The sequence below is a fragment of the Marinobacter alexandrii genome, assembly GCF_005871205.1.
In the GTDB taxonomy this organism is placed as follows: domain Bacteria; phylum Pseudomonadota; class Gammaproteobacteria; order Pseudomonadales; family Oleiphilaceae; genus Marinobacter; species Marinobacter alexandrii.
In genome coordinates this window covers 55,211-112,881 of sequence record NZ_SWKM01000014.1, presented here as the reverse complement: position 1 = coordinate 112,881, position 57,671 = coordinate 55,211, and the positions used below count along the sequence as shown (strand labels likewise).

48 protein-coding genes and 2 tRNA genes (2 of these 50 running past the window's edge) are annotated in these 57,671 nt (G+C 57.3%); 21 read left to right on the top strand and 29 right to left on the bottom strand.

All coding sequences use genetic code 11. The features are described from left to right. A protein-coding gene (locus FCS96_RS14460; protein WP_138441094.1) for an AMP-binding protein crosses the window boundary here: on the bottom strand, positions 1–1,374 show its 5' portion. Its footprint begins 294 nt before the window's first position; 1,374 of the gene's 1,668 nt are visible here — the first part of the coding sequence; it begins with the start codon at positions 1,372–1,374; its stop codon lies off the left edge, out of view. 267 nt (positions 1,375–1,641) lie between these two features. Between FCS96_RS14460 and FCS96_RS14455 the strand changes: the two genes are divergently transcribed. The 6 genes from FCS96_RS14455 to FCS96_RS14430 all read left to right on the top strand — a co-directional run bounded on the left by FCS96_RS14455 (position 1,642) and on the right by FCS96_RS14430 (position 8,588). After that, the gene (locus tag FCS96_RS14455) at positions 1,642–2,616 is read left to right on the top strand and encodes an ABC transporter substrate-binding protein (protein ID WP_138441093.1); all 975 of its coding nucleotides are present in this window, start codon (positions 1,642–1,644) and stop codon (positions 2,614–2,616) included. A gap of 65 nt (positions 2,617–2,681) precedes the next feature. Next, the gene (locus tag FCS96_RS14450; RefSeq protein WP_138441092.1) at positions 2,682–3,584 is read left to right on the top strand and encodes an ABC transporter permease; all 903 of its coding nucleotides are present in this window, start codon (positions 2,682–2,684) and stop codon (positions 3,582–3,584) included. A 9-nt stretch (positions 3,585–3,593) separates the two neighbouring features. After that, positions 3,594–4,388, top strand: a complete 795-nt coding sequence (locus FCS96_RS14445; RefSeq protein WP_138441091.1) for an ABC transporter ATP-binding protein — start codon at positions 3,594–3,596, stop codon at positions 4,386–4,388. A 554-nt stretch (positions 4,389–4,942) separates the two neighbouring features. Continuing rightward, entirely contained in the window at positions 4,943–7,081 is a 2,139-nt protein-coding gene (locus FCS96_RS14440; RefSeq protein ID WP_138441090.1) for an adenosylcobalamin-dependent ribonucleoside-diphosphate reductase, read from the top strand. A gap of 28 nt (positions 7,082–7,109) precedes the next feature. After that, entirely contained in the window at positions 7,110–7,808 is a 699-nt protein-coding gene (locus FCS96_RS14435; protein WP_138441089.1) for a TSCPD domain-containing protein, read from the top strand. Between the two features lie 84 nt (positions 7,809–7,892). Further along, positions 7,893–8,588 carry an aspartate/glutamate racemase family protein gene (locus FCS96_RS14430; RefSeq protein WP_138441088.1) on the top strand — a complete coding sequence of 232 codons (696 nt, stop codon included), beginning with the start codon at positions 7,893–7,895 and terminating at the stop codon, positions 8,586–8,588. On the opposite strand, the gene FCS96_RS14425 is transcribed toward FCS96_RS14430, so the two are convergent. Next, a complete protein-coding gene (locus FCS96_RS14425) occupies positions 8,563–10,647 on the bottom strand; it encodes a dehydrogenase (protein ID WP_228264118.1) in 2,085 nt (694 codons plus the stop codon). The two genes, FCS96_RS14430 and FCS96_RS14425, sit on opposite strands and share 26 nt — an antisense overlap. Positions 10,648–10,812: 165 nt before the next feature. Between FCS96_RS14425 and FCS96_RS14420 the strand changes: the two genes are divergently transcribed. After that, positions 10,813–11,826, top strand: coding sequence for a class I fructose-bisphosphate aldolase (locus FCS96_RS14420; protein WP_138441087.1), 1,014 nt, complete (start codon positions 10,813–10,815; stop codon positions 11,824–11,826). A 2-nt stretch (positions 11,827–11,828) separates the two neighbouring features. On the opposite strand, the gene FCS96_RS14415 is transcribed toward FCS96_RS14420, so the two are convergent. The 7 genes from FCS96_RS14415 to FCS96_RS14385 all read right to left on the bottom strand — a co-directional run bounded on the left by FCS96_RS14415 (position 11,829) and on the right by FCS96_RS14385 (position 18,228). Then, a complete protein-coding gene (locus tag FCS96_RS14415) occupies positions 11,829–12,821 on the bottom strand; it encodes an MBL fold metallo-hydrolase (protein WP_228264117.1) in 993 nt (330 codons plus the stop codon). A gap of 123 nt (positions 12,822–12,944) precedes the next feature. Further along, positions 12,945–13,922: a tRNA dihydrouridine synthase gene (locus FCS96_RS14410; protein WP_138441086.1), complete on the bottom strand. Its 978-nt coding sequence runs from the start codon at positions 13,920–13,922 to the stop codon at positions 12,945–12,947. Positions 13,923–14,203: 281 nt separating this feature from the next. Next, positions 14,204–14,422, bottom strand: coding sequence for a DUF2835 domain-containing protein (locus FCS96_RS14405; RefSeq protein ID WP_138441085.1), 219 nt, complete (start codon positions 14,420–14,422; stop codon positions 14,204–14,206). A gap of 5 nt (positions 14,423–14,427) precedes the next feature. Further along, positions 14,428–16,320, bottom strand: a complete 1,893-nt coding sequence (htpG, locus tag FCS96_RS14400) for a molecular chaperone HtpG (protein WP_138441084.1) — start codon at positions 16,318–16,320, stop codon at positions 14,428–14,430. A 218-nt stretch (positions 16,321–16,538) separates the two neighbouring features. Continuing rightward, complete coding sequence (locus FCS96_RS14395; RefSeq protein ID WP_138441083.1) at positions 16,539–16,973, bottom strand: PaaI family thioesterase; 435 nt, start codon at positions 16,971–16,973, stop codon at positions 16,539–16,541. Further along, positions 16,970–17,470 carry a PaaI family thioesterase gene (locus tag FCS96_RS14390; RefSeq protein ID WP_138441082.1) on the bottom strand — a complete coding sequence of 167 codons (501 nt, stop codon included), beginning with the start codon at positions 17,468–17,470 and terminating at the stop codon, positions 16,970–16,972. The genes FCS96_RS14395 and FCS96_RS14390 overlap by 4 nt, the downstream gene beginning before the upstream one ends. 26 nt (positions 17,471–17,496) lie before the next feature. Then, the gene (locus FCS96_RS14385) at positions 17,497–18,228 is read right to left on the bottom strand and encodes a DUF599 domain-containing protein (RefSeq protein WP_138441081.1); all 732 of its coding nucleotides are present in this window, start codon (positions 18,226–18,228) and stop codon (positions 17,497–17,499) included. A 203-nt stretch (positions 18,229–18,431) separates the two neighbouring features. Here FCS96_RS14385 and FCS96_RS14380 point away from each other — a divergent pair, with 203 nt between their 5' ends. From FCS96_RS14380 to FCS96_RS14365, 4 genes are all read left to right on the top strand, one after another. Further along, positions 18,432–19,709 (top strand): M48 family metalloprotease, encoded by a 1,278-nt coding sequence (locus tag FCS96_RS14380; RefSeq protein ID WP_138441080.1) that lies wholly within the window; start codon positions 18,432–18,434, stop codon positions 19,707–19,709. Between the two features lie 170 nt (positions 19,710–19,879). Then, positions 19,880–20,425: a hypothetical protein gene (locus FCS96_RS14375; RefSeq protein ID WP_138441079.1), complete on the top strand. Its 546-nt coding sequence runs from the start codon at positions 19,880–19,882 to the stop codon at positions 20,423–20,425. Beyond that, positions 20,425–21,612, top strand: coding sequence for an iron-containing alcohol dehydrogenase (locus FCS96_RS14370; RefSeq protein ID WP_138441078.1), 1,188 nt, complete (start codon positions 20,425–20,427; stop codon positions 21,610–21,612). The genes FCS96_RS14375 and FCS96_RS14370 overlap by 1 nt, the downstream gene beginning before the upstream one ends. Before the next feature lie 128 nt (positions 21,613–21,740). Then, positions 21,741–22,517: a substrate-binding periplasmic protein gene (locus FCS96_RS14365; protein ID WP_228264116.1), complete on the top strand. Its 777-nt coding sequence runs from the start codon at positions 21,741–21,743 to the stop codon at positions 22,515–22,517. Positions 22,518–22,527: 10 nt separating this feature from the next. Here FCS96_RS14365 and FCS96_RS14360 read toward each other — a convergent pair whose 3' ends face one another. Further along, positions 22,528–25,014, bottom strand: coding sequence for an ABC transporter permease (locus FCS96_RS14360; protein WP_138441077.1), 2,487 nt, complete (start codon positions 25,012–25,014; stop codon positions 22,528–22,530). Then, the gene (locus FCS96_RS14355; RefSeq protein ID WP_138441422.1) at positions 25,014–25,733 is read right to left on the bottom strand and encodes an ABC transporter ATP-binding protein; all 720 of its coding nucleotides are present in this window, start codon (positions 25,731–25,733) and stop codon (positions 25,014–25,016) included. Before FCS96_RS14355 ends, FCS96_RS14360 begins: the two co-directional genes overlap by 1 nt. Positions 25,734–25,796: 63 nt before the next feature. Between FCS96_RS14355 and FCS96_RS14350 the strand changes: the two genes are divergently transcribed. Then, the gene (locus FCS96_RS14350) at positions 25,797–26,429 is read left to right on the top strand and encodes an arylesterase (protein WP_138441076.1); all 633 of its coding nucleotides are present in this window, start codon (positions 25,797–25,799) and stop codon (positions 26,427–26,429) included. Positions 26,430–26,443: 14 nt separating this feature from the next. On the opposite strand, the gene FCS96_RS14345 is transcribed toward FCS96_RS14350, so the two are convergent. Next, positions 26,444–27,451 carry a YheT family hydrolase gene (locus tag FCS96_RS14345; RefSeq protein WP_138441075.1) on the bottom strand — a complete coding sequence of 336 codons (1,008 nt, stop codon included), beginning with the start codon at positions 27,449–27,451 and terminating at the stop codon, positions 26,444–26,446. Positions 27,452–27,574: 123 nt separating this feature from the next. On the opposite strand from FCS96_RS14345, the gene FCS96_RS14340 reads away from it, so the two are divergent. Then, a tRNA-Asn gene (locus FCS96_RS14340) sits at positions 27,575–27,650 on the top strand. 56 nt (positions 27,651–27,706) lie between these two features. On the opposite strand, the gene FCS96_RS14335 is transcribed toward FCS96_RS14340, so the two are convergent. Then, positions 27,707–28,996: a M18 family aminopeptidase gene (locus tag FCS96_RS14335; RefSeq protein WP_138441074.1), complete on the bottom strand. Its 1,290-nt coding sequence runs from the start codon at positions 28,994–28,996 to the stop codon at positions 27,707–27,709. A 122-nt stretch (positions 28,997–29,118) separates the two neighbouring features. On the opposite strand from FCS96_RS14335, the gene FCS96_RS14330 reads away from it, so the two are divergent. After that, positions 29,119–29,604: a hypothetical protein gene (locus FCS96_RS14330; protein ID WP_138441073.1), complete on the top strand. Its 486-nt coding sequence runs from the start codon at positions 29,119–29,121 to the stop codon at positions 29,602–29,604. Positions 29,605–29,722: 118 nt separating this feature from the next. After that, positions 29,723–30,343, top strand: a complete 621-nt coding sequence (locus FCS96_RS14325) for an outer membrane beta-barrel protein (RefSeq protein WP_138441072.1) — start codon at positions 29,723–29,725, stop codon at positions 30,341–30,343. A 3-nt stretch (positions 30,344–30,346) separates the two neighbouring features. Here FCS96_RS14325 and rlmKL read toward each other — a convergent pair whose 3' ends face one another. Beyond that, positions 30,347–32,521 carry a bifunctional 23S rRNA (guanine(2069)-N(7))-methyltransferase RlmK/23S rRNA (guanine(2445)-N(2))-methyltransferase RlmL gene (rlmKL, locus tag FCS96_RS14320; RefSeq protein ID WP_138441071.1) on the bottom strand — a complete coding sequence of 725 codons (2,175 nt, stop codon included), beginning with the start codon at positions 32,519–32,521 and terminating at the stop codon, positions 30,347–30,349. A gap of 315 nt (positions 32,522–32,836) precedes the next feature. Here rlmKL and rmf point away from each other — a divergent pair, with 315 nt between their 5' ends. Continuing rightward, positions 32,837–33,049 carry a ribosome modulation factor gene (gene rmf, locus FCS96_RS14315; RefSeq protein WP_138441070.1) on the top strand — a complete coding sequence of 71 codons (213 nt, stop codon included), beginning with the start codon at positions 32,837–32,839 and terminating at the stop codon, positions 33,047–33,049. A gap of 147 nt (positions 33,050–33,196) precedes the next feature. Here rmf and FCS96_RS14310 read toward each other — a convergent pair whose 3' ends face one another. After that, positions 33,197–34,276, bottom strand: a complete 1,080-nt coding sequence (locus tag FCS96_RS14310) for a quinone-dependent dihydroorotate dehydrogenase (RefSeq protein WP_138441069.1) — start codon at positions 34,274–34,276, stop codon at positions 33,197–33,199. Between the two features lie 404 nt (positions 34,277–34,680). Between FCS96_RS14310 and FCS96_RS14305 the strand changes: the two genes are divergently transcribed. Next, a complete protein-coding gene (locus tag FCS96_RS14305) occupies positions 34,681–35,841 on the top strand; it encodes a cation diffusion facilitator family transporter (RefSeq protein ID WP_138441068.1) in 1,161 nt (386 codons plus the stop codon). 18 nt (positions 35,842–35,859) lie between these two features. Here FCS96_RS14305 and FCS96_RS14300 read toward each other — a convergent pair whose 3' ends face one another. Then, a complete protein-coding gene (locus FCS96_RS14300) occupies positions 35,860–37,359 on the bottom strand; it encodes a RimK family protein (protein WP_138441067.1) in 1,500 nt (499 codons plus the stop codon). A gap of 201 nt (positions 37,360–37,560) precedes the next feature. On the opposite strand from FCS96_RS14300, the gene FCS96_RS14295 reads away from it, so the two are divergent. Then, positions 37,561–38,679 (top strand): GNAT family N-acetyltransferase/peptidase C39 family protein, encoded by a 1,119-nt coding sequence (locus FCS96_RS14295; protein ID WP_138441421.1) that lies wholly within the window; start codon positions 37,561–37,563, stop codon positions 38,677–38,679. A gap of 8 nt (positions 38,680–38,687) precedes the next feature. Here FCS96_RS14295 and uvrB read toward each other — a convergent pair whose 3' ends face one another. Beyond that, positions 38,688–40,745, bottom strand: coding sequence for an excinuclease ABC subunit UvrB (gene uvrB / locus FCS96_RS14290; protein WP_138441066.1), 2,058 nt, complete (start codon positions 40,743–40,745; stop codon positions 38,688–38,690). A gap of 182 nt (positions 40,746–40,927) precedes the next feature. On the opposite strand from uvrB, the gene FCS96_RS14285 reads away from it, so the two are divergent. Continuing rightward, complete coding sequence (locus FCS96_RS14285; RefSeq protein ID WP_138441065.1) at positions 40,928–42,112, top strand: pyridoxal phosphate-dependent aminotransferase; 1,185 nt, start codon at positions 40,928–40,930, stop codon at positions 42,110–42,112. Positions 42,113–42,182: 70 nt separating this feature from the next. Further along, a tRNA-Asn gene (locus FCS96_RS14280) sits at positions 42,183–42,258 on the top strand. Between the two features lie 168 nt (positions 42,259–42,426). Here the strand turns inward: FCS96_RS14280 and pyrF are convergent. The 12 genes from pyrF to purU form a co-directional block, all read right to left on the bottom strand. After that, positions 42,427–43,137, bottom strand: a complete 711-nt coding sequence (gene pyrF / locus FCS96_RS14275; RefSeq protein ID WP_138441064.1) for an orotidine-5'-phosphate decarboxylase — start codon at positions 43,135–43,137, stop codon at positions 42,427–42,429. 30 nt (positions 43,138–43,167) lie between these two features. Continuing rightward, a complete protein-coding gene (gene lapB / locus FCS96_RS14270; protein ID WP_138441063.1) occupies positions 43,168–44,337 on the bottom strand; it encodes a lipopolysaccharide assembly protein LapB in 1,170 nt (389 codons plus the stop codon). Further along, a complete protein-coding gene (locus FCS96_RS14265) occupies positions 44,337–44,639 on the bottom strand; it encodes a LapA family protein (protein ID WP_138441062.1) in 303 nt (100 codons plus the stop codon). The genes lapB and FCS96_RS14265 overlap by 1 nt, the downstream gene beginning before the upstream one ends. Positions 44,640–44,702: 63 nt before the next feature. Then, the gene (locus tag FCS96_RS14260; protein WP_007154691.1) at positions 44,703–44,999 is read right to left on the bottom strand and encodes an integration host factor subunit beta; all 297 of its coding nucleotides are present in this window, start codon (positions 44,997–44,999) and stop codon (positions 44,703–44,705) included. A gap of 134 nt (positions 45,000–45,133) precedes the next feature. Then, positions 45,134–46,825 carry a 30S ribosomal protein S1 gene (gene rpsA / locus FCS96_RS14255; RefSeq protein WP_138441061.1) on the bottom strand — a complete coding sequence of 564 codons (1,692 nt, stop codon included), beginning with the start codon at positions 46,823–46,825 and terminating at the stop codon, positions 45,134–45,136. 130 nt (positions 46,826–46,955) lie between these two features. Beyond that, positions 46,956–47,636 carry a (d)CMP kinase gene (gene cmk / locus FCS96_RS14250; protein ID WP_138441060.1) on the bottom strand — a complete coding sequence of 227 codons (681 nt, stop codon included), beginning with the start codon at positions 47,634–47,636 and terminating at the stop codon, positions 46,956–46,958. After that, on the bottom strand, positions 47,636–49,864 hold the full coding sequence (locus tag FCS96_RS14245; protein WP_138441059.1) for a bifunctional prephenate dehydrogenase/3-phosphoshikimate 1-carboxyvinyltransferase: 2,229 nt from the start codon (positions 49,862–49,864) through the stop codon (positions 47,636–47,638). The genes cmk and FCS96_RS14245 overlap by 1 nt, the downstream gene beginning before the upstream one ends. Position 49,865: 1 nt before the next feature. Then, positions 49,866–50,999: a histidinol-phosphate transaminase gene (hisC, locus tag FCS96_RS14240; protein ID WP_138441058.1), complete on the bottom strand. Its 1,134-nt coding sequence runs from the start codon at positions 50,997–50,999 to the stop codon at positions 49,866–49,868. Positions 51,000–51,046: 47 nt separating this feature from the next. Then, positions 51,047–52,144 (bottom strand): prephenate dehydratase, encoded by a 1,098-nt coding sequence (gene pheA / locus FCS96_RS14235; protein WP_138441057.1) that lies wholly within the window; start codon positions 52,142–52,144, stop codon positions 51,047–51,049. Positions 52,145–52,146: 2 nt separating this feature from the next. Beyond that, the gene (gene serC / locus FCS96_RS14230) at positions 52,147–53,229 is read right to left on the bottom strand and encodes a 3-phosphoserine/phosphohydroxythreonine transaminase (protein ID WP_138441056.1); all 1,083 of its coding nucleotides are present in this window, start codon (positions 53,227–53,229) and stop codon (positions 52,147–52,149) included. Between the two features lie 50 nt (positions 53,230–53,279). Continuing rightward, positions 53,280–55,934, bottom strand: coding sequence for a DNA gyrase subunit A (gyrA, locus tag FCS96_RS14225; RefSeq protein ID WP_138441055.1), 2,655 nt, complete (start codon positions 55,932–55,934; stop codon positions 53,280–53,282). Between the two features lie 126 nt (positions 55,935–56,060). Beyond that, a complete protein-coding gene (gene purU / locus FCS96_RS14220; RefSeq protein WP_138441054.1) occupies positions 56,061–56,915 on the bottom strand; it encodes a formyltetrahydrofolate deformylase in 855 nt (284 codons plus the stop codon). Between the two features lie 144 nt (positions 56,916–57,059). Here purU and ggt point away from each other — a divergent pair, with 144 nt between their 5' ends. Then, a protein-coding gene (gene ggt, locus FCS96_RS14215; RefSeq protein ID WP_138441053.1) for a gamma-glutamyltransferase crosses the window boundary here: on the top strand, positions 57,060–57,671 show its 5' end (the start). 1,152 nt of this gene lie beyond the right edge of the window; the window shows 612 of its 1,764 coding nt (coding positions 1–612); the start codon lies at positions 57,060–57,062; the stop codon falls past the right edge of the window.

Below are 57,671 nucleotides of genomic sequence, written 5' to 3'. Positions count from 1 at the left end.
GTTAGCACCGGACACGCACACCATTTCAATGGCATCGTGGGACATCAGGCGATTTTCAATGGGCGCAGGCGCGATGTACTTGCCCTTGCTGGTCTTGAAGATTTCCTTGATGCGCCCTGTCAGCTTCAGGCGGCCCATCTCGTCAATCTCGCCTTTGTCTCCCGTCTTGAGGAAGCCATCGTCGGTAAAGGCTTCGCGAGTTTTCTCTTCGTCCTTGTAGTAACCCATCATGGTGGCGGGACTCTTGACCAGCACTTCACCCTGCTCGCTGATCTTGACCTCCACGCCCGGCAGCGCCTCACCCACATAGCCGGTGCGTGAACGACCAGGCTTGTTCATGTGAGAGTAGGCAAAGTTCTCGGACATGCCGTAGCCTTCGAGCAACTCCAGGCCGAGGTTACGATACCAATCCAGCACATCGCTGGACAAAGGCGCTGAGCCACTACCCGCCAGCTTGACCTTGCTCAGACCCAGCCCCTTGAGGACCTTCTTCTTGATCAGTTTGTTGACCACCGGGATCTTTATCAACCGCTCCAGCTTTTGCTTCGGAAGCTTTTGCAGAACACCGTGCTGGAACTTCACCCACAACCGAGGAACCGAGAGGAAAAGTGTCGGCTGAGCGCGCTGAAGATCCTGAACAAAGGTATCCAGGGATTCGGCAAAGTACAGCTGAAAACCGATGTAAAGGGAACCAAGCTCAACAAACGTTCGTTCAAACACGTGGGCCAGCGGCAGGTAGGAAAGCATCCGCTCCGCAGAACCGACACCCAATACTTGTGTTCCTCCTTCAGCCGCAAAGGCCATGTTGCGGAAGCTCAACATGACACCTTTCGGACGACCGGTGCTGCCTGAGGTGTAAACAATAGTGGCCAGCTCATCCGGATCGCGATAGGTGTTCTCTTCCAGCGGCGGGTACTTGGCGACAATGTCGTCCCAGGATTCGAAATCGTTGGGTGGACTCAGCGGGAAGGAAATGCAGCGTACCGATTCCGGTACGCCCGGCTTCATCATATCCCAGTCGTCGAGCTTGCCGACGAACAGAACATCGCATTCAGCGTGATTCAGGATGTAGTTGACGGTGTCGGCATTCAGGGTTGGGTAAAGCGGTACGGAGATGTGGCCAGCCATCCAGATGGCCCAATCGGTCATCACCCATTGGGCGCAGTTCTTGGAAATCAGTCCAATCCGGCTTTTTTCCGGGAGGTTGAGCGACTTCAGATAAGCCGCAACACGCCGAGCCTCATCAACGGCCCTGCCCCAGGTATACTCCACCACTTTTCCATCACCAATGGGCTGGGTCATGTACAGGGAGTTCGCCTTCGTGTTCTCCCAGTGATAAACCATATCCAGGGGGAGCTTGCTTGTTGTGTCCATGAACCTTCCTTGCATTCGTTGTTCGAATTGTTAGGGACTATTATTAGACTTTCGTAGGGTATTTCAACACACAATCGCCCTTCAAAGTGTGACGCACGCAAAACTATTCCAGTTCGCAACTACCCAGTACGCTGACCTGCGCCGCTCCTGCCGAACCCAACAATCCCTACCCAGAATACCGTTCGCCTGTGATAAACTTGCGCACCTTTACACGACTGAACATCAAAACCCTACCATAACCAGACACTGACTCGGAGACACAGGCATATGGCCAAGAGAACTCTGCGCACCCTGATTGGTGCAACACTGCTGGCAGCAGCAGGCCTGGTGCAGGCTCAGGACGTTCGTACCGTAGCCATCACCCAGATCGTCGAGCATCCGGCACTGGATGCTGTTTATCAGGGCGTAAAAGATGAACTCGCAGCGCAGGGCTTCAAGGAAGGTGAAAACCTGAAGGTGATGCACGAAAGTGCTCAAGGCAACTCGGCCATTGCCTCTCAGATTGCCCGTAAATTCGTCGGTGACAGCCCAGACGTGATCGTGGCCATCGCAACCCCATCCGCTCAGACCGTTGCTGCTGCAGCACGCAACGTCCCTGTCATCTTCTCTGCGGTCACCGATCCGGTCGGCGCCAAGCTGGTGCCCGCCCTCGAAGCGTCCGGCACCAACATTTCCGGCGTAAGCGACATGCTGCCCATCGACAAGCACCTTGATATGCTCCTGCGGGTCATGCCAGACGCCAAGCGTATCGGCACAGTCTATAACCCGGGTGAGGCCAACGCGGTTTCTCTGGTGAACCTGCTGGAAGAGCGTCTCGCCGCGCGAGATCTGGAACTGGTCAAGGCGGCTGCCACTAAAACCTCAGAAGTGCTCGGTGCATCCCGCTCCCTGGTTGGAGAAGTCGATGCTATTTATCTGACCACCGACAACACGGTGATCAGCGCTGTGGAAGCGGTCATTTCTGTTGGCGAGCGCGCCAGCATTCCGGTATTTGCCGCCGATACCGCCACGGTTTCCCGCGGTGCGGTAGCAGCTCTTGGCTTCAACTATTACAATCACGGCCGCCAGACCGGCGCTATGGTCGCCCGGGTTTTGAATGGCAACAAACCTGGCGATATGCCGGTAGAAACCATGGACACCCTGGACCTGTTTGTGAATCCCGCCGCTGCTGAGCGGATGGGAATTACCCTGTCGGATGACCTGATCCAGGACGCCAAAGAAGTCGTCAAGAACGACAAGTAACGCTCGACCAAAACGGGCGGACCCCACAAGGGCCCGCCCGTTTTCTTTCACAGTGAATATTACCCATGCTTAGTGAAATCGCACTATACGGCGCCATTGAGACCGGTCTCATCTATGGCCTGGTTGCCTTTGGCATCTACATCTCGTTCCGGGTTCTCGACTTCCCCGACCTCACCGTGGATGGCAGCTTCCCACTCGGTGCGGCTGTTGCAGCCATGCTGATCATCGCAGGCTGGAACCCATGGATTGCTACCGGGGCTGCCATTCTTGCCGGTATGGCGGCGGGCGCGGTTACCGCCCTGCTTAACGTCAAACTGAAAATCCTGAATCTGCTTGCCTCGATCCTGACCATGATCGCGCTCTATTCGGTGAACCTGCGCATCATGGGCCGGCCCAACGTAGCCCTGCTGACCGAAGAAACAGTTCTTACCCCCTGGTATAACCTGGACCTGGCTTACCACCATGTCCCTGTGCTGCTGTTCGTGATCGTGGTGGCCGTATCCCTGATCCTGTTGTGGCGCTTCATGAAATCAGAAACCGGCTTAGCCATGCGTGCCACCGGCGCAAATCCGCGGATGGCCCGCGCCCAGGGTATTGCCACCGGCGCCATGATTGTACTGGGTGTGGCCCTGTCCAATGGCCTTGTCGGTCTGGCTGGCGCTCTGTTTGCCCAGAGCCAGGGCGCGGCCGATGTCACCATGGGCGTTGGCGTTATCGTTATCGGCCTGGCTTCCCTGATTGGCGGTGAAGCAGTGATTACCCCTTCAACCGTCGTGCGTGCTCTGCTCGCCTGCGTCATTGGCGCCATCATTTACCGACTGGCGATCGCCTTCGCTCTGAACGCCGATTTTCTTGGCCTTCAAGCCCAGGACCTTAACCTGATCACGGCGGTACTGGTTACCCTCGCCATCGTGCTGCCCGGGGTGCGTACCTCGGTGATTGGCAAACTGACCCGCAACAAGGCCTGAGGAGGCGACATGATCAGTGCAAGCGATCTCCGACTTACCTTCGGCAAGGGAACTCCGCTGGAGAACCCCGCACTCCGGGGCATGAGCCTGACAGTCAACCAGGGTGAGTTCGTCACCGTCATTGGCAGTAACGGAGCCGGCAAGTCCACCTTTCTTAACGCCCTCTCCGGCGAGGTGCTGGTGGACAGTGGCGAAATCATCGTCGATAACACCGATGTCACCAAACTGCCTACTCACAAACGCGCAGGCCAGGTTGCCCGGGTATTCCAGGACCCTCTAGCGGGAACCTGCGAGGCTCTGTCCATTGAAGAAAACCTGGCACTGGCCATTAAGCGCGGTCAACGCCGTGGCCTGACAGCTGCGGTCAAGAAACAGTATCTGGAGCAGTTCCGGGACAGCCTGTCGTCACTCAACCTCGGCCTCGAAAACCGCCTGGGCGACAAGATGGGTCTGCTCTCCGGCGGCCAACGCCAGGCCGTGAGCCTGCTGATGGCAAGCCTTACCCCGTCCAGCATTCTGCTGCTGGATGAGCACACGGCAGCGCTGGATCCCAAGACGGCGGCATTCGTGCTGGAACTCACCACTCAGATCATCGAAGAGCAGCAACTGACTGCCCTTATGGTCACACACAGCATGAAGCAGGCTCTGGAAGTTGGCAGCCGCACGGTGATGCTGCACCAGGGCCAGGTTGTGTTCGACATAGCCGGCAAGGAACGGGAAGGACTGGAAGTAAAGGATCTGCTTGGGCTGTTCGAGAAACAGCGCGGGCTATCAGTGGATGATGACAGTTTGCTGCTCGGCTAAAAGACTGGATACGGGCTGGCTGGCGACAGTAAGGGCTGCTCAACGCCTTTGAATCGCCACCGGCCCGGCACCGGTTCTTCCTGATCGCCCCTTCCTGAAATGATAAGTGCTTACCCGCCTATTTTTTTAAACACAAGATATAGTGTTTATGAATAATTACCCGCAAGCCGTGGTTTTACGGTGATTTTCGCAGTTGCAACCGCAGGGCGATTGATTTTCTTTGCGCCTCCACGCTATTCAATAGTTCCGATCTTCTTCACAGAACACAATATCCTGTTATACTTTTTGAAATTAAGCCTATATATAGGGCTCAGATTCGATACGACTGACCGCCGCCAGGCGGGCTTATAAACGGCCCCCACCGGGCCAACAACAACGATCAGAGATAGATACCGGCACATCCAGGCGCGTTTTTGTTCAAGAAACAACCACCATATATAGTGGTCACTAACGCACCAGGGTCAGAGCCGGTTTGTGAGAAATTCAAGGGGTGCAGTGCTGTCACAAGGACGGCGCTGTCAAAAGAAGACATACTGGAAATTCCGAGGGTGGCAATGAACGCTAAGGCACAGGCAGTGGTAACTACGATTCCGATGCAGGAAGCTTCACTCGACATCTGGAACAGCAAATATCAGCTGAAAACCAAGACTGGCGAGCCTGTCGACAAGGACATTAAAGCGACGTACGAACGCGTAGCGAAAGCCCTGTCCGAAGTAGAAAACAAGTCCGTGCGCGAAAAGCACAAGAAAGACTTTGTCTGGGCCCTTCAGCACGGTGCCATTCCGGCCGGACGTATTACCTCCAACGCCGGCGCCGAAGCCCACAAGCCTGCCACCTCCACCATCAACTGCACCGTGTCCGGTTCTGTTCAGGATTCCATGAACGATATCCTGGAGAAGAACCACGAAGCAGGCCTGACCCTGAAAGCGGGTTGCGGCATTGGTTATGAGTTCTCCACGCTGCGCCCGAAAGGTGCCTACGTTGCTGGTGCCGGCGCGACCACATCCGGCCCACTGTCGTTCATGGATATCTTCGACCGCATGTGCTTCACCGTGTCATCTGCCGGTGGCCGCCGCGGCGCCCAGATGGCCACTTTTGACGTGCATCACCCGGACGTGATCGATTTCATCCAGGCCAAGCGTGAAGACGGCCGCCTGCGCCAGTTCAACCTGTCGCTGCTGATCACCGAAGACTTCATTGAAGCCGTTCGTAACGGCGATGACTGGCACCTGTCATTCCCGGTCACCCAGAAAGAAGTTGAGGACGAAGGTCTGGATCTGACCGATGCCAGCCAGTTCGTGTACCGCGACTTCCCGATCCTCAAGGGTTACGTGGTCAATGATGAAGGCAAAGTGGCGTGCCGGATCTACCGCACCCTGAAAGCCCAGTTCATCTGGGACACCATCATGACCTCCACCTATGATTACGCCGAGCCTGGCTTCATCCTGATCGACAAGGTCAATCAGATGAACAACAACTGGTTCTGCGAGGACATCCGCGCTACCAACCCTTGTGGCGAGCAGCCCCTGCCTCCTTACGGCAGCTGCCTGCTGGGCTCGGTGAACCTGACTATGTTCGTGGACTACCCGTTCACCGACAAAGCCAGCTTCAACTACGAGAAGTACCGCAAGGTTGTCGGCATCTTCACCCGCATGCTGGATAACGTGGTTGAGATCAACGGCCTGCCGTTGGAAGAACAGCGTCACGAGATCACCTACAAGCGTCGTCACGGCATGGGCATCCTTGGTCTGGGCTCCACGCTGGCGATGCTGCGTATGCCTTACGGTTCTGCAGAGTCCGTTCAGTTCACTGAAGAAGTGGTACGTGAGATGGCCGTAGAAGGCTGGCGTCAGTCGCTGGCCCTGGCCGAAGAAAAGGGTGTCGCTCCGATCATGGACGACGAGTTCGAAATCACACCCAAGATGCTGGGCAAATGCCCGCAGCTGTTGGAAGACGGCTACAAGTTGGGCGACAAGCTCAAGGGTCGAGTACTGCACGCCAAGTACAGCAAGTACATGCAACAGATCGCCAGCGTCGAGCCGAAGCTGGTGGAAGAGCTGGCCGAGAAAGGCGGTCGCTTCACCCATCACACCTCGATCGCGCCGACCGGCACCATCAGCCTGTCACTGGCCAACAACGCCAGTAACGGTATCGAGCCGAGCTTCTCGCATCACTACGCCCGGAACATCATCCGTGAAGGCCGTAAGACCAAAGAGAAAGTGGACGTGTTCTCCTTCGAGCTGCTGGCGTACCGCCACATGGTCAATCCGGGCGCAATGCCGTTCTCTGACGACGAAGACAAGAAACTGCCGAGCTACTTCACTACGTCTGACGATGTGACGCCGTCTCAGCACGTAGATATCCAGTCTGCGGCCCAGAGATGGGTAGATTCCTCGATTTCCAAGACGGCCAATGTTCCGACAGACTTTGCCTATCAGGACTTCAAGGACATTTACCTGTACGCCTACGACATGGGTCTGAAAGGTTGCACCACTTTCCGATTCAATCCGGAAGCATTCCAGGGCGTATTGGTTAAAGAGAAAGATCTCGAAAACACCGAATACGAATTCACTCTGGATGATGGCAGCAAGGTGACTCTGAAAGGCAACGAGCAGGTCGAGTATGATGGCGAGATCCACAACGCCGCCAACCTGTTTGACGCATTGAAAGAAGGCACTTACGGCAAGTACTGATCCGGGAACCCGACACAGGACAACGAACATGACAGTTAAAATCAGCAACAAAATCGTCGGCTACCGCGTTAAGAAAGCCGACACAGACAGCAACGCTGAAGCCAAGGCAGCAGCGAGCCAGGAAGCCAAGCCCGTTCAGATGAACGAACACATCGAACGGCCGGATTTCCTGCTCGGCACCACCTACAAGATCAAGCCGCCGATTGGCGAGCATGCGATGTACATCACCATCAATGACATCCTGCTCAACGAGGACACGGACCACGAGAGCCGTCAGCCCTACGAAGTATTCATCAACTCCAAGTCGATGGAGCACTTCCAGTGGGTTATCGCCCTCACCCGCGTTATCTCTGCGGTGTTCCGTAAAGGCGGCGACGTGACTTTCCTGGTGGAAGAGCTGCGCTCGGTGTATGACCCGAACGGTGGTTACTTCAAGAAAGGCGGCGTCTTCATGCCGTCGCTGGTTGCTGAAATCGGCGCCGTAATCGAGAAGCACCTGAAGGCCATCGGTCTGCTCGAAAGCGAAGAAATGAGCGAAACGACCAAGCGCATTCTCGCTGAAAAGCGCGCCGAGTTCGAAGCCAGCCACACCACGGCAACGAACGATGACAAGGCCAGCGACTACCCGGCCAACGCCACCATGTGCGGCAAGTGCAGCACCAAGGCGGTAATCGTCATGGACGGTTGTGCTACCTGCCTGTCCTGCGGCGACAGCAAGTGCGGCTGAGCCACACACCATGAAGTTGTAACCGAAAGGCCCGAAAGTACTCACTTTCGGGCCTTTTTCGTTATAAAAACAGAAGGTACCCGGATGAAAACGATTGGCCTGCTGGGTGGTATGAGCTGGGAATCCAGTCAGAGTTACTACCGTCTGCTCAACGAGGGAATCAAGAGCCGCCTGGGTGGCCTGCACTCAGCTCGCGTGATTCTCTACAGCGTCGACTTTGCCGAGATTGAGGCACTGCAACACCAGGGCGACTGGGAGGCTACCGCCAATATCCTCGCCAAAGCTGCCCGCTCTACCGAGGCCGCAGGGGCTGATTTTCTGATGATCGGCACCAACACCATGCACAAGGTGGCACCTGAGATCGCCGAGGCTATCAACATCCCGCTACTCCATATTGCGGATGCAACCGTCCGGGTGTTGAAAAACGATGGCATTAGCCGTGTCGGCCTGCTTGGCACGCGATTCACCATGGAACAGGCGTTCTATCGCTGCAGCCTGGAGCAGGCGGGGATTGAAGTGCTGGTACCGCACGAGGCAGAACGTAATGACATTCATCGCATCATTTACGAGGAACTGTGCCAAGGTCAGATTTTGCCCAGTTCCCGGGATAACTATCTAGCGACAGTTGATTCCCTGGCCCAGCGCGGCGCCCAGGCGGTCATTCTTGGCTGCACCGAAATCGGATTACTGGTTCGGCCACCGGACACCTCCGTGCCGCTTTACGACACCACTGAAATCCATGCCGACGCCGCGGTCAGGCTCGCTTTGGGTGAGGTTTGACGAAAGAGGGTTCGCCGGCGAGCGCCCTAGCCCGCGCCCTTACTCGTTCATAGTCTTCGTCGCTGAACACCCCGTTCACTCCCGAAACCGAAGCCAGCTTCATGCCGTGCCTGAGCCCCAGTTTGTAGATCTCACGGACTTTCTCCCACTCAATGTTCCGGCCCAGGGTGAAATTCTCGAACCGCCCCTCAAGGGCCAGCACGATGGTTTCCGCCAGACAGGCATAGGCAATGCCCCGGGGCAGGCCGATATCTTTCATGATAACGTCTCCGGGTAGCTGGATTTCACCGGACTCGATCACCAGCACATCCGGCCGCTTGGCCACGTCCTCCGCAGGGATATCCAATGGCCGGGCAACGTCGGTAATCACACAGCCCGGCTTCACCTTCATAATGTCCAGAATCCGCTTACCGGCGCCTGACGTGGCGGTAACGATCATGTCCATGTCCACCACATCCCGGTCGGCGGTACCCGCCACGTGGACCTGAGCTCCCGGCGTTTCCTGCTCAATGCTCTCCTTCAGTGCCAGGAGCTTGGCCGGCTCTGGTGCGACCAGGTAGATTTCATCCACCGCCTTGGCCAGCAATCGGGCACACACCGAGCCAATGGCGCCCGTGGCACCCACGACCATCGCTTTCCCGGCCATTTTCCCACTGGCGCCGACGTGCACACGCCCAATACGCCTCACGGCATCGTGGGCAGCCCAGAGGGCACCAGAGGCGCTGTAGCTATTGCCTGTGGTGATTGGCAGTGGCGCCCGCTTGGCAACCGTAATACCGGCATCCCCCACCACCTTGGTGAATGCCCCCAACCCCATGATCTGGGCCCCCAGTTTTTTTGCCAGCTTCGCTGCTGCCAGTAACCGGGAATAGGTGAACTCCGGTCCATGGGCCATGATCTCCCGGGGTGTGCCTCCCACGGTAATCAACCAACCTTCCACCTCATCGCCGGTTGGCGATCGAATACCGGAGACCCTGGAATAGATGAAAGGCGGGGTATAGGCCACTGCCTTTTCAACCAGATTCATCACCACGGGCGGTGAAACACTCGCGATCCAGTCCAGCGGAGGCGTTTTGGTCAGGTACTGCTGGGACAGGGGGTGAATCACGAACGCAAACCGGTTAACCCGACGATAGCCCAGGGGATAAAGGATCCGGGGTTTGATGCCCAGGGTCTCAATCACCCCGAGGTAATCGTCCGGTTTCAGTTGTCCGGGGCTGCGCGACAACACCGTACTGATCATCGCTTCCATCACGTTCATGCCCACCGGCCGATCATCCAGCCAGGGACTGTAATCCACCACCATTGCTACCCGCCGGGAGCGCATCCAGTCCAATGCGGCTTCGGTCACCCGTGAGGTAATAATGGTTTTTCCATCCAGCAACTTCTGACTGAAATCGGCCAGGTCAGGCATGCTGCCCACAATCACATGGGAATTTTCGACAGCATGATTCAGTGAGCCTTTGACCAACCCCTCACCAAGCCGGTACAGAGGGCTGCGTCGCAAGTTAGTCAGGGTCGCAACGGCGGCTGGCTGGAACAACAGTGGCGCAGTCAAACGCGTATAGGTCTCCAGCTGGCCAAGGCTACTCAGTAACCGGGGCACACCAAGATCGATGTAGGGATCGGCAAACATCAGGTTCTCAGTATGTTCCGAGACCGCTTGGGCAATCCGATAACCGGCCTGGCCATTCAGGAACAGCACTCGTGCATTATCAAAAAAATGTCCCAGCTCTGACTGAGTATGACGAATGGCCCACTCCTGAAGAATGCCACGCAGCCCGGCCCCGGTGGTAACTGGCTTGTCGGGCACGCAGGCCTCCAGGCGTTCGGTATCCGGGTGTCGCAACTTTTCTTTTCCGACCTGATAGTGATCGTGCACCATGCTTAGGCCGATAGCATCAGCCTGATCCCGGACCGATTCGAGCAACGACTCGGCACGGCTAAGATCGCCATCAGCGCCGAGCCGAATGATACGAAAGCGCTGCCCCAAAAATTGGGCCTCCATCTCATAGTCAAAATCCGACGTGCCTTGGCTGACACTCACCACCGTTTTCATGGTCTGGACCAATTTTAGTTTCCAGTGTTATTGATTTCAGGATAGGTCAGGCAACGTCTATATTCTTTAGCACAGATCAAATTTCAGTCATCCGCTAACCGTCTACACTAGTCAAGAGCACGCACGGAATCCTTAAGCCCTGAACCCGCTACGGAGGCATTACCCATGAGTATTCAGGATGAACTCTCGTCCACTACCCAAAAGCTCATTCAGCCCGGACAGGGAATTCTGGCCGCCGACGAAAGTCACCCGACCATTGCCAAACGGTTTGCCGCTGTCGGCGTCGATTCCACCGAGGAGAAGCGCCGGGAGTACCGAAGCCTGATCCTGTCGGCGCCAGGCCTGGGCGAATTCATCAGTGGCGTAATCCTGTTCGAAGAAACACTCAATCAGCAAAGCCTGGACAACGTGCCAATCCCGAAGATGCTGGAAGCTCAGGGTATCGTGCCGGGGATCAAGGTCGACAAAGGCAAACAGCCGTTGATCAATGCTCCGGGTGATGAAATCACTGTGGGTCTGGATGGTCTTGAAGACCGGCTGGAGATCTATAAGAACGTCGGCGCCCGGTTTGCCAAGTGGCGCAACGTGTTTCACATATCGGATACCCTGCCCTCCCGTCAGGCCGTGGAAGCCAACGCCGAGGTCCTGGCCCGCTACGCCGCGATCTGTCAGTCCATCGGCATCGTGCCTATTGTTGAACCCGAAGTGCTGATTGATGGCGACCATAGCCTGGCGCGGTGCGCGGAGGTCAGCGAGGTGGTTCTGCGGGAAGTGTTTAATGCGCTGGCCCGGCATCGGGTGCAGCTTGAACACATGATCCTGAAGCCAAGCATGGTCACACCCGGCAAGGACAGCCCCAAGGCCAGCCCGGAAGAAGTGGCGGAAGCGACCGTCTCAGTATTCCGACGGGTGGTACCCGCAGCGGTCCCCGGCATCAATTTTCTATCTGGCGGCCAAACACCCGAGGAAGCAACCCTGAATCTGAATGCCATCAACAGCCTGGGTACCCAGCCGTGGGAACTGAGTTTTTCCTACGGCCGAGCCTTGCAGGAACCTGCCCAGAAGGCCTGGGCAGGTGATCTGGAGAATGGCCCCGCAGCCCAGGAGGCCATCCTGAAGCGGGCACGGCTCAACGGGGCAGCCCGCTCAGGCATGTACAGCGCCAACATGGAGCATTAAACTCAGTCGCAGCCCTGAGTGCAGCTCGCGTCCCCATTGAAGGCCATGGTACGTCCACTCAGAGGGACGTACATTGGCACCTGCACCAGGTCCCGAAACTGGGCGGTACGGGTGCCCTGTCTGAGCTTGCCACCGTCAGTGGCCGGTTCGTTGGCATGGGAGGCAATGACGGCCTTGGGCTCAATCAGCTCGTTGATGACATAGGCCGCTTCTTTCGGACCGGTGGTGTAGGTGTCGCCAATATTCATCACCACCAGTTCCGCACCGTAGTGATCTTTAACCACCAGCTCCTGCTCGGCAGTAATGCCAGTATCGCCGGAGAGATACACCACCAGCCCGTTGGAAAAGGTCAGGACATAGCCGGTGGGCGGCCCGACGCTTGCGCCAACGCCGGCGGCCTTCAGGTATTCCGCCAGCGGTCCGGTCAGGAAGCTGGGCGATACACCATTGCTGTGCACGGCCGGCACGGTGGTCATCGCCACACCACCCAACTCCTGCTCGGCACCGAAACGCACCAGCATGGAATTGCCTGAATCACCGCCCGCTGCACTGAGTTTGGCGGCGAAAAACGCCGGCATTTCACTGCCAGTGAGAATCTTGGCCTGCTTTTTTACCGCAATATCTACGGTATTGGATTGCGGCAGGGTCGACACCGAGGTATCCGGAGAGCCACAGGTGCCTGTGTTAGTCTTGCTGATACGGGCATCGCCAACGTGATCGCCATGCATGTGCGACACCAGGACCACATCTATGTCCCCAAGCCTGGGATCGTCCGGCCCGGCCACGGTGCGACCGGCATCGTAAAGAATCCGGGTGCCGTTGGGATCCTCGAACACCAGAGCCCGGTCGCGACTGCAAAACTCACCGTCGTGGCTACCCAACGGCGTAACCTTTACATCGCCGTCGGCCGCGCCTGCCCCGGCGACCAGTCCCAGTGTCAGGCAAACGCCGCCAGCCATAGTCGCCAGCGTCCGCCGTGATAATCGATCAAACATGGTTCATTCCTCCCTGGTGGATTGTTCTTCTACAACCACGACAGTTACGAGCCGCAGCCCGCTTCGTACCAGTGTAGTTGGCAACCACGGAGGAAAAATGATTTGGGAGAGATTAAAGGGTAATCAGGCGGCCCGGATACCGGAGCTGACTGACACAGCGCCCTGCTCCAGGCACGCCAACATCGGAGCAACTTCCCGAATCTTTCGGGCCTGGGGCCAGATCGACTCGGCTTCGGCGAAGCCTTGCCGAAGAAAGTTCATCCATTGTTTGATGCGCCCGGTCACGTAGCGGTCTTCCAACCAGCCTTGCAGCACTTCGGCGTACTCCCGAACCAGAGCGACCGCCTCTGGCCAGGTCATGTCAGGAATCTCGTCACCTCGCTGGCTGGCTTTGATCTTGCGCGCCAGGTCCGGCCGGGCAATCAGCCCTCGACCGATCATGACATCGTCACAGCCCGACACCTCACGGCAACGCCAATAATCGTCGACGGTCCAGATTTCGCCATTGGCAATCACCGGAGTTGCCACCGCATTGCGTACTTTCGCGATTTCTTCCCAATAGGCCGGCGGCTTGTAGCCATCAACCTTGCTTCGGGCATGAATCACGATTTCGGCGGCACCGGCCGCTTCCAGCGCCTGGCCACAGGCAACGCCCATGGAGCGATCATCGTAGCCCAGCCGCATCTTGGCGGTGACCGGAATCGCATCTGGCACGGCCCGGCGTACGGCCGCGGCAATTTCGTGCATCAGCTCCGGTTCCCGCATCAGTACGCAGCCGCCCTTGTGCTTGTTGACGGTTTTGGCGGGACAACCGAAGTTGATGTCGACTTGGGTTGCGCCCAGTTCCACAGCCCGGGCGCCGTGCAACCCCATCTGCTTGGGGTCAGAACCCAGCAACTGCAACGCCACCGGCGTACCGACACGGGTCAGCGACTGGTTGTACAGTTCGGGGGCGTACTTGTAGAAAACACGGGGGGGCAGCATGCCGTGGGTCACGCGAACAAATTCGGTAACACACCGGTCTATACCGCCAACTTTGGTCAGCGTTTCACGGATTGGTGCATCTACCAGCCCCTCCATAGGGGCGAGGATTACTCGCATGTCGGCTCCGGACGTGGTTAAAGATTGAGCGGGCCGGCATTGTAGTCAGTTTTGGGAACAGAATGAAGCGTGGCAAGCCATGCCAGGGGCCTACTGGGACATCGCGTAATTAACGCAGTAATCCGCCAGCACCTTGCTTTGTTGCTGCCATTGCTTGGACCAGGACGCCATCCAACGAACCATCACACAACTCCCTTTCCGGTGTGGGTACTCGAAGAATAGTCAATGCTCAGCCACTGTGGGAAATAAAGGAAAGAAAAACTAACGGTAGGTTCTAGCTATCAAAGCCGCTCGATGCCGGCAAACTTACCCTGACTATCGAACAGGATACGGAAGGATCCGCGCACACCATCGCGCAGGTAAAAACGGGAGAGAATACGGGCCGGGAAACGGACGGAGCGTCCGTCCCGGGCCGTGGTGTGAACGTCGGTGGCAACGCCCTGATAGAGTTTGATCCACTCATCAGGGCTGATGCTGATGTCCACAATGATCTGCTGCATGCGGCTTAGTTAGCCAGTTCCAGCAACAGACGGTTCAGGCGGGTGACATAAGCGCCCGGATCTTCCAGCTGCTCACCACTGGCCAGGGTCGCCTGATCCAGCAGAACCGCAGACAGTTCACCAAATCGCTCCTCGCCCTTTTCGTTTTCCAGGCGCTGAACCAGCGGATGATCCACGTTGATTTCAAAGATCGGCTTGCTGTCCGGCACTTTCTGGCCAGCGGCTTCCATGATCTTCTTCATCTGGGCACCCATGTCGAAGTCGCCCACGACCAGGCACGCCGGGGAGTCAGTCAGGCGGTTGGTCACACGCACTTCCTGCACTCGGTCGCTCAGTGCGGTCTTTATGCGCTCAAGCAGATCCTTGTGTTCCTCGGCAGCCTCTTCCTTGTGCTTCTTGTCCTCTTCGGTCTCTACTTCGCCAAGATCGAGGTCACCACGAGCGACGTCCTGGAACTGCTTGCCGTCGTATTCGTTCAGGTAACCCATCATCCACTCGTCGATGCGATCCGACAGAATCAGCACCTCGATGCCCTTCTTGCGGAAGACTTCCAGATGAGGGCTGCTCTTGGCGGCCATGAAGTTATCAGCAGTGATGTAGTAGATCTTCTTCTGACCCTCTTTCATCCGGCCGATGTAATCGTCCAGCGATACTGACTGGGCACTTTCGCCGGTATGGGTGGTGGCAAAACGCAGCAGGCCGGCGATCTTCTCACGGTTGCTGAAGTCTTCGGCCGGGCCTTCCTTAAGCACGGTACCAAACTCACCCCAGAACTTCTGATACTGCTCCGGGTCCTTCTTCGCCAGCTTGGACAGCATGTCCAATACCCGCTTGGTCAGCGCGGTGCGGATGCTCTCCACGGTGCTGTCGTTCTGAAGAATCTCACGGGATACGTTCAGGGATAGATCGTTGGAATCAATCACGCCCTTGGCAAAGCGCAGGTACAGCGGCAGGAACTGCTCGGCGTCGTCCATGATGAAGACGCGCTGAACGTACAGCTTCAGGCCACGCGGGGCTTCGCGGTTGTACAGATCAAACGGTGCGCGCGCTGGGATGTACAGCAGGCTGGTGTAGTCCAGCTTGCCTTCCACCTTGTTGTGGGACCAGGTCAGTGGGTCCTCGAAATCGTGCGCGATGTGCTTGTAGAACTCTTTGTACTCTTCGTCTTTGATCTCGGTACGCGGCAGCGTCCACAGAGCGGTAGCATCGTTGACGGTTTCGTCTTTGCCCTTCTCTTCCTCATCTTCAGACTCGGACTTCATGACGACCGGGAACGAGATGTGGTCAGAGTATTTCTTGACCAGGTTGCGCAGACGGAAGCCATCGGCAAATTCGCTGGCGTCTTTCTTCAGGTGGATAACAATCTCGGTACCGCGGTTCTCGCGGCTCACCTGCTCAATGGAGAACTCACCATCGCCCTGGGATTCCCAATGCACGCCCTCTTCGGCTGGTGCACCGGCACGACGGGTAAAGACGTCTACCTTGTCGGCGACGATAAAGGCCGAGTAGAAACCCACACCAAACTGACCGATCAGCTTGCTGTCCTTTTTCTCGTCACCGGACAGCTGCTTCAGGAACTCTGCGGTGCCGGAACGGGCAATGGTACCCAGGTTCTCGATCACGTCGTCCCGACTCATGCCGATACCGTTATCGGCTAGGGTGATGGTGTTCGCCTCTTTGTCGTAATCGAGGCGGATTTTCAGTTCCGGGTCGTTTTCGTACAGACCATCATCCTTCAGGGCCGCGAAACGCAGCTTGTCTTCCGCGTCTGAGGCGTTTGAAATCAGCTCACGAAGGAAGATTTCCTTGTTGGAATAGAGGGAGTGGATCATCAGGTGAAGCAGCTGCTTCACTTCGGTCTGAAAACCCAGGGTCTCTTTTTGCGACTCAACCGTCATGGCGTCTATATCTCCTGAATTAACTCACAGTTCAAAGAAGCGGGTGCGGAGGTTTTGCCGAAACCGTGCGGAGCCATGGATGGCGGAGCCGAGCGTACATGGATGTATTCACAGCGTGTTTCGGCAAAACCTCCGCGCCTGCGTCAGCTCGGATTCTTTGTCTTGCAGCAGAAGTGGGGGCATGCCGGGGCATTTCAAGCCCCGGCATCGGATGGAGATTAGTCTTCGAGGAGAAAGTGCGCCCGAGCCGTGGCAATGGGCTGGGCCCGGGATTTCTGCCAGGCCGTGACCATCACATTGGCAACCCGGTTACCCTGCCGGGTGAGCCGGCATTCGGCGTAGGTTTCGCGGTTAAGGCCTGCCCGCAGGTAATCCAGAGAGAAGTCGACAATGCGCGGCATCCGCATGCTGTCCTGGGACATCATCAGGTAGATCGCAGCCGAGAGCTCCATGAAGCCACCAATGACGCCGCCGTGAATGGCGGGCAGGATGGGATTACCAAGATTTTCCTCTTTCTTCGGCAGGCGGAAAATCAGGTCGTCACCAAACTGATCGCACTCCAGGCCGATAAAAGTGGCGTAAGGAATACTCTCCAATAAACGGGTGAAGTCCCCGGTTTCCCGGGTGTGGCGATAGATCTCCGGATCCGTCATTGGACACCTCCGGTAATCAGGTCACGGTAATGCTTCGGCGTTGCTTCCTGGCCAATACGCATGAAGGTGCCCACGCAGTTGGCGATGGTTTCAATACCGTCCAGCTCAACACCTTCCTGCTCGTCACACTTCTGGTAGGCCTCACACCGGGTAAAGATGATGTTGCGGGTAACCTTGTAGGTTTCGGCACGGGCGTAGACTGGCTTGTGGGGTGCCGCCGGACGCATGTAATCCACCCGCAAATCCAGTGTTGGGCACAGTTCAAACTCGTCCAGTGCACACAGAATCACCGAACCGGAAGTCGTGTCCATAAGGGTTGTGATGGCACCTCCGTGGATGACACCGGTATCCGGATTACCAATAATACGATCGCTGTATGGTAGGCACAGCGTCAGGCTCCCTTCCCTGGCTTCGATTACCGACAAGCCCAATTCCTTGGCCTGTTTGAGGGTGTCGATAAACCGGGTAACCCGATTTAGCCGTATTTCGTCATTCATTCAGAGCAAACCTGTGGGTCAAGAATTTATTTGGGTGTTTTCTCGGCTTTGACTGGTGCTTCTTCGTCGAACACCTTCCCAGAGCGCAGGGCGCTGAGTGCGTTCGAGCAGAACTCCCGCCGATACAGAACCACCACCACGAGTGTGGACCCGGCAATAAAGACCAGCGGGTGGATAAACCAACCAACAACCGCCATGGCGTAATAGTAGGATCTCAAACCAAGGTTGAAAGCGTCGCCCGCCAGATTGCAGACATTTCCGGCACTGCGTGCGAAGGCCTCGCGCCCGGCAGGGCTGATCTTGGTGTCGTCCGGTGGTGGCGCGCTGCCCACCATTACCGACACGAAGTTGTACATCCGCATGGACCAGGTGAATTTGAAGAAGGCGTAGATAAACACCACCAGAAGCAGCACCATCCGCAACTCCCAGATTTCGCGACTGGGCAGGGTGCCAAATGGCAGGGTGCTGAATACCTCCATCACTTCCTGGGTGTAACCGAGGGCGGTGATGATACCGGCCAGGATCAGAAGGCAACTGGATGCGAAAAAGGCCCCGTTGCGTTCCAGGTTGCCGACCACCGAGGCATCGGCAATCCGGTTTTCCCGTTTGAGCATGACCCGCATCCAATCTTCCCGATACATGTCCAGCGTATTAGACAAACAGGGCCTGTCCCCTGCCCGTCGACGCGAGTACACGGTATAGCCGAGCCAGCAGGTCAGAAACCAGAGCAAAGCTATCACTTCCAGAATATTACTCATCGGCGGCCTTTGGTGATGAATACGGAATCAAATGTTGCTGGAACAGGCACTTATAATACGCTAAGGGTCTCTACGTCACCAGAACGACGGGGGATTTTCAGGCGCCCAAAGCCGTGCAATCATGTAAGTTGAAGTGTAGGACAGAATGGGCCGGCAATGCCCTGCTCTGTTCGCCTGAGAGCCATTCAAAAAGGGAGTTTCGTGTGAACCAGTACCTCTTGCAACGCTGCATCGCCCCGGTGGTCGTGGCTCTGACGCTGGCCGGCTGTTCGGTCAATCCGGTTACCGGTGAAAGTCAGCTGTCGCTGATTCCCGAAAATCAGGAACTGTCCATGGGCGCGGAGCAATACACCCCTACGCAGCAAACCCAGGGTGGCCAGTTCTACATGGACCCAGAGCTCACCCTCTATGTTCGCGAGGTTGGCCAGAAGCTCGCCGAGGTCAGCGACCGGCCGGATTTGCCGTACGAGTTTGTCGTGCTCAACAGCAGCACGCCCAATGCCTGGGCCCTGCCCGGTGGCAAGATTGCCATCAACCGTGGCCTGCTCACCAAACTGGACGACGAAGCGCAGCTGGCGTCGGTTCTCGGTCACGAGATTGTGCATGCCGCCGCCCGCCACAGTGTGCAGCGAATGCAGCAAGGCATGTTGATCAGCGCCGGTGTCGCCGGCCTGGGCTTTGCCCTGTCAGATAACGAGTGGGCTGGTGTACTGATGGGCGGCGCGGCGCTGGGCGCCCAACTGGCGCTGGCGCAGTACAGCCAATCGGATGAACTGGAGTCCGACTACTACGGCATCCTGTATATGAAAAAGGCAGGCTACGACCCGACCGCCGCGGTTGAACTGCAGCAGCTCTTCCTGGAGCTATCAGAAGACCGTGACAGCAGCTTCATTCAAGGCATGTTTGCCACCCACCCACCGTCTGCAAAACGAGTTCAGCGAAATAGGGAACTGGTCGACGAGGTTGGAGCCGGCGGCTATAGGGGTGAGGACATCTATGAACGCAAGTTGGCAACCCTCCGCAAGCTCCAGCCTGCCTATGACGCCCACGATGAGGCCCGCAAACTGGCCTCGGAAGGTGATATGGACGCCGCCCTGAAGAAGGTCAACGAAGCCATTCGCCTGGCGCCAGATGAGGCCATGTTCTATACCCTGCGCGGCCGGATCTACAAGGAGCAGGAGAAGTTGCAAGAAGCCTCAGACGATTTCGACAAGGCCGTATCCCTGTATCCGGAAATGTTCGTGTATCGGCTTTACAACGGTCTGAATGCCCTGAAGTTGAACAATCTCGATAAGGCGCGCAACAACCTTGAGCGTGCCAATCAGGTGGTGCCCACCTCCATTGCCTACCTGCGCCTGGGTGACATTGCCGCACGGCAGAACCGTCGGGACGATGCCGTTGCCTACTACTCCAAGGCAGCCGAGGCAGGCGGTGACGTCGCCAAGGAAGCCCAGCAAAAACTGGAGGCACTCAGAAACTGAGCGCGCTGAATGAGTGAAAAAAGAGCCGACGGAGCACCCTCCGCCGGCTCTTTTTTGTGGCTCCTACACTCGTTGGCCGCGCTGACGCGTAATACCCGTCATCGCTACATTGACATTTAGAGCAATAACTCTAAAAATCAGATGACACAAACAACGAGTGGATGGCAGCAATGCTGGCGAAACGTATCCAACCCATGGTATCCCAGGCTCGAAGCCTGTATGTCGAGCTGATGTTCCAGGTAATGGGACGGGCCCTTCAGGCAGTGAGTGAAGTCGATGACGCGGTCAAAAAAGAGACCCAGGCCCTGCCCGCCGGTTTCCTTTTCGAAATGATGGTGATGCCGGACGGACCGCGCCTGATTGTGGAACATACCGGTCTCGGACGCCTTCATTACCACGGCGACTCTGCGCCCCGCCCGGTCGATCTGTCGATCCAGTTCAAGCACATCGCCCACGCCTTCCTGGTTCTGTCGTTTCAGGAGAAGACGGCGGTGGCCTTTGCCAATGACCGAATGCTGGTAGACGGCGACATCAGTTACGCGGTGCGCATGACCCGGATACTGAACCGGCTGGAATCGTTCATTCTGCCCAGGCTGATTGCGGAACGCGCGGTCAAGGAATACCCCAGCGATCTGCACCTACCACAAAAGCTGATTAGCGCAGTGCGGATTTACCTGAAAGTTGCCACTAATTTTGTTGAGACGGTGAGAGCGTAATGACCCACAAATATTATGAGTTCTTCTGCCCGGTCAAAGTCATTGCCGGAAAATCAGCCCTTGAGCACATTCCCTATGAACTCACAGGTCTGGCCGCAAAGCGGCCGATGATCGTGACCGACAAGGGCGTTCGGGCAGCGGGCCTGCTCGATCCGGTCATCGCAGCTTGCGAAGAGAGTGGCCTGGAGATTGTCACCATTTACGACGACGTTCCACCGGATTCCTCAACAACCGTCGTTCGGGACATCGCCGGTATCTATCGCCAGGAAAAATGCGACTCAATCATTGCCGTTGGCGGTGGCTCTGCCATCGATACCGGCAAAGCGGTGAACATCCTGGTGTCTGAAGGTGGCGACGACATCGCCAAATACAGCGGTGCCGGTGTCATCAAGCACCCGCTAAAGCCTTTCTTTGTGGTACCCACCACGGCCGGCACCGGCTCTGAAGTGACTGCCGTTGCCGTCATCACCGACGAAACCAAGGGTGTGAAACTGCCGTTCACCTCGTCGTTCCTGCTACCCAATGCGGCCATCATTGATCCCCGCATGACCCTGACGCTGCCGCCGCACATCACTGCCGCAACCGCCATGGACGCCATGACCCACGCCGTCGAGGCGTTCACCTGTATGGCCAAGAATCCGCTCAGCGATGCCTATGCCACCGCAGCGGTGAAGAAAGTCAGTCAGTCGTTGCTGAGTGTAATGGACAATCCGAAGGACGTGGATGGCCGGCTCGAAATTGCCCAAGCGTCTACCATGGCCGGCATTGCTTTCTCAAACTCCATGGTTGGCCTGGTGCACGCCCTGGGCCATGCCACCGGCGCTATCTGCCACCTGCCCCACGGCCTCTGCATGAGCCTGTATCTGCCCTACGTGCTGGAATACAACCTTGAGACCATCCGCGAACCGTTGGGTGACTTGCTGCTGCCGCTTGAGGGCCCAGAGGTGTTCTCGGCAACGCCGGCAGCCCGCCGGGCCGAGGCCAGCATCTCGGCACTGCGCAAGCTGCGTGACCAACTGCACAAGCGCTGCCAGTTACCCCGCACCCTCAAGGAAACCGGTAAGGTTACAGAAGACCAGCTTGACCAGATCGCGGAGATGGCCCTGGACGACGGCGCCATCATGTTCAACCCGAAAGAAGTTTCCCTCGACGATGCCCGAGCTGTATTGCAACGGGCCTGGGCCTGACAACGCTGCCGGGGGCCGATTCTGGCCCCTGGTTCCCTATCGTTGAAGTTTCCACGCAAAAACGTGACACTGATTCCTACACTGGCAGGATGTAGCCGGGCACTTTTCACCAACAAGAGTCCAGCACAATGATGAGAGATCGGTCGAACCGACTGACCTGTTTCCCACAACTGGTTATCACTCTCCTGTGGATCTTGGCCCTCAGCTTTACCGCCAGCGCGGACTCACACCAGAAAATCTTCCGCTTCAACATTTCGCCCAACGGCTATCCACCATATCTGATTGTTGAACAGGAACAACCGTCAGGGATCATCTGGGATGTTGTCTCATCGATTGGTCAACGACTGGGCTACGATGTCATTCCGAAAAAAGTCCCAAGGAAGCGCGTCGACCAGATGTTGTTGGACAACGCCCTCGACGGCACTCCAAGAGCCAGGGAATGGACCCCTAACCCGGACCGCTTTCTGTTTACGGACCCAATTGTCTCCATTGAAGAGGTTTTCTTTGTACGAAAAGAATCGGATCTGGAATACCGGTCTCCCCAGGATCTATACGAGAAGACAGTAGTGACTCACCTGGGCTACCACTACCCTGAGCTTCAGGCTCATTTCGATGCCGGCAATATTCAGCGGTTCGACGTTTCACGACACCGGGAAATGTTCACCTTCGTCCTGCACGGAGACCGATTTGACGCGGCGGTGGCGGACCGGCTGGTAGGCCAGTGGATACTGAAGAAAGAGGGCCTTCAGGACAGGTTCAGGAGCACGGGTCAGGGCATCAACAAATTTGGTTTTCGGATCATGCTGCGTAAGGACTCGCAAGACTTTGCCGACGCTTTTAATGCCGAGCTGCAGGCTATTCGCGAGAATGGCGCCTTGGAAACCATTCTCGCAAAGTATCGGTGACCCTCCCCATCTATTCCAGTCGTCGGAGCAACAGCATCGGCGAAACGTTCAGCACTGGTCGCAATTGCCACCGGCCAAAAAACGCCAGCACCACGGCGCTGATCAGCGGCACCGGTAAGACGACCTGCCAGTGCCAGCTGAATGAGCCCTCAAACATCCGGAACTGCAACGCCCAGACCGCCACCTCTGCAGCGGCGACACCCAACACCCCGGCGAAGCCACCCAGCAGGGCAAACTCCAGCATGGTGCTACGCACCAGCAACGACTGCCGGCCTCCCAAGGTTCGAAGCAAGGCTCCCTCTCTCTGACGATCATGCAGGGTGGCACTCACCACGGCCGCCATCACCACCAGTGCTGCAGCCAGAATCAGCGCCAATATGGCTTCAATCGCCTGGGTAACTTGGCGGACGATCTGCTGGATGCGATCAATGATGTGATCAATCTCCAGCACCGAGATGGTCGGGAAGTTTCGGGAGAACGCGTTCAACGCCGTCTTCTCATCCGACGGCAAATAGAAACTGGTGATCCAGGTGGCCGGCATATCGGTCAGGCCGCCATCCGGAGGAAACGCCATGTAGAAGTTGGGCTTCATGCTGTCCCATTGCACCGTGCGGATACTGGTGACCGATTCCGTCACTTTTTCCGAGCCGATGGTAAACGTCAGCCGATCACCCAGTGCCAAGCCCAATCGCTCCGCCAACTCCGCTTCAACGGAAACCCCATCAACGGCATCCCGGCCAAACCACTCGCCCTGCACGATCTCATTGTCCTCGGGCAGCGCTGACATCCAGGTCAGGTTCAGCTCACGGTTCAGGGCACCAATACGCTCATCCTTGCTGACCGCTTCCTTGACCGGTTCGCCATTTAGCTCGGTCAATCGACCTCGCACCATGGGGTATAACTGGTTCAGCGGTTGTCCACGCTCCTGCCAGAACGCACCAACTTCCTCAACGGCATCCGGCGCGATGTTAATCAGGAAATGGTTGGGGGCGTTTTCCGGCAGTTGCGCCTGCCAGTCATTCAGTAACGATGTACGCACCAGCACCAGGGTTGCCGCCAGCATCAAGGTCATGGCGAAGACGGCCATCTGCGACAGGCTGGCACGACGGTGACGGTACAAACCGACGAGTGCCAAACGCCAAGCGTTGCCACCGCCCCGTACCTTGCGCAACAGGGCAACCAACAACCAACCCAGCAGTCCAAGCGCGCCCAACAGCAACGCAAGCCCAGCCAACAAAGACACCACCAGGCTAATCTCACCGGCATACAGCCAAACCAGCCCAAAGACCGCAAGAATGGCAATGGCTGCATCGGCCAGGGCACCCCGCCCGGATTCGCCGGGCTGGCTCCGAAGCACCCGCATGGCCGGAACATCCCGCAGCCTGCGAATGGGCGGATAGGCAAACGCAAACAGGGACACAAGCGCCGTCAACAACGCCGGTAGAAGCGCCGACGGAGTCAGGTGAAATTCAACCGGCCGCTCCAACACTTCACTCAGCAAACGGGTGAGTAGCCAGAACAACGGCAAGGCCACCAGCAAGCCGCCCACCACGCCAGTTACACCCCACAGCACCAATCGGCGCAGATAGAGTCGGCCAATGCCGCGGCTACGCACACCCAGGGTTTTTAGTAGCGCGACGGTGTCCCGCTGCGCCAGCGCGTATTGTCGGCTGGCCACGGCCACCGCCACGGCAGCCAGCAACACCGCCAGGCTGCCACCCAGTAACAGGAAGCGCTCAGCGCGCTCCAGGGACCGTGAGAAGGTCTCGCCATCGCGAACGCCCTCCCACTCGTGGCTGGGCTCCAGACGCGGCTCCAGCCATTGGTAATAGTCTTCAATGACCGTGTCGTCGCCGGCAAACAGGTACACATACTCAACCCGGCTGCCTTCCTGAATCACACCGGTTGAGGTCACGTCATCCACGTGCATCATTACCCTTGGGGCCAGCGCCGACAGCCGGAACCCACCGTCCGGTTCCCGCACCAGCAAGGATGACACCTTGAGATTCCGGTTACCCACTTCCAGGGAATCGCCGATGTCCAGCTCCAACAGGCGCAGCAATCTAGGATTGATCCACACCTCGCCCGGTGGCGGGCCAGAACGCACCAGATCTCTGGGCCGGTCCGGCGCACCCTGGGTTTCAATTTGGCCGCGTAGGGGATATTCATCGCTGACCGCTTTCACCGAGACCAGCTGGAATCCTCCGGAGCCAAACACCATGGTGGAAAACTCCACCATGCGACCGGTCTCAAGTCCACGGGACTGCGCCTCAGTGAGCCAGTCGGGCGGTATTTCCCGGCCGTTTTCCGCTTCCAGCTGACGATCTGCCGCCAAAAACGAACTCGCCGACGACACCAGGGTGCGCTGCAACTGCGCTGCGAAGAGTGCGATGGTGGCGACCGTGGCCACGGCGATGATGAGTGCTACCAGTACCACCCGTACGTCGCGTTCGCGCCAGTCCCGGCGCACTGACATTAGTTTCCGTGCGGCGGCCATCAGTGGGTCAACTCCTCGACCGCCGCCGGTTCAGTCAATACCCCAGCCTCGATGTGGAACTGGCGGCTACAGCGCGCCGCCAGATGCTCATCGTGGGTGACCATAACCAGCGTGGTGCCCTGCTCCCGGTTCAGCTCCATCAACAGATCCGACACCGATTGACCGGTGCGGTTGTCCAGATTGCCAGTGGGTTCGTCAGCGAACAAAATGGAGGGATCCGAGGCAAACGCCCGCGCGATGGCGACCCGCTGCTGCTCGCCACCGGACAGTTGCCGTGGACTGTGATTGAGGCGTTCGCCCAACCCCACTCGCTCCAGCAGCTCACGCGCCCGGCCTTCGGCCGATTCGGAGCCGGCCAGTTCCAGCGGTAGCATTACGTTCTCCAAAGCAGACAGCGCCGGAAGCAGCTGGAACGATTGGAAAACGAACCCCACCCGGTGGGCCCGCAGTTTGGCTCGCTCGTCCTCCGATAGCTGGCTGATCATCGCGCCATCCAGTTCAACGGTGCCGTCGCTGGGGGTATCCAGCCCCGCCAACAGCCCCAGCAAGGTGGTTTTCCCGGAGCCAGAACGACCAACGATCGCCACCGACTCGCCGCGATTGATTTCCAGACTGACCCCCTGCAAGATCGTTAACGTATCGGTTTCCAGGCGAACCCGGTGCGTCAGGTTGTCGACCCGCAACATCGGTGTTAGACGGTCGGCTTTAACATTGGTCATCTGGTTCACGGACACTCCCGCTTCTGGGTTCAAGTCAACGGATTTAGGGTACTCGAATTGTTTATGCATACGGCACGGCTGTGGGTCAGATCAATCCTTTTCATTACGCTGACGTGGATGATGGCGCCAGTGGCACTGGCCAATCAAAACACACTTCTGATCGTTGGCGACAGCCTTAGTGCGGCTTACGGTGTTCCCTCGGACCGTGCCTGGGCCCACCTGCTGCAGGAGCGCCTGAACAATAACGGCCTGAGCCAGTGGAACGTCGTCAATGCCAGCATCAGTGGTGAAACCACCGACGGCGGCGCGCGGCGCCTACCCGGCCTGCTGGCCGATAATAGCCCGGATATTGTGGTTATTGAGCTTGGCGGCAACGACGGCCTGCGCGGGTTTCCGCCGAACGTCATTGAGTCCAACCTGGCCCAGATGATCACTCAGGTGCAGGATGCAGGCGCCCGGGCCATCCTGGTCGGTATGCAGATCCCGCCGAACTACGGCCAACGCTACACCCAGATGTTCGCTGATATCTTTCCGAAACTGTCGGACCGCTACAACACCGCACTGGTTCCCTTCTTTTTGCAGGGTGTGTACGACCAGGAGGGCATGATGCAGGACGATGGCATTCACCCAAGTGCCGAGGCGCAGCCAAAGCTTCTGGAGAACGTGTGGCCAGTGCTCAAACCGGCCCTGAACTAACCTCCCAGGATCCGCTACGAACAAATATTGCGCAGGAACGCGATGGCGCGGCGCTCCGACCAGTAATAGCCGTCGCGGGCGTGCTCAACAAAGCCTACATGCCCGCCCCAACGCGGTGCCTCCACGTGCACGTGGGCACCGAGAAGATTTCGTGATTCCGGGAAACAACTGCTGGACAGGAACGGGTCGTCAGCGGCATTGACCATCAACGCCGGCACCCGAATATCCCGAAGCCGTCCTAAGGCCGACGCCTGCGCCCAATAGTCCACGGCACTACGGAAACCGTGCAGGGGCGCGGTATAGCGATCGTCAAACTGATGGAAATTGCGAATAGACTCGAACCCAGACACGTCGATCAAATCCGGGAACCTTTGCGCTTTTTCGCGCATCTTCCAATGAAGATCCTTCAAGAAGCGCTGCATGTAGATGCGCCGCGTTGGCCGGGAGAGCACCTCGGCACTGCCGGCCAGGTCGCACGGCACTGAGTAAGTGACGGCACCGCAAATCCGGCTATCAATTCGCTCACCCCGCTCGCCCAGGTACAGCAAAGTCAGGTTGCCACCCATGCTGAAGCCAGACAGAAACAGCGTATCGTAGGTTTTGCTCAAGCCGTGATAGATAACACGCTCGAGATCAGCCGTTGCCCCACTGTGGTAAAACCGGGGCTGCCGGTTCATTACACCGCCGCACGATCGATAATTCCAGGCCAGCACATCCCAGCCCGCACTCAAGAGGGCTCGCGTCATGCCCAGCACGTAGGGCCGCCGGCTGTGTCCTTCCAGACCGTGGGAGACTATGGCCAGGCGATCACTGCCCTGGCGATACCAATCCAGGTGAAGCTCATCGTCATCGTCAGTAGGCAGGATTTCGGCCTGAGGCGCGATCATATCGACCTTGCGAAACAGCGTCGGCCAGACCGACTGAATGTGGCCGTTACGTAACCAGGGTGGTGGGTGATACTGCAGGCGGTCCGGCTTTACATTCGCGGGCAAAGGTTGAGGGGCGGATTCGAAAGCAGTCATAACGACACCTCCCTGTCACTGCGCACTACTGAACACTGGCTTTCGTACAATTTTTAACCTTTTAATTCAGGGGGTTGACCCGGCCCACCAAAGCACTTAATATGCGCGCCACTCTGATGCTGTTCCCCGATAGCTCAGTTGGTAGAGCAACGGACTGTTAATCCGTTTGTCGCTGGTTCGAGCCCAGCTCGGGGAGCCACTTTTTCCGGAATGCCGCTACTTCATACGAAGCAGCGGCATTTTTCGTTTCAAGCCTCACAAAACCTGTTCGCGCTGCATAAATTCGGTCAACACCCTAAACAGAGTATAGCCATCCTCGGTGCCGATGAGCTCCCGAATCGAATGCATACCGAATTGCGGCACACCAATATCCAGCGTGGTGACACCCAGATTACCTGCCGTAATGGGTCCAATCGTGCTGCCACACCCCATATCACTGCGCACCACAAACGACTGATGCGGCAAGCCCAGTTCATCGCTGATGTGACGATAAACGGCCGCTGACCGGCTGTTGGTCGCATAACGCTGGTTGTGATTGATCTTGATCACCGGCCCTTGGTTCAGCAGTGGGCCATGGTTTTCATCGTGCCGGTCCATGTAGTTGGGGTGAATACCGTGAGCATTATCCGCGGAGATCATCATTGAGCGGGCAATAGCACGGGCCCTGCCGGCACCACACCAGCGATCCAGAACCGATGACAGGAACGGCCCCTGGGCGCCCTCAGCGGACATACTGCCTACTTCCTCATGGTCATTGCAGACCAGCAGCGCGGCTTCGTCTCCGGAAGCGGTCAGCAGCGACTGCAGGCCGATGTAGCAACTGAGCAGGTTATCGAGCCGGGCGGAGGCGATGAATTCATCACGCAGGCCGACAAACGAGGCTTCACGGGCGTCGTAGAAACTCAGCTCGTAACCCAGCACCTTGCGCACCTTCAGCCCGGACTCGGTCGCGATCTGCTGGCGCAGCAAATCGGCAAAGCTGGTGGTGTCACTTTCTGGTACCTGCATCAACACCGGCGGCAGATCAGTCTGAGGGTTTACGGTGCGGTTGCTGTTAGCTTCCCGATCCAGGTGGATCGCCAAGCTGGGAATGAACGCCACCGGCTTGCGGAAATTGATCAGGCTGTCTCGAACCTCGCCCGCTTCATCAAGGACGGTAACTCGTCCGGCCAGGGATAGATCGCGGTCGAACCAGGGGTTCAGTAGCACACCGCCGTATACTTCGACACCCAGCTGAAAGAAACCTTTGCGGCGAACTTCCGGATTCGGCTTCACCTTCAGACAGGGGCTGTCAGTGTGCGCGCCCACCATGCGAATCCCGGAGGCGGTTACATCCCGCTGACCGGTCCGAAAGGCGACAATGGAAGAGCCATTTCGAATGACGTAGTAGCCCTGGCCCAATGCCAGCGACCAGTCGTCCTTCTCGTCAAGCTCAACGAACCCGGCGGAGTCCAGTCGGTCTTTCATCGTCGACACGGCATGCCAGGGGGTTGGCGATGAATCCAGAAACGTCAGCAAATCTTTGTTAAATTCAGCGTGTTCCATGATGTCCCTGATTGAATGATAATTGCCACAACAGTATGGCATGAAGCCTTGATGGCTCATACTGGCTGCACGGACATTCCTTATGCCCTAATCACACTCACCCGTCGCAAGCGGAGCTCAGCGTGCAAGCACCCAGATTTCTTGATATTGAATACTGCCAGACCGACGATGCCCTGTTTCCCGTTGCCATGGCCTGGTCCCTGGCCGACGGCCGAATGAAAACCGTGGTCATCAGCCCTGAAGACGCCTGGCTGCCGGACGACGGTGACCTGGGTGACTTCGACCTACGCTACCTGGAAGAACAGGGCGTACCGCCGCTGGAGATAGCACGCGAACTGCACGAAGACCTGCCGGATCAAACAGTCTACGTGGACGGCCTGGACCCGGATGAGATCCTGATCGACAAGCTTTTCAGCGCCATCGGGCAAGACGCCCCGTTCGAAATTGCCCCCATCACCGAGCTGATCACCAGCCTGGATAGCGACACCCTTGAGGATCGCCGTCGGCAGTTGATGATCGATGAGGGCCTGGAGCCACAGCTGCCGGAAAACGGTGTGTACGCGCTGCTTCTGTTGGCCCGCGAAGAAGGCATGTTCGACGCCGACTGATGCCTACTGGCCCTCACCGGGAACCGACACAGGGAAGTGTGACACGGGTCGACGTAACAAACGGTTACACAGGGCAAGATCAGGCCCGTATCCGCTGACGTCAGGAAGCCCGATAATAATGAACAAGGTTGCGCGAACATCCCTGCTTGCCGCGCTGATTCCAGCAACAGTGATGACCACTTCGTCTGTTTTTGCCCAGGGAATGGCCTCTGACAAGGCCCGGGAAGACATGCATTATGTGGGATTACTGGCCACTGCCTTTAATCATCGCTCGGTCGGTACCGTCACCAATGAGGCGGCCTGGGGCAACGGCGCCACGCTGATCGTGGGCGGCCATATCACCGATCTGTTCCACGCCGAAGTCCGCGCCGGTGGCGGCATCACCGATGCTGACGTGCCAAACAGCAACCTGACCCTGGCCATCGACTATTTCGCCAGCTGGTACATCGGCATGCATCACCCGATCACAGACTACGCCAACGTCTACGGCCAATTCGGTTTTTCCCACATCAGCGGCAAGTCTGAACTGAAGCGGCCCGAGGCCGCTCAGAACCGCCAATTTCAACTCTTCGAGGGAGACTTTCCTGGCAGCAGTTTCAGTGTCAGCTGGCTGGTCGGCCTGGACATCGAACTTCTCGACAACACCTACCTCGCCTTCGAAGGCGGCCGGCTGTTCGAAGATACTGAAACGGAAGTAAATACGTTCCAGTTCTCCGGCGGGTTAAGGTACGAGTTCTAAGGCTCAGCTCTGGTGACGAATATGCCAGCACCGATGAATCCGGGCATTGCGCTGAAAGTCCTTGTCCAGCGTGCTGGCGCTGACTTCTTCGATATCAAATTCCGCGGCCAGATCTTCATCCAGCTTGAAGCGACGGAAGTTATTGGAAAAAATCAGCAAGCCTTCGGAATTCAGGCGAGCCATGGCCTGGCGCACCAGCCGGCCATGATCTTTCTGGATATCCAGCACCCCGGCCATTCTCGCTGAGTTAGAGAAGGTCGGCGGGTCCATGAAAATCAGATCGTATCGCTGATCCGCTGTCGGCTTCGCTGCCAGCCACGCCAGGCAGTCAGCCTGCTCTACGACATGCTTCTTGGAATCTGCCCCATTCAGCGCCAGATTATCCTGAGCCCAGTTCACATAGGTTTTCGACATATCCAGGCTCAGCGAGCGACTGGCGCCCCCGGCCACAGCGTGCACGGTAGCCGCTCCGGTGTAGCAGAACAGGTTCAGGAAGCGCTGCCCCTTAGCGTGCTGCTGAATCCAGTGCCGGACCGGGCGGTGATCCAGGAACAGGCCGGTGTCCAGGTAGTCCTTGAGGTTTACTTTCAGCACACAGCCGTGCTCGTGCACCTGAAAAAACTCGCCACTGGCCGCCTGCTTTTCATATTGGTTAGTGCCTGACTGGCGCTGGCGCTGTTTGCACACCATGTCCTCGCGCTCGATACCCAGAGCCTCGGGTATAACCGCCAGCGCCTCTGCCAGGCGTTCCCGTGCGGAACGCTCGTCCACGGTCTTTGGAGCAGCGTATTCCTGAACATGCACCCTGCCCTCGTAAACATCGATGGCCAGGGCAAACTCGGGCATGTCGGCGTCGTAGAGGCGATAGCAGCCGATGCCCTGCTTGCGGGCCCATTGACCAATACTCTTGCGGTTTTTCTTCAGCCGGTTGCTGAGCATAGCCGCCCGTTCCTCATTGGCGATCTTGGGCGTGATCTCGCCGGGCACATCCGGCTCATGGGGCGTCATTGCGCTGGCTTCGTCTACGGTGAACAGCAGCAACTGAGCCGGCAGCTTGCCATTGAACAGCCGGTACTGCTTGTAACTGCGCAGACCAATGGATTTACCGTACTCCGGTGCACCGGTAAACACGCCCAGGCGCCAACCCGGCAGCAGGCGTTTAACGGTATCGCCCAGCGCCCGATACAGGGTGCCCAGTTCACGTCGCTCGCTCAGCCGTTCGCCGTAGGGCGGGTTGACCAGCACCAAACCTGCAGATGCCCAGTCACCTTCCAGCGCCAGATCGGCAATCGCGCTACTGCCCACCTGCACCAGGCCCTGTAGCCCAGCCCGTTCGATATTATTCCGCGCGGTCGAAAGCACCCGACTGTCCTGATCAAAGCCAGCCATTCTCGGCAGCTTTCGCTGCTTGCCTTCATGGGCCCGGCGCTCGGCCTCCTGCCGCAACTCCAGCCAGAGGTCGGGCTGGTGCCCAAGCCATTTCTCAAACCCGAAGTGTTCCTGCTTGCGCCCCGGCGCCAGATCCAGCGCCATCATGGCGGCTTCGATAACCAGAGTGCCGGAACCACACATGGGATCGACAAAATCGCCACCTTCTCGCGCCAGCTCAGGCCATCCGGCACGCATCAACAATGCAGCAGCCAGATTTTCCTTGAGAGGTGCCGCGCCTTTTTCGGTGCGGTAGCCGCGCATGTGCAGGCTGTGACCACTCAGATCGATGCCCAGTGACAACCGGCCCCGATTCAATCGGGCCGACACCGTGACATCGGGCATCTTGGCTGCCACCGAGGGCCGCTGACCACCACTGGCGCGGAACCGGTCAACAATGCCGTCCTTGACGCGCTGAGCCCCGTACTGGGTGTTGCGGATGGCGTCGTTCTGCCCGAGGAACGTTACCCGGAAACTACCGTTAACAGGAATGTGCTGCTGCCAATCCATGTGCACCACGCCGTCATACAGCTGGTCACCGCTGGTGGCATCAACCTCGTCGAGATGGAGGATGACCCGGTTGGCCAGACGCGACCACAGACAGGCTCGGTAACCGCCCTCCAGACTACCCTCCGCCCAGACACCAGCCGGTGCGTTACGCACCGGATCCAGGCCGAAAGTACTGAGTTCGTCTGCCAAAAGGTATTCAACTCCTTTTGGGCAGCTCACGAAAAAGACGGATTTGGACAAGTTCAACTCCTGGTTCACTCGGGTTCGGGTAAGTTTCCGGAATAGCAGGCTTTACGCAGCCAGCTACTCTCCGTTATTTCATACAACTATAAAAAAAGCGTCATATAGATGAAATTATTAGTGTACATCCGCTCGACGTTCGAACTACCTTGTAGGTGACGCGTCGTTCCGGAGGCAAACATAAGCCTCCGTTAACAGGATCCTGACTGCTCTGGCTTGAGCTGACAATAGTGGGTTATCCCGGAATGGTCCCCATGTCATCGCCACTGCAGATGTGTACACGCTTGTTCTGTTAATCCATCAGTGAGGAACGGCATGAAAAGACAGAAAAGAGACGTTTTCGCTCGTGCATTCAAGCGGGGTTATCTAGCCGGCGTATCAGGTAAACCCAAAGACAGTTGTCCCTCCGAACAACTGGAAGTGCGTCAGGAATGGTTAAACGGGTGGCGGGAAGGCCGCACCGATAACTGGGAGGGCATGACCGGAGTTTCCGGCATCCACAAACTTTCAAACGTCACGTCGGCGTGACAATTAAATACAACCCCGGATCTTGATCTGGTCTTTTGTACACAATTTGATGCAATACTCTTAAGAACTGAAGAGTAACCCAAACGGGGCCACCCGCCCCGTACCATGCGAAGAAGCGCCACGGGGTTCATTCCCCGCACGGGCCCGCTAAGCGGGCCCATTTTTTTGCCTGTTTCTAACCCAGGGCGCTGTCGCTAACTCACCACCCTGCTCCAAGTGACGAATGGCTTCCACCGCCTCCCGAATCAAATCGGGGCCACGGTAGATAAACCCGGTATAGATCTGCACCAACTTGGCACCCGCGCGGATTTTCTCTGCCGCGCTTTCGCCATCGGTAATGCCGCCAACCCCAATGATCGGCAGCGACTCACCCAATTCGGCGTAGAGGCCCTCAATCACTCTCAGCGACGCTTGGCGGACAGGCGCACCACTGAGTCCGCCCGCCTCGCCCGCGCGCGGATGATTGGCGACAGCGTCGCGACTGATCGTGGTGTTTGTGGCAATCACCCCATCCAACCCGGTTTCTTTCATGGCGGATGCCACGAAGCGGATGCCATTATCATCCATATCCGGTGCAATCTTTACCGCGATGGGCACATAACGGCCCAACTCGCTCTGACATTGCAACTGCTCGTCCTTGATCGACGCCAGCAATTGCTTCAGCGAATCACCAAACTGGAGGTCCCGCAGGCCTGGCGTGTTGGGCGATGAAACGTTGACGGTAATGTAGTCCGCGCGCGTGTAGACCGCACGGATGCCTTTGCGGTAGTCGGATTCCGATTCTTCGTTCGGCGTGTCCTTGTTCTTACCCACATTGATACCGAGAACGCCCTGGTAGCGCCGCTTGTCCACCCGATCCAACAGGTGCTCAAGCCCCTCGTTATTGAAGCCCATGCGATTAATGATCGCCTGGTGCTCCGGCAATCTGAACATTCGCGGCTTGGGGTTGCCCGGCTGTGCCAGCGGGGTAACGGTACCGACTTCAATAAAACCGAAGCCCAAGGCACCCAAGGCATCCAGATGATCGGCGTTCTTATCCAGACCGGCGGCCAGTCCCACGGGGTTGGGAAAATCCAGACCCATAACATTCACTGGAAACGAATCTATTTTCGGTGAAAATTTACTCAGCAAGCCAATCCGATTGATCGCATCGAGGCCATTCAGTGCCAGGTTGTGAGCCTGCTCGGGCGGCAGCCGGAAAAGCAGGTTACGAATTAAGCCGTACATCTGAAAACTCCTTGCATTTCGGTGAGCGGAGTATACCGGAAGTTGTCCACAGCATCGCCGCACGTGAAAAAAATGAGGTAAATAGCGGCTGGGAGCCGCTCTTGAAATCTTTTCCACGGAATCTGTGGATAAACCTGTTGAAAATCCCGGGGCAACGGGTGCCATCCCTTGATAACTGCGCCCGCCTACAGATTGATCATTTTTTAACCAGTTAAATTTGTCTTTAATTTCAGTTATTTATAAATATTTTGATAAGGTGTTGAGTAAACATGGACAAAATGTTAGCTGGTCACAGTTTCGCAACACTGTGCATAAAAAAGTCAAAATGGGCCTGAAAAAGCGATTCAGCCCTTGACGGGGAATAACGTTATAATTAAGCACTCCCCCCGATTCCGGAGTCCTTCATGAACGAGCCGGCCTCACCCGCTCAACAACACCGCCAAAACCTGGCCGGTGAAAAAAAGGCGGCATCCCGGGTCACCATCATCGGCATGATTCTGGATGTGGTACTCGGTCTCATTAAAGTCATCGCAGGCACTCTTTTTCATTCCCAGGCCCTGCTTGTTGACGGCATACACTCATTTACCGATGTTGCCTCCGATCTGGTAGTGCTCGGAGTGATGAGGGTATCCAGAAAGGAACCCGACCAGGATCACCCTTACGGTCATCAACGAATCGAAACCTTCGGCACCCTGGTTTTGGGCAGCATCTTAATTGCAGTGGGTGCAGCGCTGGCGTGGGAAAATACCTTACGCCTGATCGAGGGTAAAGCCGACATCGTTCCCGGATGGCCGGTTCTGTTGGCAGCGGCTATATCGGTCGCCAGCAAGGAGTGGATCTACCACTACACCCGCCGCGTTGGTCTGGCCATTCGCTCCGACCTTATCCTCGCCAACGCCTGGCACAGTCGGTCGGATGCTCTTTCGTCTGTTGTCGTATTGCTTTCAACCACAGGGGCGATGGCAGGTTTTCTCTGGCTGGACGTGCTGGCAGCGGTCGTTATTGCTGGCATCATAATTCACATTGGCTGGAAATTTTCCTGGGACAGCGTGAAAGAGCTGGTGGATACCGGCCTGTCGCCTTCCGATACCGAAATGCTCAAGGACATTGCCCGCCAGACCGATGGCGTGCGCAACGTGCACGAATTGAGGAGCCGGCGTATGGGCCATGACATATTGCTGGACATACACTTGGTGGTCCGGCCCGACATAAGCGTCTCCGAGGGACACCAGATAGGCATGCACGTGGTCAGCGGCATGCGGCACGCACTCGACAACATACTCGACATCAATTTCCACATCGATGCCGAGAATGATGAAGACCATTCGCCAACATCCGAACGTCTGCCCCACCGCGAGGAAATTCTCAGCGTGCTGGTAGACCGTATCGGGGAATTACCGTCCAACACCAGACTCCGATTGCACTACTTAAAGAATAAGGTGCACCTGGAACTGTTCTTCGACCCCTCTGCCAGCAGCGACGTACTCAGCGCCGAACGAATTCGAGGAGAACTGGCCGACTGCAGTTGGCTTGGCAGTGTTCGGGTTTGGGTCAACGGACCTTGATCTGGACAACCCAGCGGACTAACGACGGCGGTTCGCCTCCATACGCGACAGAAACTCCTGCATGATCAATGTGTAGAGTTCACCACCGAGGAACCGATCTTCAACTCCAGCATCAATGCTGGGGTTATCATTGACCTCGATGACAGCCACCCGATTGCCCGACTGCTTGATATCGACACCATAAAGCCCATTACCAATAAGCTTGGTTGCGCTCAGGGCTGCCTGGATCACGTTACGTGGTACCTCATAGGTCGGCATGGTTTCAAAGTCACCACTTTCACTGGTCGATTCGCCGTGCTGATAGATCTGCCAATGGCCTTTGACCATCATGTACTTGCACGCATAGATCGCACGGCCACCGAGCACACCGATACGCCAGTCGTAATCGGTGTACAGGTATTCCTGGGCCAGCACCAGAGCCGACTGCTTGAACAACTCCTTCAGGCCGGCTCGCAGTGACGCCTCGTCTTCCGCCTTGGTCACACCACGGGAAAAAGCACCGTCCGGTATCTTGATGACCACCGGGAAGCCCAGCTCATCCATCACCTGCTCCACCGCCTGCTTCTGATCTTTCGACAGGATCAGGGTCCTGGGCGTTGGCACCTTGTTGTTCTTCAACAGGTCAGCCAGAAAGACCTTGTTGGTGCAACGCAGGATGGACACCGGATCGTCAATCACCACCATACCCTCGGCCTCGGCCTTACGGGCAAAACGGTAGGTGTGATGGTCAATGGCGGTGGTTTCCCGGATAAAAAGGCCATCGTATTCCGGCAGACGCATGTAATCGCGCCGGGTTATCTGCTCAACATTGATGCCAAGCTTGCGGCCAGCTTTCTCAAATCGTGTCAGGGCTACCTTGTCGCTGGGAGGCATTTCCTCATCCGGATTAACCAGCACGGCCAGATCAAAGCGGTAACGGCGGCGAGCCCGCGGCTTGCGCCAAATCATGCTGCTGAAACGGTCAAGGGCGGCGGCGAACACGTCCTGCTCGCGCTCCTCCAGATCGGCCGGAGCCGCCGGCTTCATGGATTCAATCTGCCAACCTTTGCGCCGCTTGAACACTACCTCGAGAATCGGACAGGGGAAACGCTCGAACAGCGCCCTTGCCACCGGCTTCAGTTCCGGATGCTCGACCTGACCGAAGTAGGTCCGGATACGCACTTCGTGAGTGGCATGACGTTCATCCTTGGACGGATCGATGGCCGAGCCCGAGGCTTCCAGCCATTCCAGGACGCTACTATCCAGCTCTTCCAGCTCAAGTGAAAACAGGCCCTTGCGGCTCAGGTCGTTCAGAGTCATCACCGAAGGCACCACATGGTGACCACGGGCTTCCGCCAACAGGGAGCAGTAATAGCCGCGACTGAGGTATTTGGCGCTCTGGCAAAGGTTGATCACCCGCACTCGGCCATTGGCCGGTGTCGTAAATTGCAGGTACTGGTCAAACGTCAGTACGTCTTCACTGGGGTAATACGGAGACCAATCTTTCGCGCGGTCCACCACAATCAATAATCGAGACATCGGGGGCAATCCTCCCTGAAGGTTGAGCCCTGATCAATTTTCGCAACAATACGCCTGGACGGGTACCCGCACAATCTTCGAATAATGCGTGCTTTTACGCATACTTGAGCTATGTTCCAGTAGCACACTTCCTCTCATAATACCCAGGTAAGGGAAGCGCCCTGCATGCCCCGACCCGTTACTCGCCAAGGCTCCATCGCCATGACCGACCTCCTGCTCCGACAGGCCACGACTGACGACCTGGATGCGCTCGTCCGTCTTGAAAACCTGTGCTTCGATGAAGACAGGATTTCCCGTCGCAGTTTTCGCCGCTTTCTCGAGGTGCCCAGAGACCGTTTGATGGTTGCGACCCTTAACGGCGAGCTCGTGGGCTATGCCCTGGTGCTGATGAACGCTGCCACCCGATTGGCCCGCATCTATTCCATTGCTGTTTCCCCCTCAGTCCGGGGCCGCGGCGCCGGAGAAAAACTGATTCGGGCGGCGGAACAGGAAGCGGTCGAGGCGGGCCGTATCGTGATGCGCCTGGAAGTTCGTGAGGACAATCATTCCGCCATCGGTCTCTACGAGCGCCTGGGCTACCGCCAGTTTGGCACATACCGTGACTATTATGAGGATCATGGCAACGCACTGCGCTTTGAACGACGCATTCTGTTTTACGAACCCTCCGGGAACTTCCCGGAAGTGCCCTACTATCCTCAGACCACGGATTTTTCCTGTGGTCCGGCAGCCCTGATCATGGCCATGGCCGCGCTTGACGAGGGCCAGGCCGTCAGCACCCTTGAGGAGCTTAAGCTCTGGCGTGAAGCCACCACCATATTCATGCTCGCGGGCCATGGAGGCTGTGGTCCCCACGGACTGGCTCTGTCGGCTTGGAACCGAGGTTTTCATGCCAGTGCATGGATCAGTAAGGAGGGCGCCCTGTTCAAGGACACAGTGCGGAACGAAGACAAGAAGCGGGTACTGGAGTTGGTGCACGAGGGCTTTCTGCACGACATCGGTCAAACCGAGATAGAACTGCGTCACGACCCGCTAACACTTGACGGAATGGAGCGGGCACTTCACCAGGGTCGCATCCCGGTTATTCTGATCAGCACCTGGCAACTGAACCGCAGCCGGGTGCCGCACTGGGTAACCGTGTGTGCCATCGACGATCAGTTCGTCTACCTGCACGATCCGGAAATTGACGTCGAGGCCAGTGAAACCGTGGCCGACAAGCAATACCTGCCCATCGACCGTCGGATATTCGACAAGATGTCCCGCTACGGCAGCCTGCAGCCGCTTCAAGCCGCGGTCATTGTCGGCCCGAAACGAGAGCGCTGATCAGCTGATCAGCCAGTCCGCAAGGCAGCCTCTTTAAGCTCCGAGATCTCATCCCGGAGCCGCGCTGCGGTCTCGAAATCCAGATTCGAGGCCGCTTTGTACATGTCGTCCTCAAGGCGAGACACTTCTTTAAGCACCTCTTCAGGGGACTTGTTGCCGGTTTTGGCCCGGTACTTCTCGGCTTCTTCCGCCGCCTTTTGGCCCGGACGTTCGGCCTTACGACGACCACGACCGCCGCCCCCGGCACCCTCCATGATGTCGGCAATCTTCTTGTTCAGACCCTGCGGCGTAATGCCGTGCTCTTCGTTGTGTTCGGCCTGTTTTGCACGCCGGCGAGCCGTCTCATCAATCGCTTTCTGCATCGAGCCGGTAATCCGGTCGCCATAGAGGATCGCCCTGCCGTTCACATTTCGCGCGGCACGGCCGATGGTCTGGATCAGCGACCGCTCGGAGCGCAGGAAGCCTTCCTTATCAGCATCCAGTATGGCCACCAGCGACACCTCGGGCATATCCAGGCCCTCCCGCAGGAGGTTGATCCCGACCAGCACGTCGAACTCACCTCGGCGCAGATCACGGATAATCTCCACACGCTCCACGGTATCGATGTCGGAATGGAGATAACGCACTTTGACGTCGTGCTCCATCAAGAAGTCCGTGAGGTCTTCGGCCATACGCTTCGTGAGCGTGGTCACCAGCACGCGCTCCTTGATCGCTACTCGGGCGTGAATCTCGGACAGCAGATCATCCACCTGGGTTGATGCCGGTCGGACTTCGATCTCCGGATCCAGCAAGCCGGTGGGCCTTACCACCTGCTCAACAATCTGGCCGGCGTGTTCTGCTTCGTAGGTGGACGGAGTCGCCGACACGAAAATCATCTGGGGCGCTATGCGCTCCCATTCGTCAAATTTCATGGGCCGGTTGTCCAGTGCCGACGGCAACCGGAAACCGTATTCCACCAGAGTTTCCTTACGGGATCGGTCACCTTTGTACATGGCGCCGATTTGGGGAACGGTCACGTGGGACTCGTCCACCACCAGCAGGGCATTGGCGGGGATATAGTCGAACAGTGTCGGTGGCGCCTCGCCGGGACGACGGCCCGACAGGTAACGTGAGTAGTTCTCGATGCCGTTGCAGTAGCCCAGCTCCATCATCATCTCGATGTCGTAGCGGGTGCGTTCCTCCAACCGCTGGGCTTCCACCAGCCGGTTGTTGTTGCGCAACTGCTGCAAACGCTCATCAAGCTCAACACGAATGTGTTCCACCGCATCCAGCACCTTCTGGCGCGGGGTGACGTAATGGGACTTCGGGTAAATCGTTACCCGGGGTACGCGGCGCAGCACCTCGCCAGTGAGCGGATCGAAATAGCTGAGGTTTTCCACTTCGTCATCGAACAGCTCGATGCGGATGGCTTCCTTCTCGGATTCAGCCGGGAACACATCGATGACGTCACCGCGAACCCGATAATTGGCGCGATGAAATTCGATGTCATTCCGGGTGTATTGAAGCTCGGCCAGACGGCGCAGGATAAAACGTTGGTCGATCTGATCGCCCCGATCCAGGTGCAGCATCATTTTCAGGTAGGACTGCGGGTCACCCAGACCGTAGATAGACGATACAGTGGCCACGATGATCGCGTCGGGCCGTTCCAGCAATGCCTTGGTGGCCGACAGTCGCATCTGCTCGATGTGCTCGTTGATCGAAGCATCTTTCTCGATGAACGTATCAGACGACGGTACGTAGGCTTCCGGTTGGTAGTAGTCGTAATAGGAAACAAAATACTCCACCGAATTGTCCGGGAAAAATTCACGGAACTCCCCGTACAACTGCGCGGCCAGCGTCTTGTTGTGAGCCATGATGATTGTGGGCCGTTGGATCTCCTCGATCACCTTGGCAACGGTGAAGGTTTTGCCGGAGCCAGTCACGCCCAAAAGGGTTTGGTGAGCCAGCCCGGATTCAATGCCATCCACCAGGCCCTCAATGGCCTTCGGCTGGTCACCGGCGGGCTCGAAGGGTGAGTCGACCTTGAAAATCCCTTCGCTTGCGGTACTAGGCTCGTTCTTGGCCATAATAGGCAGACAACCTCCGGTTTTGACGGACATGGCCACGAACAGGCCCCACAGTCCAGAAATTTAGCGTTATGCCGGCTTCATGATACCATCGGAGCAATCGACGGCCGGAAGAAAATCAGTCATTGTGCCTACTTCCGCCAGTCGCAGCCCTATCAGACGCAGCTTTAAGGAGCGCAAGTTTGGATCTTCAACTTTCCAGCCGAGTACAGGCTATCAAGCCCTCTCCCACCCTCGCAGTCACCAATAAAGCCGCGGAACTCCGCGCAGCCGGCCAGGACATCATTGGCCTGGGAGCTGGCGAGCCTGACTTCGATACCCCAGATCACATCAAGCAGGCAGCCATAGAAGCCATCAATAACGGCCAGACAAAGTATACGGCTGTGGATGGTACGCCGGCCCTGAAGAAAGCGATTATTGCGAAGTACAAACGGGACAACGGCCTGGATTACGAAGCCAATCAAATCCTAGTAAGCAGTGGTGGCAAACAGAGCTTTTTCAACCTCGCACTTGCCACGCTGAACCCCGGTGATGAAGCCATTATTCCGGCGCCCTACTGGGTGTCCTACCCGGACATGGTTCTCGTTGCTGAAGGCAAACCGGTGATTATCGAAACCGGCGCTGACACTCGCTTCAAGATCACACCGGAACAACTGGAAAACGCCATTACTGAGCGTACCCGCCTGTTCGTGATCAACAGCCCATCCAACCCCAGCGGTATGGCTTATACCCTGGAAGAGTTGCAGGCTATCGGCGAGGTGCTGAAGAAGCACCCGAAGATCATGATCGCAACCGACGACATGTACGAGCCCATCCTCTGGACTGGCAAGCCGTTCTGCAACATTCTGAACGCTACACCGGAGCTATACGAACGCACCTTCGTTCTAAACGGTGTTTCCAAGGCCTACTCCATGACTGGCTGGCGCATCGGTTATGCCGCCGGCCCCGCCAAGATCATTGGTGCCATGAAGAAGATTCAGTCCCAGAGCACGTCCAACCCGTCGTCAGTGTCACAGGCGGCTGCCCAGGCGGCTCTCGATGGCTCACAGGACTGTGTTGGCGAGATGGTCACCGCGTTCAAAGAGCGACACGACTGGCTCGTAGAGGCACTGAATGGTCTGCCCGGCGTGGATTGCCTGCACGGTGACGGCACCTTCTACGTGTTCCCGAGCTTCCACGACGCAATCGAGGCCGACAAAGACGCCAACAACGACGTCGAGTTCGCTGAGAAGCTGCTGACTGAAGCCGGCGTTGCTCTGGTTCCGGGTTCTGCCTTTGGTGCGCCAGGCCATATGCGCCTGAGCTTTGCCACCAGCATGGACAACCTGAAGCAGGCGGTTGATCGTCTGAAAAAGGCCCTCGCCTAAAAAAATCTGGCGAAGGGTTGACGAGGGCGTATAGCCACACTAATATACGCGCCTCGTCACACGACGACGTTCCCCGATAGCTCAGTTGGTAGAGCAACGGACTGTTAATCCGTTTGTCGCTGGTTCGAGCCCAGCTCGGGGAGCCACTATTCTGAAAGCCCGCTAATTCTCTGAGTTAGCGGGTTTTTTATTGCCCTCCTACCCTGATTGCTTTTACCCCTAGCCTGCGAGTTCGGGAGTTTGGGAGGGCGGCCCCACACCACCAGACTCTGAACTACGAAGGCTGGGGCAGGAACCGAAACCCATCTCTGAGTTTAGAGCCCCATCACCTCAGCATGAATCGCCTCCAACGCAGCCAGAGGGTCAGCCGCCTGAGTAATCGGGCGACCAATCACGAGGTAGTCGGAGCCGGCCTTGAGCGCGTCTGTGGGGGTCATAATGCGCTGCTGGTCGCCCTTGTCGGCGGTCAGCGGTCGGATTCCCGGGGTAATCAGCTGGAAGTCCGCGCCCTGCTCGGCTTTGAGCTTGGGGGCTTCCTGAGCGGAACAGACTACGCCGTCGAGGCCGCAGTTTTTGGTGAGGGTCGCCAGGCGTGAAACCTGGGCTTCCGGCGAGTCGGCAATACCGATGCCGGCCAGATCGTCGGCAGACATGCTGGTGAGCACGGTGACTGCGATCAGCAAGGGACGGTCGGCACCAAAGGATTCCAGTCGTTCCCGGCAGGCGACCATCATCTTCTCACCACCTGAGGCGTGAACGTTGACCATCCACACACCGAGGTCGGCGGCCGCTGCCACGGCGGCCGAGGTTGTGTTCGGGATATCGTGAAACTTCAGGTCCAGGAACACATCGAAACCGCGCTTCTGCAGCCGATCTACCAGCTGCGGGCCACTGCGGGTGAACAATTCCTTGCCTACCTTGAGCCGACACTTGGCCGGGTCCAGTTGCTCTACCAGCTCTACAGCCGGTTTCTCAGATGGAAAATCCAGGGCGACAATGATCTTCGGATCGTTTTGGTTGTGCACGTTATAAACCCTACAGAATGCTTTAAAGAATTATTCGGCCTCTACACCCTGAATCGGGCGAATGGTCTCCCACTGCTTGCAGCTGGGGCAGAGCCAGTGCAATTGCTGGCCGGAGAAGCCACAGTTGGCACAGCGGTATATGGGCCGATTCACGAGAATCAGGTGACCGATGCGGCTTACCAGACGCCCCTCATCGGTGGTCATACCCTTCTCATATCCCGCCATCTCAACCAGCCGCAACAGACCCCGGACACTCGGTCGCACCTCAAGCTCCTGACGCAGGAGCTCAATGGCCGCAAGGCGTCCGGAGGATCGTTCGACCGACTCCACCAGGGCCAACAAGAGACTGGTGCTGGGGTAGTTTTCGTATAACTTGCGCAGCTTTTTACCGAGCCGCCCCACGTCACCGTGTTCCTGCTCCAGCTTCATCAACCGGTCCACAGCCTCGGGACCAAATTCTGGATTCTGATCAAACACTTTCAGGCTCTGATTCGCGGCGTCCTTGAAGCTACCCTGGCGAATCTGCAGCTTCATCAGAATTAGGGTGGCGCGAACACAGGACTGATCATAGTCCAACGCCTGTTTGCATAGCTTTTGGGCGCCCCAACGGTCATCCTCACGCAGAGCCTGCTCGGCCCGCTCACAGGTGAGGTAAGCCAGCACCTTGAACATGGCTGGATCGGCATCACCTTTAGTCAGCGCCCGTGCCACGTCGGCCGCCTTGCCCCACTCTTTTTCCTGCTGGTACAGCTCAATAAGCTGCTGCGACGATCCGCGACCATAATCACGATCGCCCATCAATTCCTGAAGCAATGCCTCGGCCCTGTCCAGCAGACCCGCCTTGAGGTAATCCTTGGCAAGCTCAAGGGTAACCTGGGGTGAAAAACGGGTGGGTAACTCAGGACGCGCCAAAAGATTCTGATGGATCAGAATGGCGCGATCGGTCTCGCCCTTTAGGCGGAAATGGCTGCCAATCGACAAATGCAGGCCGACCGTTTCTTTGTTCACAGCCAAGGACTGCACAAAATTCTCGACGGCTTGATCGGAGTAATTAGTAAAGAGGAATTGGAGCCGGTCGCGCACCGCCTCTTCATCAGAGATCGGGGTACTGGACGTGCGACGGCTATTGCCTAGTCGGCCAGCGAACCAACCGGCCGCAACCGCTATCGTCAGCAGCAGCCACTGAAGCACTATATCCATTAAAGAGTCCGGTCGGTCTGGGCCCTGGATTTCTCCAATGCCTGCTCGGCACGATTAAGTCGTTTCTCGAGAGTTCGCCGGGACACCGAGTTTCGAACGGTTGCCAGCATGGTCATCAACACACCCACGAGCGCGCCAATGATAAAAGACATGATGATCCAGACAGCGACGCCGTGAGGCTGGGTTTCAAACAACAGAAAGTTGAGCGATACCGCCATCTGATTGTTGAGAGAAAACACAAGTGCCAGCAGGATGAGGACCAGTACTAACAGAATAATAAAAATTTTCTGCAATCCTGCCATAGCAATAACGCTCCCGATCGGCCTTTAAAGAAGCCCGGATTATACAAGTTCCCTGATGCTGCGTCAGAAGCCTTTTTTCAGACTGTCATTGACCTGTTCCCGCAACTCCTTGCCGGGCTTGAAATGCGGCACGAACTTGGCTGGCAGCTGGACGGCTTCCCCAGTCTTCGGATTGCGGCCAGTGCGTGCAGCCCTGTGATGCAGCGAAAAACTACCAAACCCACGGATTTCAATTCTCTGGCCATCGGCGAGTGACTGGGACATGTGTTCGATAATCGTTTTCACAGCCAACTCGACGTCTTTAACGGAAAGCTGAGTTTGCTTGGACGCAATCAGCTCGACCAGTTCGGACTTCGTCATGAGGCGCTTCCCTCTTTCATTATTATGTGTCCGCCGGATACCGGACTCTCATGACTCCTAGTTTAGCCAAACAAAAAAAAAACACAAAAAAAACGGGCTCTTAGAGCCCGTTTTTTTCTTACCAACCGAGATTATCAGTCTTTGTTGGCGTTTTGCTGCTGCATCTGCTCCTTGATGAGATCACCGATGGTGGTCGCACCAGAAGTTTCAGCTGTCTTGGCACGCATGCCTTCAACTGCTTGCTTGTCGTCTTCAACGTCTTTGGACTTCACAGACAGGTTGATGATGCGGTTCTTGCGATCGATGCTGATGATCTTCGCTTCAACTTCCTCGCCTTCCTTCAGCGCGTTGCGTGCGTCTTCAACACGGTCACGGCTGATTTCAGAGGCCTTCAGGACAGCTTCCACTTCGTCATTCAGAGCGATGGTCGCGGCCTTCGCGTCTACAGCAGAGACGGTACCCTTAACGATAGAGCCCTTGTCGTTCAGCTGAACAAACTCGGCGAACGGATCGCTTTCAAGCTGCTTGATGCCGAGGGAGATACGCTCACGCTCCGGATCAACAGACAGGATAACGGTTTCAACTTCGTCACCCTTCTTGTATTCACGAACCGCTTCTTCGCCAGTCTCGTTCCAGCTGATGTCAGACAGGTGAACCAGACCATCGATGCCGCCGTCCAGACCGATGAAGATACCGAAGTCTGTAATAGACTTGATCTTACCGGAGATGCGGTCGCCCTTGTTGAAGTTGCCGGAGAAATCTTCCCACGGGTTGGATACGCACTGCTTGATACCCAGGGAGATACGACGACGCTCTTCGTCGATGTCCAGAATCATCACTTCCACTTCGTCGCCAACCTGGACGACTTTGGACGGATGGATGTTCTTGTTGGTCCAATCCATTTCGGATACGTGAACCAGACCTTCAACACCTTCTTCCAGCTCAGCAAAGCAGCCGTAGTCGGTCAGGTTAGTAACACGCGCCTTGACCCGGCTGCTCTCCGGGTAACGACCCTTGATATCAACCCAGGGATCTTCACCCAGCTGCTTCAGGCCGAGGGATACACGGTTACGCTCACGGTCGAACTTCAGAACCTTAACGCTGATCTCATCGCCCACATTCACGATTTCGCTCGGATGCTTGATGCGCTTCCAGGCCATATCGGTGATGTGCAGCAGGCCGTCAACACCGCCCAGATCTACGAACGCGCCGTAGTCGGTCAGGTTCTTGACGATACCTTTAATTTCCATACCCTCGGTCAGGGTTTCCAGCAGAGCTTCACGCTCAGCGCTGTTTTCAGCTTCCAGAACCGCGCGGCGGGAAACAACCACGTTGTTACGCTTCTGGTCCAGCTTGATAACCTTGAACTCGAGCTCTTTGTTCTCCAGGTGCGCGGTGTCGCGAACCGGACGAACATCTACCAGAGAGCCAGGCAGGAAGGCGCGGATACCGGCCAGATCGACGGTGAAACCACCCTTGACCTTGCCATTGATAATACCCTTAACAACCTCTTCTGCTTCGAAGGACTTCTCAAGTACCTTCCAGGCTTCGGCACGCTTAGCCTTCTCGCGAGACAGACGGGTTTCCCCGAAACCATCTTCGACAGCATCGAGAGCGACATCTACAACGTCGCCAATCGCAACTTCCAACTCGCCTTTTTCGTTAAGAAACTGGGAGGCGGGGATAACGCCTTCGGACTTCAGTCCGGCGTTAACGGTGACCCAGTCGCTGTCGACGTCAACTACGGTTCCCTGGACGATGGAACCCGGTTGCATGTCAATTTCTTTTAGGCTTTCTTCAAAAAGATCCGCAAAGCTCTCGCTCATTATGTGTCCTATGTGATCAACGCAAGTTTACTCCGTGCTACCAGCGACACGGTCTGTTAGTCATGTCCGGATATGGCCAGTGGCTGGCCGATAACGCCACATCCGGCATTTCAACGACGAAAAGGTGCAGTCAGGCCTGACCTGCTGCGGCCAAACACCTGTCTAACACCTCTTCTATACTCAACCCTGTAGAATCAATGACTTGCGCATCATCCGCAGGCTTGAGAGGGGCTGCAGAACGGTTCATATCCCGCTCATCGCGAACCCGTATCTCTTCTAAAAGGGCATCAATATTAACATCGACGCCTGCGTCCTTCAACTGGCTAAATCGTCTACGAGCCCGCTCCTCGGCACTGGCGGTCAGGAAGATCTTGACCGGAGCCTCGGGGAATACCACCGTGCCCATATCACGACCATCCGCCACCAGGCCCGGCTCCCTTCGGAAATCCCGCTGCCGCTGTAACAGTGCATCCCGAACCGGCTGCATAACAGCAACCCGCGATGCGTTATCGCCGCAGGTCTCGGTACGTATCTCAGCGGTGACATCCTCTCCGGCCAGAATGACCTTCGCCGGCTCACCCGGAGGTGTCGGCTCAAATGCTACATCTAATGAGGCTGCAACAACAACCAGTCCAGCCTCATCTTCCAGGGCCACACCCTGACGCACTGCCGCCAGTGCGGTCAAGCGATAGAGCGCGCCACTGTCGAGCAGGTGAAAGCCCAGTTTCTTGGCCAGCATCTGGGTGACCGTGCCCTTGCCCGATCCACCGGGGCCATCGACCGTGATTACCGTCGGCAGGTTATCCGTCATTACTCAGCTCCCTCCGCGGAAATGCGGATGCCGGTACTCTGGGCCAATTCCACAAAACCGGGGAACGAGGTTGCCACATTGGCACAGTTAGTCACTTCAATGTCACCTGCCGCCCGCAAGGATGCGACCGCAAAAGCCATGGCGATACGGTGATCGCCTTCGCTGTCGACCCGGCCACCGGAAATGGTTTGCCCACCATCAATGATGATGCCGTCCGGGGTTACCGTGGTCTCGACACCCAGATTAGCCAGGCCATCCGCCATCACCTGGATCCGGTCACTCTCCTTAACGCGCAGCTCTTCTGCGCCACGCAGTACAGTTCGCCCCTTGGCACAGGTCGCGGCAATGAACAGCACCGGGAATTCATCGATAGCCAGGGGCACCTGGTCCTCCGGAATGTCGATACCGCTCAACTCCGCGGAACGAACCCGAAGATCAGCCACCGGTTCACCGCCAATTTCACGCTCATCAAGCACCTCGATGTTGGCGCCCATCTGGCGCAGGATGTTGATTACGCCGACTCGGGTCGGATTCATACCAACGTGGCGCAGGGTCAGGTCCGAGCCCGGAGCAATGCTGGCAGCCACCAGGAAGAAGGCCGCAGAGGAAATGTCGGCCGGCACATCGATATCAGTGGCAACAAGCTCACCGCCACCGCTGACACTGGCGGTCGCACCGTCGCGGTGTACGTGATAGCCAAATCCGGCAAGCATGCGCTCGGTGTGATCCCTAGTCGGCGCAGGCTCTGTCACCGAAGTACTGCCCTCGGCATAGAGACCCGCTAGCAACAGGCAGGATTTCACCTGGGCACTGGCGACAGGCATTTCGTAGTGGATGCCGGTCAGGTGCTGGCCGCCACGGATCTTCATCGGTGGGCGTCCGCCTTCGGCGGTATCAATCACCGCGCCCATGGCACGCAACGGGTCTGCTACACGGCCCATGGGGCGTTTGGACAGACTGGCATCGCCAGTCAGCTCGGAATCGAATACCTGGGCCGCCAGCAAACCGGCGAACAGACGCATGGCCGTCCCGGAGTTGCCCAAATACAATGGCCCCCGGGGCGCTTGCAGGCCGTTAACACCGACGCCGTGAATACGAACGAAGCCGTCGTCAGGCCCCTCGATGGTCACCCCCATATCCCGAAACGCCTGAAGCGTCGCCAGGCTATCCTCGCCCTCCAGGAAACCCTTCACCTCGGTGATACCGTTAGCCAGTGCACCCAGCATGATCGACCGGTGGGACATGGATTTATCGCCCGGAACCCGGATATCACCGGCGATGGCTCCGCCGGGCTGAAGACGGAACGTTACCTGATTCTCACTGTTTTTTGTCACGTAAGCCTGCCCTGAAAGCATTTTTGAAAAATGTTCCCGCGCCGCCTTGGCGCGACTGAAAACCCGGAGCAGCATGGCGCTGTCCTGATTGGCAATCGCATCGCGCAACTGATCCAGATCATGGGTGAAATGGTCAATTACTCGCAGTACCGCGTCACGGTTGGAAAGAAAAATGTCATGCCACATCACCGGATCGCTGGCCGCGATTCGGGTAAAGTCCCGAAAACCGCCGGCGGCGTACCGGAAGATGTCCATATTCTCGTCTTCGCCGGCCAGAGTATCCACTAGCGAAAAGGCGATCAGATGCGGGAGGTGGCTGGTCGCTGCAAGCACCTCATCGTGATACGCCACCGACATAGTCAATACGGTGGCGTCACACCCCTCCCACAGCCGCTTCAGATTCGCCAGGGCCTCGGGATTGGCGTCGTCGGCCGGCGTCAAAATAACCTTGTGGCGGGCAAACAGATCGGGGTTGGCGGCGCGAATGCCACTCTTCTCAGAGCCCGCAATCGGATGGCCGGGAATAACCTGCGGGGACAGGCTGCCGAACACCGCCTCAACATCGGCCACAAAACTGGATTTGGTGCTACCGACATCGGTCAGTACCGCCGACTCACTCAGCCAGGGCTTGATTTCTGCCAGGACCGCCCGGGTAGCCCGAACCGGAACCGCCAGAACGACCAGATCACTGCCGGTGACTGCCTCTTCAATAGACTTTGCAGCCTGATCAATAACCCCCAGCTCAGCGCCAAGCGCCAGCTCTTCCGCGCGCTTATCTGCCCCGACGACCACTTCAGCCAGGCCGTTTCGCCTCAGCGCACAGGCCAGCGACCCGCCAATCAGCCCCAGCCCAATAATCGCGACACGCTTGAACAGAGCTTGCTGACCCGACACCTCAGGCTTCCCTCTCAGACGGCAACCCTGATGACAAAGACTGTTCGAGCGCTTCAATAAATTGCTGATTCTCTTCCGCCAGCCCCACGGACACCCGCAGGTGATGAGGCATGCCGTAACCGCCTACCGGACGCACAATCACCCCCTTGGCCAGCAAGGCCTGGTAGATGTCCTGCGCGCGTTCGCCGACATCAACTGCAATGAAATTCGCAGCGGAGGGAATGTACTCAAGACCAAGCCGGTCAAAGGCCTGCTCTAGTTGTCGCAGCCCGGCACTGTTGATTTCGCGGGAACGCTCCAGATAGGCCTCATCTGCCAGCACTGCGGTTGCTGCCGCCAACCCCACGGTATCGACATTAAAGGGCTGGCGCACACGGTTGAGAATATCGGCGATGGCTGCCGAGCTGATGCTGTAACCCACCCTCAGTGCGGCAAGGCCCCAGGCTTTGGAAAAGGTTCTGCAGACAATCAGGTTTGGGAACCACGCCAGCAATTTCACACCATCCGGGTACTCATCGCCCTGCAGGTACTCGCAGTAGGCTTCATCCAGCACTACCAGCACATTGGCGGGAATTTTTTCCAGGAAAGCTTCTATTGCCGCAGCGTCGTGTACGGTGCCGGTCGGATTGTTCGGGTTGGCCACAAAAATCAGACGGGTACGTTCGGTCACCGCCGCTGCCATGGCGTCGAGATCATGACCCCAGTCACGGGCGGGCACGGAAATCCCTTTGGCACCAATCGCCTGGGTTACCAGCGGGTAAACCGCAAACGCATACTGGGAATAGATAACTTCGGCGTCCCGATCGGCAAAACAACGGGCAATCACCTCGAGGACATCGTTGGAGCCATTGCCCAGAGTGATCTGATCCATTTTGACGCCAAATCGATTCGCCAATGCCTGCTTCAGATCAAAGCCATTGCCATCCGGATACAGACACAGCTCTGACAGCGCCTTCTGGGCCGCCTTCAGGGCAACGTCACTGGGACCCAGCGGGTTTTCGTTGCTGGCCAACTTCACGATATCGGCCGGGTTCAGTCCCAACTCTCGGGCCAGCTCATCAATCGGCTTGCCCGGCTGATAGGGAGACAGCGCCTGAACCCCGGTTACTGCCAGACTCTGGTAATCAACTGCCATCGCTATCATTCACTCCGTAACTTGTTCCTGCCCTTAACATCGCAATGCTAGAGAACACCAATCGGATAGGAACCCAGACGTTTCAGCTCAACCGCTTCCTCGTCCACCTGGGCCAGCAGCTTGCTCACCTTGTCGTCTTCCATGTGGCCCTCGAAATCGATGTAGAACACATAGGCCCAAGTACCGCTGGGCGACGGCCGAGTTTCAATGCGAGTCAGGCTGATACCGTGCTGATGGAAAGGTTCCAGCAACTGGTACAGGGCGCCCGGCTTGTTGCGCATGGAAACCAGAATGGAAGACTTGTCGTGGCCACTGGCCGGCACTTCTTCCCGACCAATGATCAGGAACCGGGTGGTGTTATCCGGACGATCTTCAATGCTGTTGGCCAGCTTTTTCAGACCGTAGAGCTCGGCGGCCATGTCGCCGGCAATTGCGGCAGCACCAGGCTCTTCCGCGGCCCGGCGCGCCGCTTCGGCGTTGCTGGACACGGTGATGCGCTCAATACCGTAGCGATGGGTATCCAACCACTGACGGCACTGGGCAAAGGATTGCTGATGGGAATATATCCGCGTGATGTCCTGGTCTTCGTGCTTGGGCGACACCAGCAAATGGTGGTGAATCCGCAACTGCACTTCTCCGCAAATCTTCAGCGGCGACGACATGAACATATCCAGCGTGTGGTTGATCATGCCTTCAGTGGAATTCTCCACCGGCACCACGCCGTAATGGGCGGCGCCCGACTCAACTTCACGGAACACTGCATCGATCGCCGGCAGCGGCACACTAACCACCGAATGGCCAAAGTGCTTCAGAGCTGCAGCCTGGGTGAAGGTTCCCACCGGCCCCAGGAAGGCAATGTGCATCGGTTTTTCCAATGCCAGACAGGCGGACATGATCTCGCGAAACAGTCGCGCCATCTCCTCGCCCGTCAAAGGTCCCGGGTTCTGTTCCTTGATACGGCGCAGCACCTGAGCTTCCCGCTCAGGGCGATAGAAGAACACGTCCTGATCCGGGTTCGAATCCATCTTTACGTGCGCCACTTCCTGGGCACAGCGTGCGCGGGCACTGATCAGATCCATAATCTGCTGATCAAGGCTATCAATCTCGTCCCGGAGTTCGGCCAGACGAATCTGCTCGTCACTCATGATTAACCACGCTCCCTGGCGAATTCCGCCATGTACTGCACCAACGCGTCAACACCCGCTTCCGGCATGGCGTTGTAGATGCTGGCGCGCATGCCACCCACAGAGCGGTGCCCCTTGAGATTCAGCAAACCGCGGGCGTCGGCACCGCGAAGAAAATCTGCGTTGAGGGCATCGTCCGCCAGGGTGAACGGCACGTTCATCCAGGAGCGGAAACGCGGATTGATCGGGTTGGCGTAAAAATCGTTGGTATCAATGAAGTCGTAGAGTTTTTTGGCTTTACGGGCATTGATCGCCCCCATGGCCTCTACTCCACCCTGGGCCTTCATCCACTGGAACACCAACCCCGCCAGATACCACGAATAGGTAGCAGGCGTGTTGTACATGGAATCGTTATCGGCGATGACCTGGTAGTTCATCATCGTAGGCGTTTCCCTGCGGGCTTTGCCCAGCAGGTCTTTGCGGATAATCACCACCACCAGACCAGACGGCCCGATGTTTTTCTGGGCGCCGGCGTAAATCAGACCAAACTTGGAGAAATCCATTGGCCGGGACAGCATGGTTGAAGACATGTCCGCGACCAGTGGCACAGAACCGCTGTCTGGCACGAAGTCGAACTCCAGGCCGCCAATGGTTTCATTCGGGGTGTAGTGCAGATACGAAGCATCGGCACTGGTTTGCCAACCTGAAACATCTGGAATCGAGCTGAATCCGGAGTCCTCAGCGCTGGCCACCACGTTGATGTTGCCGTAACGCTTGGCCTCGGCGATGGCCTTCTTCGACCAGATCCCGGTGTTCACGTAATCTGCAGATCCGCCTTCTCCGAGGAGATTAAGGGGGATGGTGGCGAACTGACTGGAAGCCCCACCCTGCATGAAGAGTACGGCGTAATCATCTGATATACCGGCTAACTCACGAAGATCTCGCTCGGCAGTTTCAGCAATCTGTACAAACTCGTCGCTGCGATGGCTCATCTCCATCACGGACATGCCAGTGCCGCGCCAGTCCAGCATTTCCTCGCGTGCCTGCTGCAGCACTGCCTCCGGCAAAGTTGCCGGGCCTGCACAAAAGTTATACGCCCTACTCATGTTCCGTGATCTCTCAAGTCATACTGATTCGGTCTGTTAGCAGTGCCGGCTTAGTCTTCGCCGGCACCGTCCTCTGAGCTGCTCTCACCAGCTTCACCATTGGGCTCTGTCCCTTCCAGCGTTTCGCCTTCAGGTGTTTCACCGTCGAGTTCTTCACCATCAAGGCCAGCGTCATCGGCTTCAGCAATCCGCTCTACGCCTACAAGACGCTCGTCTTCCTGGCTCAGCTTGATCAGACGCACACCCTGGGTGTTCCGGCTCAGCACGGAGACTTCGTCCGTGCGGGTCCGCACCAGAGTGCCCTTGTCGGAGATCAGCATCATCTCATCGCCGTCGAATAGCTGGAGGGCTGTTACCAGATTTCCGTTACGCTCCGAGCACTGCATGGCAATAACGCCCTGACTGCCTCGGCCGTAAGTCGGGAATTCATCAATGGCTGTGCGCTTACCGTAACCGTTTTCACTGGCGGTGAGGATCACCCCATCTTCCTGAGGAATAATCAGGGAGACCACATGGTGCCCTTCTGGCATCTTGATGCCGCGAACACCACGTGCGGTCCGGCTCATCGGGCGAACAGCCTCTTCATTGAAGCGCACCGCTTTACCAGCGGTGGAGAACAGCATGATCTCAGCATCGCCCTTGGTGATAGCGGCGCCAATGAGGGTGTCACCTTCGTCCAGCGACAGAGCAATCAGGCCGCTGCTGCGCGGACGAGAGAAGTTCGGCAGCGGCGTCTTCTTGACGACACCGGCGTAGGTCGCCATCAGCACAAACTGGTCTTCCGGATAATCGCGCACCGGCAAGAAGGTGGTAATACGCTCACCTTCGTCCAGCGGCAGGATGTTCACCATCGGACGACCACGGTGAGCACGGCTGGCCCGGGGAATCTCAAATACCCGCAACCAATAGACCTTGCCCCGGTTGGAGAAGCACAGAATGGTGTCGTGAGAGTTGGCGACCAGCAGCTTCTCAACAAAGTCCTCGTCCTTCATGGACGTTGCCGCCTTGCCTCGACCACCGCGACGCTGAGCCTGGTAATCCTCGACCGCCTGGGTCTTGGCGTAACCACTGTGGGAAATCGTTACCACCAGGTCTTCTTCGTCAATCAGGTCCGCGATGGTCAGATCGCGACGGGAACTGGTGATTTCGGTACGACGCTCATCGCCAAATTCGGTAACAATCGCTTCCAGCTCTTCACGAATAACCTGCATCAGGCGATCAGGATCACCGAGGATGTCCAGCAGGTCGGCAATCTTCTCCAGGATTTCCTTATACTCATTCTGCAGCTTCTCGGTCTCAAGACCGGTCAGGCGGTGCAGACGCAGGTCCAGGATCGCCTGGGCCTGTTCCGGAGACAGGTGATACAAGCCTTCGCGGAGGCCAAAGATTTCCGGCAGATCGTCGGGGCGACAGGCGTCTTCACCCGCGCGTTCCAGCATGGCCAGGACATCACCGGGCGACCAGCCCTTGTCCATCAGCTTTTCTTTGGCTTCAGCCGCGGACGGCGAGGCCTTGATCAGCTCGATGATTTCGTCGATGTTGGCCAGCGCAACGGTGAGGCCCTCCAGAATGTGGCCACGCTCACGCGCCTTGCGCAGCTCGAAGATGGTCCGGCGTGTCACAACCTCGCGGCGGTGACGGACAAACGCATCCAGCATTTCTTTCAGGTTGAGGGTCTTCGGCTCACCGTTGATGAGCGCAACCATGTTGATGCCGAATACAGTTTGCAGCTGGGTCTGGGCAAACAGGTTGTTGATGATGACGTCCGGGTTTTCACCCCGACGCAGTTCGATCACAACCCGGATACCTTCTTTGTTGGATTCGTCGCGCAGTTCAGAGATGCCTTCAAGGCGCTTCTCTTTCACCAGCTCCGCAATCTTCTCGATCAACCGGGCCTTGTTGAGCTGGTAGGGCAGCTCAGTAATGATAATGGCATCGCGGTTGGTTTTCTTGTCGTGCTCGATTTCGTGACGGGCGCGAATGTAGATCCGGCCGCGGCCTGTACGATAGGCCTCAACGATACCCGCCCGGCCATTGATGATGCCCTGGGTCGGGAAATCCGGTCCCGGGATGAACTCCATCAGCTCATCAACGGTGAGGTCCGGATTGTTGATCAGCTCCAGACACCCGTTCACCACTTCCGTCAGGTTGTGGGGTGGGATATTAGTGGCCATACCAACGGCGATACCGGAGGAGCCGTTGACCAACAGGTTGGGAACCCGGGTGGGCAGCACTTCAGGGATGCGTTCGGTGCCGTCGTAGTTGTCGACGAAATCAACCGTTTCCTTTTCCAGATCCGCCAGCAACGAGTGGGCGATCTTTTCCATGCGAATTTCGGTGTAACGCATGGCGGCCGCATTGTCGCCATCAATAGACCCGAAGTTACCCTGGCCATCAACCAGCGGGTAGCGCAGGGAGAACGGCTGAGCCATACGAACGATGGTGTCGTAGACCGCAGAGTCGCCGTGCGGATGGTATTTACCGATAACGTCACCGACCACACGGGCCGACTTCTTGTAAGCCTTGTTCCAGTCATTGTTCAATTCGGACATGGCGAACAGAACGCGGCGATGCACCGGCTTGAGGCCGTCCCGCACATCCGGCAGCGCACGGCCGACGATGACGCTCATGGCGTAATCGAGGTAGGACTGTTTTAACTCGTCTTCAATATTTACCGGCAGGATCTCTTTGGCTAACTCACCCATCGAGAAAGGTTCCTTTGCGTTATCTGGAAGTCGTGTCGGAGCCGTTTCCGGGCCCCCTAGTTATTCTGTAATAAGCCGCCGAGTCTACCACAATCACACCGTTACCGGGGCAACTGTGAGACAGGCTTAATCAAACACCACCGTCTTGTTTTCGTAGGTAATCACCTGATCTTCGATGTGGGAGCGAAGGCCTCGGGCCAACACGTTCTTTTCCACATCCTTACCCAGGCGCACCATGTCGTCGATGGAGTCGCTGTGCGTTATGCGAATAACGTCCTGCTCGATGATCGGACCTTCGTCCAGATCCTCGGTGACGTAATGGCAGGTCGCACCAATCAGCTTCACACCACGGCTATAGGCCTGGTGGTATGGTCGCGCACCGGCAAACGAGGGCAGGAAGCTGTGGTGGATATTGATCACCTTGCCCGAGTACTTGCGACACAGCTCGGCAGGCAGAATTTGCATGTAGCGGGCCAGCACGACCACATCAACATCGTACCGCTGGAACAGGTCCTCGATGTGGGCGAAGGCCTCGGCCTTGTTATCCTTGCTCACCGGAACATGGTGATAGGGAATCTCATGCCACTCCACCATGCGCCGAAGGTCATCGTGGTTGGAAATCACCGCCGCGATCTCGGCATTCAGCTCCTTGCTATGCCAGCGGTGCAGCAGGTCCGCCACGCAGTGTGACTCCTTGCTGCACATCAGAATGACTTTCTTAGGCCGGGCTGAATCCGCAATGTGCCAGTTCATGTCGAACTCGCGGGCAATGGGCTCAAATGCTGCCCGGAACTGGTCAAGACCAAATGGAATTGAACTGGCCTTGATTTCGTGCCGCATGAAGAACCAGCCAGTCTGGGTGTCCGAGTGATGGCTCGCCTCGGTAATCCAACCGTTGTAAGTGGACAAAAAATTACTCACCTTGGCGACAATCCCGACCCGATCCGGGCAGGAAATCACAAGACGATAAGTATGCTCCATGGAAAGTCTTTCCTTAACTAAAATCCGGGAAAGCAGGTGCGTCGGGGAACCACTGGCGGAACAATCGACAGGTTGACGTTACGCACCGATGAAAATGACCGGCTATCATAGCCTATCTGAACACCAGAAACGAGGAACGGAATCATGGACAAGGCCCCACAGCGGCGAAACAAAGGAGCCCGCCTCAAGAGGCGGTCAGAGAGCCTCAGCGCTATCGCCCTGACCCTGACATTGCTCACAGCCAGCCCAAGCTTCGGACAGGCCATTCTGGAAGGCGAACGTTTCCACCCCGCCGTCGCCACCCAGGGTATGGTGGCCACCAGCCACACCCTCGCAACGGACGTCGCCCTGCAGGTTTTGAAAGACGGCGGCAATGCAATTGATGCTGCGGTTACCGCGGGCTTTGCCCTGGCCGTCACCCAGCCACGGTCCGGCAACATTGGCGGCGGCGGATTCATGCTCATCGCCAAAGGCGACGACAGCGCCCCGGAAGCTATTGATTACCGTGAGAAAGCCCCCGCCGCAGCCTCGGAAACCATGTTCCAGGACGATAACGGCGAGGTGGTCAAGAACCGGAGCCGGTTTACCCACCTGGCCGCTGGTGTCCCGGGCACTGTTGCCGGGCTGGCCATGGCGCTGGAGCGCCATGGCACCCTGACCCTGAAACAGGCTCTGGCGCCGGCCATCAAACTGGCCCGGGACGGATTCACCGTACCGCAGCGCTTTACCGATGGTCTGGAACAGGCCCGCCCGCGC

What these genes read in the sequence shown, in the direction of transcription:
- serC (WP_138441056.1), bottom strand. Translation starts at nt 53,229, where the DNA reads ATGAGTAGGGCGTATAACTTTTGTGCAGGCCCGGCAACTTTGCCGGAG.
- FCS96_RS14410 (WP_138441086.1), bottom strand. Translation starts at nt 13,922, where the DNA reads ATGCGAGTAATCCTCGCCCCTATGGAGGGGCTGGTAGATGCACCAATC.
- FCS96_RS14360 (WP_138441077.1), bottom strand. Translation starts at nt 25,014, where the DNA reads ATGGCCGCCGCACGGAAACTAATGTCAGTGCGCCGGGACTGGCGCGAA.
- FCS96_RS14390 (WP_138441082.1), bottom strand. Translation starts at nt 17,470, where the DNA reads ATGAATGACGAAATACGGCTAAATCGGGTTACCCGGTTTATCGACACC.
- FCS96_RS14430 (WP_138441088.1), top strand. Translation starts at nt 7,893, where the DNA reads ATGAAAACGATTGGCCTGCTGGGTGGTATGAGCTGGGAATCCAGTCAG.
- FCS96_RS14350 (WP_138441076.1), top strand. Translation starts at nt 25,797, where the DNA reads ATGCATACGGCACGGCTGTGGGTCAGATCAATCCTTTTCATTACGCTG.
- FCS96_RS14425 (WP_228264118.1), bottom strand. Translation starts at nt 10,647, where the DNA reads ATGAAAACGGTGGTGAGTGTCAGCCAAGGCACGTCGGATTTTGACTAT.
- cmk (WP_138441060.1), bottom strand. Translation starts at nt 47,636, where the DNA reads ATGACGGATAACCTGCCGACGGTAATCACGGTCGATGGCCCCGGTGGA.
- rmf (WP_138441070.1), top strand. Translation starts at nt 32,837, where the DNA reads ATGAAAAGACAGAAAAGAGACGTTTTCGCTCGTGCATTCAAGCGGGGT.
- FCS96_RS14335 (WP_138441074.1), bottom strand. Translation starts at nt 28,996, where the DNA reads ATGGAACACGCTGAATTTAACAAAGATTTGCTGACGTTTCTGGATTCA.
- pheA (WP_138441057.1), bottom strand. Translation starts at nt 52,144, where the DNA reads ATGAGTGACGAGCAGATTCGTCTGGCCGAACTCCGGGACGAGATTGAT.
- lapB (WP_138441063.1), bottom strand. Translation starts at nt 44,337, where the DNA reads ATGGATATAGTGCTTCAGTGGCTGCTGCTGACGATAGCGGTTGCGGCC.
- gyrA (WP_138441055.1), bottom strand. Translation starts at nt 55,934, where the DNA reads ATGGGTGAGTTAGCCAAAGAGATCCTGCCGGTAAATATTGAAGACGAG.
- FCS96_RS14395 (WP_138441083.1), bottom strand. Translation starts at nt 16,973, where the DNA reads ATGACGGATCCGGAGATCTATCGCCACACCCGGGAAACCGGGGACTTC.
- FCS96_RS14370 (WP_138441078.1), top strand. Translation starts at nt 20,425, where the DNA reads ATGACCCACAAATATTATGAGTTCTTCTGCCCGGTCAAAGTCATTGCC.
- htpG (WP_138441084.1), bottom strand. Translation starts at nt 16,320, where the DNA reads ATGACGGTTGAGTCGCAAAAAGAGACCCTGGGTTTTCAGACCGAAGTG.
- FCS96_RS14310 (WP_138441069.1), bottom strand. Translation starts at nt 34,276, where the DNA reads ATGTACGGCTTAATTCGTAACCTGCTTTTCCGGCTGCCGCCCGAGCAG.
- hisC (WP_138441058.1), bottom strand. Translation starts at nt 50,999, where the DNA reads ATGGCAGTTGATTACCAGAGTCTGGCAGTAACCGGGGTTCAGGCGCTG.
- FCS96_RS14365 (WP_228264116.1), top strand. Translation starts at nt 21,741, where the DNA reads ATGATGAGAGATCGGTCGAACCGACTGACCTGTTTCCCACAACTGGTT.
- FCS96_RS14345 (WP_138441075.1), bottom strand. Translation starts at nt 27,451, where the DNA reads ATGACTGCTTTCGAATCCGCCCCTCAACCTTTGCCCGCGAATGTAAAG.
- uvrB (WP_138441066.1), bottom strand. Translation starts at nt 40,745, where the DNA reads ATGGCCAAGAACGAGCCTAGTACCGCAAGCGAAGGGATTTTCAAGGTC.
- FCS96_RS14375 (WP_138441079.1), top strand. Translation starts at nt 19,880, where the DNA reads ATGCTGGCGAAACGTATCCAACCCATGGTATCCCAGGCTCGAAGCCTG.
- FCS96_RS14405 (WP_138441085.1), bottom strand. Translation starts at nt 14,422, where the DNA reads ATGCAGCAGATCATTGTGGACATCAGCATCAGCCCTGATGAGTGGATC.
- FCS96_RS14260 (WP_007154691.1), bottom strand. Translation starts at nt 44,999, where the DNA reads ATGACGAAGTCCGAACTGGTCGAGCTGATTGCGTCCAAGCAAACTCAG.
- FCS96_RS14420 (WP_138441087.1), top strand. Translation starts at nt 10,813, where the DNA reads ATGAGTATTCAGGATGAACTCTCGTCCACTACCCAAAAGCTCATTCAG.
- FCS96_RS14445 (WP_138441091.1), top strand. Translation starts at nt 3,594, where the DNA reads ATGATCAGTGCAAGCGATCTCCGACTTACCTTCGGCAAGGGAACTCCG.
- FCS96_RS14435 (WP_138441089.1), top strand. Translation starts at nt 7,110, where the DNA reads ATGACAGTTAAAATCAGCAACAAAATCGTCGGCTACCGCGTTAAGAAA.
- FCS96_RS14295 (WP_138441421.1), top strand. Translation starts at nt 37,561, where the DNA reads ATGACCGACCTCCTGCTCCGACAGGCCACGACTGACGACCTGGATGCG.
- purU (WP_138441054.1), bottom strand. Translation starts at nt 56,915, where the DNA reads ATGGAGCATACTTATCGTCTTGTGATTTCCTGCCCGGATCGGGTCGGG.
- FCS96_RS14440 (WP_138441090.1), top strand. Translation starts at nt 4,943, where the DNA reads ATGAACGCTAAGGCACAGGCAGTGGTAACTACGATTCCGATGCAGGAA.
- rpsA (WP_138441061.1), bottom strand. Translation starts at nt 46,825, where the DNA reads ATGAGCGAGAGCTTTGCGGATCTTTTTGAAGAAAGCCTAAAAGAAATT.
- FCS96_RS14450 (WP_138441092.1), top strand. Translation starts at nt 2,682, where the DNA reads ATGCTTAGTGAAATCGCACTATACGGCGCCATTGAGACCGGTCTCATC.
- FCS96_RS14355 (WP_138441422.1), bottom strand. Translation starts at nt 25,733, where the DNA reads ATGACCAATGTTAAAGCCGACCGTCTAACACCGATGTTGCGGGTCGAC.
- FCS96_RS14325 (WP_138441072.1), top strand. Translation starts at nt 29,723, where the DNA reads ATGAACAAGGTTGCGCGAACATCCCTGCTTGCCGCGCTGATTCCAGCA.
- FCS96_RS14305 (WP_138441068.1), top strand. Translation starts at nt 34,681, where the DNA reads ATGAACGAGCCGGCCTCACCCGCTCAACAACACCGCCAAAACCTGGCC.
- FCS96_RS14455 (WP_138441093.1), top strand. Translation starts at nt 1,642, where the DNA reads ATGGCCAAGAGAACTCTGCGCACCCTGATTGGTGCAACACTGCTGGCA.
- FCS96_RS14265 (WP_138441062.1), bottom strand. Translation starts at nt 44,639, where the DNA reads ATGGCAGGATTGCAGAAAATTTTTATTATTCTGTTAGTACTGGTCCTC.
- FCS96_RS14300 (WP_138441067.1), bottom strand. Translation starts at nt 37,359, where the DNA reads ATGTCTCGATTATTGATTGTGGTGGACCGCGCGAAAGATTGGTCTCCG.
- FCS96_RS14415 (WP_228264117.1), bottom strand. Translation starts at nt 12,821, where the DNA reads ATGTTTGATCGATTATCACGGCGGACGCTGGCGACTATGGCTGGCGGC.
- FCS96_RS14385 (WP_138441081.1), bottom strand. Translation starts at nt 18,228, where the DNA reads ATGAGTAATATTCTGGAAGTGATAGCTTTGCTCTGGTTTCTGACCTGC.